Raw genomic sequence first — 56592 nt, forward strand, 5'->3', positions numbered from 1 at the left:
GCCGTCCTGGAAGCCAGGGAAGTTCTCCACCTCAGTGGTGTTCATGAGCGCACCACCGGCGGTAACTGCACCTTCGAAGACCAGCGGCTGCAGTGACGCACGCGCGGTATACAGCGCGGCGGTGTAACCGGCGGGCCCGGAGCCGATAATGATCACGTTACGGACGTCGCTCACGGGTTTCTTCCTCGTCTCTGCGGACTGCTTGCTGCTACTGGGCCAGGTCCATCGGACTCTCACCCCACCCAACGGATCCTACGGCGCATGCATTCCCGTCAGGGTCAGCTGCGGGGGTAGACGTGGGTGAGAAGCACCTTGCCCGGAGCGGATGGTGTGGCGTCGACACAAGCAGCATCGACGACATAGGCCTGCACCCTGGTGCTGTCGGTGGGGTGCGGCAGCACGACGAGGAAGGCGTCGGAGCCCTTGTAGGTGCCCTTCTGTGCGGCGAGGGGGCTTACTTCGCGCCCTATGCCCTTCGCGATGCAGGACGGCACGATCACGTCGAGCCCGTTCTTGAGCGTCGGGCTGGAGTCCATATGGACCGAGGGCTTCTTCTTCTCCTGTGGGGTGGGCTTCGATGACGTCGTGGCGGTCGAGGCCAGCAGGGAATGTACTCGCCTCTGCAGAGCGCCATCGGCGAATGCCGGGGTCCCACCGCGCTGAGATGTCTTTTCTGCGGCACTGGTGTCGCCACTCGACGTACTGGGCGATGACTGCAGGAAGAACACGCCCATACCGATGACAGCGGCCCCGAAGGCGGCACTGACGGCAGCGATGTGGCGCCGCCGCACTGTGCGGCCTCGTCCAGGGCCCGAAGCGGCACGTGGACGGCCTGCCGGGCGTTTCCCGTGGCTGGGCTCCGGCTCTTGAGATGCAAGAGACGCAAGCGATGTTTCACGTGAAACATGGGCTCCGCCCTCCTGCGGGGTGGCAAGGGCTTCACGTACGGACTCTTCGGCCAGGGCCGCATCGATACGGTCGGCGATATCGGTCGGCATGTGCACTGGCGTCGGTGGAGTGGCGAGTAGTTCTTGGATCTCCTGGAGGGAGTACCTGACGTCGGCACAGAGTGAACAGGCTTCGAGGTGCTGCTGCACCTCTGATGCGCGGGATGCCGGAAGCAGGCCTTCAGAGAGATCGGCGATCTCCGAGACATCGGGGTGCTGAGTCATGTCTGCTGTCGATGTCATGCGCGTCCACCTCCGCCCTTCACCGCGGCAGGATTCTGTGGTCCTGCGTCCTTCGGCCTCGACGCAGGTGGGACGGAAGCTCCAGGTGTCCGGTTCCGTCTCGCCTCCGCCGGATCGTCGTACCCCTCCTCCGCCGGATTCGGGCGTAGGTGGGCGACGAGAGGCAGCAGCCTCGCCCGGCCGCGCGCACATCGGCTCTTCACGGTGCCTGTCGGCACATTCAAGATCTGGGCCGCTTCTGCCACGGGGTAGCCCTGCATGTCGACCAGGACGAGCGCCGCGCGCTGGTCGACCGGGAGGGTGCCCATGGCTTTGATGATTTCGCGGTGCAGGTCCTGACGCTCCGCGGGAGCCTCGGCTGATTCATGGGGCTCGATCAGCTGATCGAGGCGTTCCGTGTCATCGACTGGCGAGGTTTTCCGTGACGCCGCCTTGCGGACTCGGTCGAGACAGGCATTAACAGTGATGCGGTGCAGCCAGGTGGTGACAGCCGATTGGCCTCGAAAGGTATGGGCAGCGCGGTAGGCAGAGACCAAAGCGTCCTGAACGGCGTCGGCAGCCTCCTCCCGCTCGCCGAGAGTGCGCAGAGCCACGGCCCAGAGCCGGTCTCGATGACGGCGCACGAGCTCACCGAAGGCGTCGGGGTCCCCGTCGACGTGGGCGGCCAGCAGCTCCTTGTCGCCGGCGGAACCGAGCGCGGTGTCGTCCAACGGTGAGCCCCCTCCCCTGTCTCTGATCAGCCGGAGAACTTCACATCCGTTATGGCCTGCTTGTAGCCGGCGCCGCTGTACTGGTCCCCGGGTGAATCGGGCATGGCCGTGATCCAGACCAGTACATAGCGCGTGTTCACCGGTTTGTCGGCCTTGAAACGCGCGGTGGTGCCGCTGGTAGTCGTGGAAGTGATCTTCTTCATCGAGCTCAACGACGCGGAGGAGGACAGTGAGGCGGTTGCGTACAGGGAGATCGCGGTTTCGTTGCCCGGGTAACGAAGCCCTATGGAGGCAGCCGAGACGTCCTTGGCGGAACCGAGGTCGTAGACGATACCCACGCCCTGCTTGAAGGGGGCCAGCTGAGGGCCGCCCTTGAATGAGTACGTCCGCCAGTACGTCGAGCTGTCATCGTCGTAGGTGTTGCCGACGTCGCCAGGGTGCTGGGCCTTACCGTCCGGGTAGTACTCGGCAGCGTCCTTGATCGAGAGCGGCTGAAGCGGGTGCTGCTGATGGTTGCCGTTGTTATTGCCGTTGTTGGTCTGGTCGGTGCCGGTGTTGCCGGAGCCCTTGCCCTGGTGCTCCAGAAGCTTATCGGCGAGCTGCCAGCTGCCCAGCCCCAGCGCGGCGATGAGAAGCGCAGACACGGCCCACTTGAGGGCCTTGCCTGTGCGGCCCTGGAGCGGCGGCGGAGGGGCAGCCACCGGATGGGGCGGTGTCGCCCTTGGCCCGGTCGCCGGACGCCCGTAGGTGCCCTGCTGGTAGGTCGTGCGCTGGTACTCGGGCGGTGGGGTGTAGGCGGGTTCCGGCGGCCGGATGCGGGGCATGGCAGCGACAGCCTTGGCGAGCTCGTCCGGGGTGGTGCAGGGCGGCTCCTGGCGGGACGCGGTGGCACCGTCGTTGGCCAGGGCGCGCATCGCGATCTCCGCGAGGCCGCGGTTCACGCCGGCTCGTACCTGGTCCGGCGGGATCAGGCCGACACCCTTGGGCAGACCAGCAAGGCCGTAGGCGTCGGTTTCGTACGGCCAGCGCTGGGTGAGCGAGGCGTACAGCAGGGCGCCGATGGCTTCGGTGTCGGTCCGCTGGGGGGTGTCCGAGGTGATGCCGCGCAGGGCTGCGTTCACAGCGAGGCCGCGGATGCGGTACTGGCCGGAAGAGGTACGCAGTACAGCGCTGGGCGTGAGCCTGAGATGGGAGAGACCCTCGCGGTGTGCGGCAGCCATGGCCTGTGAGACCTGGTTGACGAGCTGGTAGGCGTCGTGGGACTCCAGAGGGCCTGAATTGAGCAGCGCCGTGATTTCTGTCGCGTCAGGCAGCCATTCGTGGACGACGTAGACGAGATCGCCCTCTTCGACGGCATCCAGGACCTGCACGAAACGCGGGTCGCCGAGCAGGGCTGAAGACCGGGCAGCGGCGAGCACGGAGCGTGCTCGGGAGTGATCAGCGGGAAGCAGATGCACACCGACCGCGCGCCGGAGCTTCTCGTCGACTGCGCGCCAGCTGCTGAAACCGTCCAGACGGGTGACGCACTCCTCGAGGCGATAGCGTCTGGCGAGTTTGTGTCCGCTGTGCAGCTCTGGGGCTGCTGCAGGCTCCGTCGCCTTCTTCTTGCTCTCTTCGTCCGGGGCGTCTTCACCGGGCGTGGTGTCAGCCGTTTCCTGAGGTTCTGCCGTGCCGTCGGCCGTGGCCTTGTCCGCCTTGGCGGCCAGCGGCTTCTCGCCGCTGTTGTCGGCCACGTCGACGGCAGCCGTGCTACGTTCCGCCACCGTCGTTCCTGCCTCCCCATCCGTTGCGCGCTGTCGGCCAGTCTGCAAAGCCATGCCAATTGTGCCCACAGTCCGGCGCTATGCACGACACGCGGCGTCGGACGATGGTTGTGCGATCGAGTCGATACCTAGCGGCCCAAGCGACCGCGCACCATGGCAACCATTGAGTTGAGCTCGGCGATCCGCATGCGCTTCGCCGCGACGAAGAACACACCGAGAAGTACGGAGCCACCGACGACCAGGGCGGCCAGCGAGCCCAGGACTCCCGTCCCGAGCACCCGGACAATGCCGAACCCGGCAGCGCCGCCGACGACGGCTCCCGGAAGGGAAGCCAGCGCGAGGCGGGCGTATGTCCGGAGGATGTGTGTCCCGTCCAGGTCGCCGCCCAGACGGTTGCGCAGCCTTCGCCACGCGATTCCGACACCGACTGCGTAGGCCAGGCCGTATGAGGCCGCCATACCGACCACGGCCCACTGGGAGGGGAGCACGACATAGCAGAGGGCGGAGGCTGCAGCGTTGACTGCGGCGACGATGACCGTGTTGTAGAACGGGGTGCGGGTGTCCTCGTACGCGTAGAAGCCACGCAGGACGACGTACTGCACCGAGTAGGGGATCAGGCCGAGGGCGAAGGCCATCAGCACGTAGCCCATGGACTCGGAGGCCTGTACGCCGCTTGAGGCGAACAGCAGGGTGCAGACCGGTACGCCCAGGGCGAGGAAGGCGAAGGACACCGGAACGATCGCCACGGCGGAGTTGCGCAGTCCCTGTGAGATGTCGTCGCGTACGGCACCGACGTCTCCGTCATTGGCGGCGCGCGAGATCCGCGGCAGCAGTGCGGCCATGACTGAAACGGTGATGATGGCCTGGGGCATCCCCCAGATCAGCTGTGCGTTCGAGTAGGCCATGATGCCGGCGCCGGCCCGCCCGGAGTCCTTGCCCGCGGCGGTGGCGAGCTGGGTGACGACCAGGACTCCGGCCTGGTTGGCGAGGACGAACAGGACTGTCCACTTGGCGAGCTTCACGGCCTTGCCGAGGCCGTGGCCTCGCCAGTCGAAGCGCGGACGGAAGCGGAAACCGGCCTCGCGCAGGTACGGGATCATCGACAGGGCCTGGACCGTCAGGCCCAGCAGCGTGCCGATCCCGAGCAACCTCACCCCGTCCGGGGGGATGGTCGTCACCTTCATGTGGGAATCGGCCGCAGTGCCGTACACCCAGATGAACAGTCCGAAGGTGAAGATCATCACGATGTTGTTGAGGACCGGGGTCCACATCATCGCGCCGAACTTTCCGCGCGCGTTGAGAATCTGCCCCATCACCACGTGCACACCCATGAAGAAGATCGTGGGCAGGCAGTAGCGCGCGAACGTGACCGCGACGTTGTTGGCCGCGGGATCGTCGGCGATCGGCAGTGACATCAGCCGGATCAGCAATGGGGCCGCGAAGACCGCGATGCCGACGATGACACCGAGGGCCACCATGACGACCGTGAGGAGACGGTTGGCGTAGGCCTCACCCCCGTCGTCGTCCTCCTTCATCGACCGCACCAGCTGTGGCACGAACACGGAGTTGAGTCCGCCGCCGACGGTCAGGATGTAGATCATCGTGGGCAGTGTGTAGGCAACCGTGAACGAGTCGCCGAGCGTCGCCGCACCCAGTGCTGCAGTGATCACCATGGTGCGTACGAAGCCGGTGAGACGGGAAACGAGAGTCCCCGCGGCCATCACCGCGCTCGACTTCAGCAGGCCGGACGCTCCGCCCGACTTCTCTGCTGGAGGAGCCGGAGCCGGCTCCGGCGGGCCCCCGGGCGGAGGTACGGGAGCGGACCCCTGCTGGTCCCGGAAGAGGTAGGCGAACGCATCCTGCTGTCCGGGCTGCTCGGAGGCCTGGGTGACCAGGTCGTCGACGCCGACGAACTGCGTCGTCGCGTCGTCCCCGTACGGGAGGTAGCGAGACGGCCCGTCAGGCTCGGGTGCCGGGGTCTGGGCCCATACCCGGGGGTCCGGTGCGTACTGCGCGGCAGGCGGCTGCTGGTACAGCGGCTGCGGTTCGGCGTAGGTACCAGGGGGAGGCGGGGGGTGGGCCGCCCGGTCATAGAGCGCCTCCGCCACCGGATCCTGGGCGCCGAGATCGTGCACCCCGTACGGGTCGTAGCTGTAGGTGTCCTGGACATAGGGGTCCGGGGCAGGAGGTTCCTGGCCCGGTACGGGGGGCTCGGGGGGTGTCCCACCGGAATACGCAGCCCCGCCCCCAGCACCCTGGTCACGGTCACCGTCGTACGGCGCGTTCATTGGTTACCCCACCTCATCGTCCCCGGCCGGCCGGCCACGACATCGCTCAACGCTCCACTTTCTCACCCGTGCCCGGTGGGTTGCCGCTTTCCGGTCCGGTGTCCGCCTCCGGGTCACTCGGCTGCTCCGGGTCATCGCCTCCGGCGGCGGCCGCGCGAGCGGCGGTTCGCTTGCGGTGTGTGTACATCCTGATTCCGGCGAGCACCAGAAGCAGCAGTCCCCCGGCCAGCACGAGCATGACCGTCAGTGTCATTTCGGAGACCGTCACGGTGAAGGGCATTGCCTTCGCCGTGCCGTACGGCGTGCCGTCCTCGGTGAAGAGCTGGGCATACACCCTGACGGGCCCGTTGGCGTTGATCGACGTCGTGAACTTCACCGTTTGGCTGTGACCGCCCGCGATCTCCAGCGGCTGCTCGGCGACGGCTGCCTTGTCGTCGCCCAGCTGCAGGCGGTTGGGACTGGTCGAGCGCAGCTTCAGTACCAGGTGTTTCACGGGCTGGAGCAGTTTGTTCTGCACGGTCACTGGGATCGTCGCGCTGCGTCCGGACAGTGTCATGTCCGATTTTTGGACGATCTGCACCTCTCCGGTAAGGCTCAGCAGATAGGACTGAACCCCGGTGCGGTAGGCCCTTGCTCCCTTGGCGTCACCGCGCCATGAGGTTGCCATGGACCGATCCATGGCGTTGCTGAACGGCGTCACCACGCGGTCCGGCTGGCTAAGGATGATCTTGAAGTTGTCGAGGGTGGACTGCGTGGTCCTGACGTCCTGGAACGCCTGTACCGGCAACTCCTGACGGCGCAGGGACGACGGGTAGGCCGATGCACCCGGCACCGTCGTCGTGGCGTTGGGATCCGCCTTGGTCTTCGCCGCGTCGATGAGGTTGAGAGGTTCGGTCCAGCGGTTGTCGTCGAGCGTGCGCAGGGCGCTCGCCATTGACTGTGCCTGGCTGACAGAGGGCATCCGCTGAGGGGCGACGACAATGCTGCGTTGGGTGGCCGGTTCCTGCAGAGACAGAGCCAATGACTGGGCGAGGTAGTTCTGCACTGCCAGAGTGGACGAGCCTGCCTCGGACATGTCGCCCTGGAAGGCGTTGGAGAGCCTGGCGTCGGAGACTACGGCAGTGGTGCCGCCACCGATGGGCCTGGCCGCTGTGGGGGTGTACGGCAGTCCGGCTGTCTCCTCGAGGCTGTCGCTGCCGGCGATCACATTGTGGGCTCCGGCTGAGGTGGCGACGTCGACGACCGAGGGGTCGATTGCGCCACTGGCCGGCCAGGCAAAATCAGTGGACGCCTTCACATGCAGGATCGTCTGCACGGTCTTACCGGCGATCTCCGTCGCCGACTGCAGATGGCTCAGAGCGCCCGGGACGTTCTTGCCGTGGTGTGCCAGAGACGCAAGGTCCGGATCGGCGAACGGCAGCGCGACGACCTTTTGGTCCTTTACCGCGTCCTCCAGGTCACTCAGCCACTTCTTGGCGACGGCCTGGTTCTTACCCGCGACCTGGGTGTTTCCGACCTGGATCTGGTAGTTCCGGGTCATCGCGTCGACGCTTGCCAGCAGATCCGGGTCGATGACCCAGGTGACGGGCAGGGATCGGCCCAGCGAGACCATTTGCTCCAGCCGGCCTCCGGGAGCGAGCTCTTCCGCGAGATCGTCGTTCTCGAAGACCGGCGTCTGCTGAGCGTCGGCGCTTGTCTCGGCTCGCAGATGGATCTTCGAAATGAGCGGCCACACGGTGGTGATCTGTGTCTTCTTGCTCTGCGGCGTGGGCTGCCACGGGAGGAACGTCCGCTTGATACCGAGCATCTGCTCATACGGAGCGCTGGGTGTCTGACCGGAGAGAGAGACTCCCAGCTGGTAGACGCCGTCCGCACCGAGACTCAGTTTGCTCACGGGGACCGAGATCGAGAAATCCTCGCTGATGCCCGCAGGCAGCTTCGCGAATTTCGCCGTGTACTTGCCTCCGACCTCCTGTGGGTCTGCACCCGTCAGGTCCGAGGAGTGCTTCGCCGCGTCATCGACGGCGGATCTGCCGTCGAGCCTCGGCCCCACGCGAACACCGACGTGGGCATCGGTGACGGTCTCCTTGCGCTTGTTCGTGACCGTGCCTGTGATGGTGACGCTGTCGCCCTTCACCGGCGCGCTGGGGGAGAGCGCATCGAGACTGACGGCCACGGAGCCCGAATTCCGCGCGGCGACAGCGGCTTGTGCAGGAGCCGCGGCCGGACCGTAGAAGAGGCCCGCCATGAGCGTTCCACCGGCGAGCAGCGACGCTGTGCGTCGCAGCCACCGGCGGGCAGGAGAGGGAGTCATCTCCTGGAAGTCTGCCGCCTTGGCCACGCCTGCCCGTCCCTCGTCTTCGTCAGCTGATTCGGTGGTTCTCGGATGCTGCGTCCACGCATGGTAACGATGTGCCCTGGGCCTAAGTGCCGCGGACTGCACCACAAGATCAGGAGACGTTCACAGCTGCCGGGAAATCGGGACGCTCCGGTCGTCGCGGGCACGTACCCTTTTCTGTTGTGCCGAACGCCAATGATGACAATCCCAGTGCACTGAGTCAGGTGCAGCACCGCGCGGTCGCCGAACTGCTGCGGGTGTCCCCAGTCGCAGACGACCTTGCCCGCCGTTTTCAGGATGCCGGGTACAGCCTCGCGCTGGTCGGAGGATCGGTCAGGGACGCGCTGCTCGGCCGGCTCGGCAATGATCTGGACTTCACCACCGACGCCCGCCCCGACGCCGTACTGAAAATTGTCCGGCCTTGGGCCGATGCGGTGTGGGAGGTCGGAATTGCCTTCGGGACCGTCGGCTGCCAGAAGGACGGCTATCTGATCGAGGTCACGACGTACCGCTCCGAGGCGTACGACAGGACCTCGCGCAAGCCGGAGGTGTCTTATGGCGACGCCATTGAGGAAGACCTTCTGCGTCGTGACTTCACGGTCAATGCGATGGCTGTCGCTCTTCCCGAGAAGGCGTTCATCGATCCGCACGGCGGCCTGGACGATCTTGCCGGACGGACACTGCGTACCCCCGGCACGCCGGAGGCCTCATTTTCCGATGACCCGCTTCGTATGATGCGGGCCGCGAGGTTCGCGGCGCAGCTGGACTTCGAGGTTGCGCCCGAGGTTGTCGCTGCGATGACTGCGATGTCGGAGCGTATCGGGATCGTCTCGGCTGAGCGCGTGCGTGATGAGCTCAACAAGTTGCTGCTCTCCAGGAGCCCGCGTAAGGGCCTTGCCCTGCTCGTCGACACCGGCCTCGCCGAGTGGGTCCTTCCGGAGCTTCCGGCGCTCCGTCTGGAGAGCGACGAGCATCACCGGCACAAGGATGTCTACGAGCACTCCCTGACCGTGCTGGAGCAGGCCATTGACCTGGAACAGGACGGCCCCGATCTGGTGCTCCGGCTGGCTGCTCTGCTTCACGACATCGGGAAGCCGAAAACGAGGCGCTTCGAGAAGGACGGTGGCGTCTCCTTCCACCACCACGAGGTAGTGGGCGCGAAACTGGCGAGGAAGCGCCTCACCGCACTCAAGTACTCCAACGACATGGTCAAGGACGTCACGAAGCTGGTGGAGCTCCACCTGCGTTTTCATGGCTATGGGACCGGCGAGTGGACCGACTCGGCCGTGCGGCGCTATGTACGTGACGCCGGGCCCCTGCTGGAGCGGCTGCACAAACTCACGCGATCGGACTGCACCACGCGCAACAAGCGCAAGGCCAATGCGCTCTCTCGTGCATACGACGGCCTGGAGGAGCGCATCGCACAGCTGCAGGAGCAGGAGGAGCTCGACTCGATCCGGCCCGATCTGGACGGTAACCAGATCATGGAGATTCTGGGCGTTGGGCCTGGTCCGGCGATCGGCAGCGCCTACAAGGTCCTCCTTGAGCTGAGGCTGGAGAACGGGCCAATGGAGTACGACGTGGCAGTGGCGGCGCTCAAGGAGTGGTGGGCCACGCAGGGCTGAGGTCATGTTTCACGTGAAACATGGCAGTACGGCATGGTGATGGGGCGGTGTTTCACGTGAAACACCGCCCCATCACCATGCCGTACCAAGCCCCCGAACGGCGGCGGGTACGGAAAGAGAGCCCCTGGGCGGCCTGCCCAGGGGCTCTCAACAGTCAGCGCTCGACCGTCCTCAGGGGGAGCTTCAGCGCTCGACCTCGCCCTTGATGAACTTCTCGACGTTCTCGTAGGCCTCGTCGTCGAAGTACTGCACCGGCGGCGACTTCATGAAGTACGAGGAGGCGGAGAGGATCGGGCCGCCGATACCGCGGTCCTTTGCGATCTTCGCGGCACGAACGGCGTCGATGATGACACCGGCGGAGTTGGGGGAGTCCCACACCTCGAGCTTGTACTCGAGGTTCAGCGGAACGTCGCCGAAGGCGCGGCCCTCAAGGCGCACATACGCCCACTTGCGGTCATCCAGCCAGGCCACGTAGTCCGAGGGGCCGATGTGGACGTTGTCGGCGCCCAGGTCGCGGTCACGGATCTGCGAGGTGACGGACTGCGTCTTGGAGATCTTCTTGGACTCCAGGCGGTCGCGCTCCAGCATGTTCTTGAAGTCCATGTTGCCGCCGACGTTCAGCTGCATGGTGCGCTCGAGGCGTACACCGCGGTCTTCGAAGAGCTTGGCCATGACGCGGTGCGTGATGGTGGCGCCCACCTGGGACTTGATGTCGTCGCCGACGATCGGTACGCCTGCCTCGGTGAACTTGTCAGCCCACTCCTTGGTACCGGCGATGAAGACCGGGAGAGCGTTGACGAACGCGACCTTGGCATCGATGGCGCACTGCGCGTAGAACTTCGCGGCGACCTCGGAACCGACGGGCAGGTAGCAGACGAGAACGTCCACCTGCTTGTCCTTGAGGATCTGGACGATATCGACCGGGGCCTCGTCCGACTCCTCGATCGTCTCGCGGTAGTACTTGCCGAGCCCGTCGTGGGTGTGGCCGCGCTGGACCGTCACGCCGGTGTTCGGCACGTCGGCGATCTTGATGGTGTTGTTCTCACTGGCGCCGATGGCATCCGCGAGGTCGAGGCCGACCTTCTTCGCATCGACATCGAAGGCGGCGACGAACTCGACGTCACCTACGTGGTAGTCGCCGAACTGGACGTGCATCAGACCGGGCACCTTGCCGGCCGGATCTGCGTCCTTGTAGTACTCGACGCCCTGCACCAGCGAGGCGGCGCAGTTGCCCACGCCGACGATGGCTACGCGAACCGAACCCATTCCGGTTGCTCCCTGTGTGTTCTCGACGAAGCCCTGCGGACGCAGAGCTTCACTTAGCGATGTCCTCGGACGGATCCGGCGGGGTAGTACCCCGATGCCGGGGCAGGCCGCCCGTATCTCCTGATATGTCTTGCTGAGCGGCATCGGCGTCGGGGGATCGTCGCTGATCCCGGCCCGCACGCTCGCTCTCGATGAGCTCGTTCAGCCAGCGCACTTCGCGCTCCACGGACTCCATGCCGTGCCGCTGCAGCTCAAGCGTGTAGTCGTCCAGCCGCTCGCGAGTTCGGACCAGCGAGGCGCGCATCTTCTCGAGGCGCTCCTCCAGTCGGCTGCGGCGACCCTCCAGCACCCGCATCCGCACTTCGCGTTCCGTCTGCCCGAAGAAGGCAAAACGTGCAGCGAAGTGCTCGTCCTCCCAGGTGTCGGGCCCGGTGTGTGAGAGGAGCTCTTCGAAGTGCTCCTTACCGTCCGCAGTCAACCTGTAGACGATCTTGGCGCGGCGTCCTGCGAGTGATGCTGCCACCGCGTCCTCCGGGGCGCTGCCCGGTTCCTCGATCAACCAGCCGCTGGCGACCAGCGTCTTGAGGCAGGGGTACAGGGTCCCGTAACTGAAGGCCCTGAAGATCCCCAGTGAGGTGTTCAGACGTTTGCGCAGCTCGTAGCCGTGCATTGGCGACTCTCGGAGCAGACCGAGTACAGCGAATTCGAGGATGCCGGAGCGCCTGCTCAACCTTCGCCTCCTCTGCTGTCCGGGCACTTATGCCGCGCTGATGTATCGACTCGATACATCAGCACGATAGAACGACCTTGCGTTCGCGACAAGGGGAGTCATCGTGAGCGGTGTCACATCGTCGATTCACAGGCAGCAACTTGCCTGATTTGAGGCGAACCTCGGCACTGGGAAGGTTTTGCGCGTGCGTAGTCTGTGCGGCATGCAGACTGCCGGGGACCGAGTGACACCAGGGGACGTCAGCCGTCTCGGTCCAGGGAGTGCAGTGCGGACGTGCCCGGCCGAGGGCCCGTCCGCGCATCGGGGGGACCGGAACTCAACTGCCGTTTCCAGGCGCTAGCGCCTGCCCGAGGAGTAGTCGTTCGATGAGCGAGCACCGTCGCAAACCGCCACAGTCGCAGAGTGGTGGACGTGCCGCGGCCAGGCGAGTCGCCCAGCAGCCTCCCGGCCGCCGCGCAGCTCCCCCGCGAACCGCCACCGGGTCAGCTTCCGGTTCCTACGACGAGGAGGAGCGCCCCTACAGCGGTCGCGCCGAAGCCAGACGGGCTGCCCAGCGCAGCAGCGGCGGGCGCCGCCGAGCCGCCGAGGCAGCGGGCGGCCGCGGTGGGCGCCGGGGTGCCGGCGGTGGAGGCCGAGGCGGCCGCGGCGGCGGTGGAGGCAACCCGGAAGGCGGGCGTGACCGGGGGCCGCAGAAGAAGCGGTTCATCGACTACCCGCGCGCGAATCTGCACGGCTGGCGTCACTGGATGCCCTCGTGGAGGCTCGTGACCGGGCTCTTCGTCGGCTTCGTCGGCAGCATTCTGGCCGCGGGGACCATCGCGTACGCCATGGTCGGAATCCCGGACGCGAGCAAGACCTCGCAGGCGCAGAACAATGTCTACTACTGGTCCGACGGCAGTCAGATGGTCGCCACGGGTGGCGAGATCAACCGGCAGATCGTGCCGCTCTCGCAGATCCCCAGCGCGATGCAGAACGCCGTTGTCTCCGCCGAGAACAAGTCCTTCTACAAGGACAAGGGCATCGACCCCATGGGTATCGGGCGTGCCGTGTTCAACATGGCGAAGGGCGGCCAGACCCAGGGTGGCTCGACGATCACCCAGCAATATGTGAAGAACTCGCGGCTCGGCCAGGAGCAGACGTTCAGTCGTAAGTTCAAGGAATTGTTCATCTCCATCAAAGTCGGCGCCACGATGGATAAGAGCGACATCATGGGTGACTATCTCAATACGTCGTACTACGGGCGGGGTGCGTATGGGATCCAGGCCGCGGCCCGTACGTATTTCGGGGTGGACTCCGAAAAGCTCAATCCGAGCCAGTGCGCGTTCCTCGCCACGCTGCTGAAGGGTGCCAGCTACTTCGACCCGGCAGGTGCGGTCGAGATCGACCCCGCGGCGACTCCGAAGGCCAACCTCCAGCGGGCCACCGACCGCTGGGGGTGGATTCTCGACGAAATGGTCAAGGACGGCCGTCTTTCTGCTGCCGAGCGGGCGAAGTACAAGATTTTCCCGAAGGTCGACCCGCCGAAGAAGAATGCTCAGCTGGGCGGTCAGACCGGATATCTGGTGGACCTCGCGAAATCGTATTTCGTCAACAACAACAAACTGGGCATTACGGCCGATGACCTCGCAAAGGGCGGCTACCAGATCCACACGACCTTCGACAAGAAGAAGGTCAAGGAGCTTGAAGCCTCTGTCGAGAAGGTCCGCAAGGCGAAGATCAAGCCCGGCCAGCGGCCGAAGACGGACACGCACGTGCAGTTCGGCGGTGCGTCGGTGAACGCACAGACCGGCGCCATCGCGGCCATCTACGGTGGCGAGGACGCGACGAAGCACTACATGAACAACGCCGACTACACCGGAGCCCAGGTGGGCTCGACCTTCAAGCCCTTCGTGCTGGCGGCCGCCCTGGAGTACGGGAAGCGCAACCCGGGCCTCGGTAAGGACCAGCCCGACTCGGACCGCACGCTCGTCTCGCCCAAGAGCCTCTACAGCGGTCAGAACGATCTGAAGATCCGAAACTACGACGGCAGCGTATGGACGAACAAGGAGGGCGAGGAGTGGCTTCAGGAGAACGACGGCAAGGACTCCGTCGGCCTGGCTCCTGACTACCGCATTGACCTGCGTGAGGCGATGAGGGAGTCCGTCAACTCCGCGTACGTCCAGCTCGGCATGGATGTCGGCACCGACAAGGTGCGCCAGGCGGCCATCGCTGCCGGTCTGCGCGACGACAAGCAGAGCATGGCCAGCTCCGACTACCCCTCCTTCTCCATCGGTACCTCCAGTCCCAGCGCGATCCGGATGGCCGGTGCCTACGGCACCTTCGCCAACAACGGGCGGCAGAACGAGCCGTTCTCCGTAACCAAGGTCACGAACAAGGGCGGCACGGTCTACCAGCACAGGCAGGTGGAGAAGTCGGCGTTCTCGACGGCCATCGCCAGCAATGTCACCGATGTGCTGAAGACCGTGGTCGACAAGGGCACCGGAACCGCAGCCCGGATTTCCGGACGCCAGGTCGCGGGCAAGACCGGAACCACCGACGGCAACAAGTCGGCCTGGTTCATCGGGTACACCCCGCAGCTCTCCACCGCCATCGACATGTACCGCTTCGACGACAACGCGAAGGGCAAGAACCGCCAGTTCGAGGAGATGTACGGCACCGGCGGCGAGAAGCAGATCCACGGTGCTTCCTTCCCGGCGCAGATCTGGCACAGCTACATGGCGCAGGCGCTCAGCAATACACCGGCCACGGCGTTCCCGGCACCCGAGCCGATCGGAAAGGTCGTCTACGGCAGTGGTGTCGCGAGCCCGAAGCCGACGCCGGTCAAGACGCCTTCGCCGACCCCGTCACCGTCGTCTCCGTCGCCCAGCCCGTCCGACACGCCCTCCACGTCGCCCTCCCCCACCGAGTCCTGCAACAAGTGGAAGGACTGGACCTGCGGGCAGGACGGGGGTGCCGACGCGGGTACGGACAACGGAGGGACCGACGGGGGCCCCAGCCCGACTCCCAGCGACAGTTCCGGCACCGGCGGGCAGCCGGGAGGGACCGGCGACGACGGCGGCGGTGGTCTGTTCGGCGGACCTGATGGCTGACCGTCCCTGAGCCCGGTCAGCTGATCCGGACTCCCCGCACAACACGAGGGCCGTCACAGCTCACTGGCTGTGGCGGCCCTCCGCGCGGGCACAGCCGCGTACGGCAGGATGTGGGCCATGACGAGTGCGCACGAGGACCGGCCCGCACTGAAGACCGCAGAGCCCGTGGTGCGGCCGACTCAGCAGGACGAGACCGCTGCGGCGGGCAGCGAACTGATCGGGGGCCCAGCCGGGCGCTGGGCTCGGGCCGGCGGGGGGAGGATCACACCCGTACGCGTCATCGCCCTGGTGGCGATCGGCATGTTCGCTCTCGGCATGGTGCAGAAGATGCCCTGCTACGACTGGGGGTGGTTCCAGGGGGCAACATCCCAGTACAACCACGCCTGCTACTCGGACATCCCGCATCTCTACGTCGGACGCGGTTTCGCCGACGATCTCGTCCCGTACTTCGACCGCATCAACGGCGACATGTCGTACCTCGAATACCCGGTGCTCACCGGGCTGTTCATGGAAGTCGCCTCCTGGCTCACTCCGCACGGCGGCGCCATCCAGCATCGCGAGCAGATCTACTGGATGGTCAACGCGGGCATGCTGATGGTCTGCACAGCAGTCATCGCTGTCTGCGTGACCCGCACGCACCGGCGCCGGCCCTGGGACGGTCTGCTGGTGGCCCTGGCACCCGCATTCGCACTCACCGCCACCATCAACTGGGACCTCTTCGCGGTCGCCCTCACTGCTGCGGCGATGCTGATGTGGTCGCGGGGGCGTGCGCTCGCCTTCGGTGTCCTCATCGGTCTCGCGACTGCCGCCAAGCTCTACCCCGTGCTGATCCTCGGCCCGCTTCTCGTCCTGTGCTGGCGCGCCGGAGTGTGGCGGGAGTACGGGCGGGCCGTGTTCGGTGCCGCGGCGTCCTGGCTGGTAGTGAACCTGCCTGTCATGCTGCTGGCCCCCGAGGGGTGGAAGAAGTTCTACACGTTCAGCCAGGAACGGAACGTCGATTTCGGTTCCTTCTGGCTGATCATCACCCAGCGCACCGGCAAGCCCCTCGATGTGGGAAACGTCAACACCTGGGCGATGCTGCTCATGATCGTGGCGTGCGGCGGGATCGCGGCCCTCACCCTGACCGCCCCGCGTCGTCCGCGCTTTGCGCAGCTCGCCTTCCTGGTCATCGCCGCATTCATCCTCACCAACAAGGTCTACTCACCGCAGTACGTTCTGTGGCTGATCCCGCTCGCGGCCCTCGCCCGGCCGCGCTGGCGGGACTTCCTCATCTGGCAGGCCTGTGAAGTCATGTACTTCCTGGGCATCTGGATGTACCTCGCATACACGATGAGCGGCGACAAACCCAAGGGACTGCCGCCCGAGGGTTACCAGTTCGCCATCGCCCTGCACTTGCTCGGGACGCTCTACATCTGCGCGGTGATCGTGCGGGACATCCTCATGCCGGAGCGCGACGGCGTACGCAGGGACGGCTCGGACGATCCGTCGGGAGGCGTGCTGGACGGCGCGGAGGACGTGTTCGTGCTCGGCGCGGCCGCGCGTCCGGCGCGGCACGCCGCCCACTCCTACGAGGACGCCCAGGTCGTGTGGGGCAGCGGCACGGCGCGCGAACAGCCCGAGTAGGGCGAACGGACGGAGAGCCACCCGTGGCCGACACGCGATGGAGGCGGGAACCGGGGGTACCGGTTCCCGCCTCCATCGCGATGCCGCCTCAACCGCCCCTGCGGGCTGTTCCGGCGTCGCTGCTGCCGAACCCGGTGACCGACCGGGCGCCCGGGACGGGACGGTTCAGTGATCGACGAGTCGGTCGAACTGGGTGGTGGTGTGCCGCAGATGGGCCACCAGCTCGTCCCCCACCTTCGGTTCCTGAGCATCCGAAGGGACGAACAGGATCGACACCTGCATGTGCGGCGGTTCCGCGAACCAGCGCTGCTTGCCGGCCCACACGAACGGGGAAAGGTTCCGGTTCACTGTGGCCAGGCCGGCGCGCGCTACACCCTTCGCGCGCGGCATCATCCCGTGCAGGGCCTTCGGTGCCTCCAGCCCCACCCCGTGCGACGTCCCTCCGGCGACCACGACCAGCCATCCGTCCGAAGCGGTCTTCTGCTGCCGGTAGCCGAAACGGTCGCCCTTCACGACCTGGGTGACGTCCAGGACGGAGCCGCGGTACTGCGTCGCTTCGTGGTCGCCCAGCCACAGCCGCGTACCGATCCTGGCGCGGAAGCGCGTCTGGGGGAACTGCTGCTGCAGCCGCGCCAGTTCCGCCGACTTCAGGTGGCTCACAAACATGGTGTGCAGGGGCAGCCGTGCGTTGCGCAGCCTGTCCATCCAGGCGATGACTTCCTCGACCGCGTCGGAACCGTCCATCCGGTCCAGGGGGAGGTGGAGCGCGAACCCCTCCAGGCGTACGTCGTCGATCGCGGCGTGGAGCCGGCCGAGGTCGGCCTCGGAGACGCCGTGGCGCTTCATCGAGCTCATGCACTCGATGACCACGCGTGCGCCGACCAGCGCGTGCACGCCGTCGACGGACGAGACGGAACGGATCACGCGGTCCGGCAGCGGCACCGGCTCCTCACCGCGGCGGAACGGTGTGAGGACCAGCAGATCACCACCGAAGGAGTCCTTCATCCGGGCGGCTTCGTAGGTGGTGCCGACGGCGATGATCTCGGAACCGAAGCGTGTCACCTCGTCGGCGAGCCGGCCGTGGCCGAAGCCGTAGCCGTTGCCCTTGCAGACCGGAACGATCCCGGGGAACTGGTCGAGCACGGACTTCTGGTGCGCCCGCCAGCGCGCGGTGTCGACATACAGGGTCAGCGCCATGGCCGGACCGGAACCTTTCTCGGAGCTGCGGTGTATCAGAGGTATGAACGGAACGAGCGGTACAAACGGAACGAACGGACTGAGCGGAACGAACGGACTGACGAACCTGCCGGAGAGCGGGGCCGCCCTCAGGCCCGTGCGGCGGCCCGTGAACCCGCCGGACGACGGAGCGCCGAGCGGGATGCGGGAACCATCATCACCCTTAACGGCGCGACATGTAGATATCGAGAGCCTTGTGGAGCAGCTTGTTGAGCGGGAAGTCCCACTCGCCGATGTACTCCACGGCCTCGCCGCCGGTGCCCACCTTGAACTGGATCAGGCCGAAGAGGTGGTCGGTCTCGTCCAGCGAGTCGGAGATGCCCCGCAGGTCGTAAACGGTGGCGCCCATGGCGTAGGCGTCCCGCAGCATCCGCCATTGCATGGCGTTCGAGGGCCGCACCTCCCGCTTGTGGTTGGCGGACGCCCCGTAGGAGTACCAGACGTGGCCGCCGACGATCAGCATGGTGGCCGCGGCGACGTTCTCACCGTCGTGTCGGGCGAAGTACAGCCGCATCCGGTTGGGGTCCTCGGTGTTGAGGACCGACCACATGCGCTGGAAGTACGAGAGTGGGCGAGGCCGGAAGTGATCACGCTCAGCGGTGATCTCGTAGAGTCGCTGCCACTCGGCCAAGTCCCCGTAGCTGCCCTGGACGACCTCGACACCGGCCTTCTCGGCCTTCTTGATGTTGCGTCGCCACAGCTGGTTGAAGCCCTTGAGGACGTCGTCGAGCGAGCGGTTGGCCAGCGGGACCTGGAAGACGTAACGCGGCTGCACGTCGCCGAAGCCGGCGCCACCGTCCTCGCCCTGCTGCCAGCCCATCTTCCGCAGACGGTCGGACACTTCGAACGCGCGTGGCTCGATGTGTGTCGCCTCGACGTCACGCAGCCGCTTCACGTCCGGGTCCTGGATACCCGACTTGATCGCTGCCGCATTCCACCGGCGGATGACCACCGGCGGCCCCATCTTCACCGAGAACGCGCCCTGCTCCTTGAGGTGAGCCAGCATCGGCTGGAGCCACTCGTTGAGGTTCGGGGCGTACCAGTTGAGAACCGGGCCCTCGGGGAGATAGGCGAGGTAGCGCTTGATCTTGGGGAGCTGCCGGTAGAGCACAAGGCCGGCGCCGACCATCTGGCCGTCCCCGTCGAACCAGCCGAGGCTCTCCGAGCGCCACTCCGTCTTCACTTCCGCCCATGCGGGGACCTGGCAGTGACTCGCCGCGGGCAGGCTCTGGATGTACGCCAGATGCTGCTCGCGGCTGATGGTCCTCAGGGTCAGGCTCATGCGGGGCGCTCCTCGGCAGGCGTGTCCCCATGGGTTCAGGGGCGTCGGCTCTCCCGCCGAAGCCTACTGCGGCCGTGGAGCGCCCCGACTGGCCGTATCGGACAAGTGGCGCAGCGGCCGTCAGCCGCCCACCACGCCGCCGAACAGCCCGCCGTGCGCCATGCCGATGTAGAAGCCCACCGCAGCGGCACCGATCCCGAGAATCACGATGAACCGTTCACGCGTCGTGATCGAGATGAACATCCCGTAGGCGCCCGTCAGGATCCCGGCCAGCCCCGCCCAGGAGCTCAGCAGATGCAGATTGTTGAAACCGGACGTGATGAGGGCCAGCAAGCCGAGCACCAGGGTCACCACGACCAGGGCGTCTTCCAGCGGGTGAGGCTTGCCGTCCGAGGCGAAGAGAGCGGCGACGGGATTGTGTCGCGCCGCAGGGTTGTGTCGCGCTGCCTGAGCCATCAGGCACCTCCTGGCATAAGGCGGCGCACTGTAACGCCGCTCACATCCCACACCTAGAGAGTCTGCCCTGTGACCGCCGGATTTCAACCGGAAGCGGGTGTGCGGGTAGTCTGTAGGGTCTGCACCGGTGTCTGTCCAGGCCAGTGAACGGTCCCTTCCCCTGTGAAAGTGGATTGTCAGTGGCTCCCGATACCGTTGCGTACGCATCACGACCCTCCTGCCACGGAACGACCGTGGCCGCTGAGTCCAAAGGAGGTGGGTTCCACATGCGTCACTACGAAGTGATGGTCATCCTCGACCCCGAACTCGAGGAGCGCGCTGTCTCGCCGCTGATCGAGAATTTCCTCTCCGTCGTCCGTGAGGGCGAAGGAAAGGTTGAGAAGGTCGACACCTGGGGCCGTCGTCGTCTCGCTTACGAGATCAAGAAGAAGCCCGAGGGCATCTACTCGGTCATCGACCTGCAGGCCGAGCCTGCGGTCGTCAAGGAGCTCGACCGCCAGATGAACCTGAACGAGTCGGTCCTCCGGACCAAGGTCCTCCGCCCCGAGACCCACTGAGCATCTAGCTCAGCAGTCATCGGGTCCGAGTAGCACCAAGCAGCCAAGCAATCCCCGCCGAGAGGTTCACCCATGGCAGGCGAGACCGTCATCACGGTCGTCGGCAATCTCGTCGACGACCCCGAGCTGCGCTTCACCCCGTCCGGTGCGGCGGTCGCGAAGTTCCGTGTCGCGTCCACTCCCCGCATCTTCGACAAGCAGACCAATGAGTGGAAGGACGGCGAAGGCCTGTTCCTCACCTGCTCGGTCTGGCGTCAGGCGGCGGAGAACGTCGCGGAGTCGCTTCAGCGAGGCATGCGCGTCGTCGTGCAGGGCCGGCTGAAGCAGCGGTCCTACGAGGACCGTGAGGGCGTCAAGCGCACGGTCTACGAGCTGGACGTCGAGGAAGTCGGCCCCAGTCTCAAGACGGCCACGGCCAAGGTCACCAAGACCACCGGTCGAGGCGGTCAGGGCGGCCAGGGTGGCTACGGCGGTGGCGGCGGCCAGCAGCAGGGCGGTGGCAACTGGGGCGGAGCCCCCAGTGGAGGCCAGCAGGGCGGTGGCGGTGCACCCGCCGACGACCCGTGGGCCTCCAACGCGCCGGCCGGTGGTGGCCAGCAGCAGGGCGGGGGCGGCTGGGGCGGAAGCTCCGGTGGTTCCGGCTCTGGCGGTGGCTACTCGGACGAGCCGCCCTTCTAGGGCAGCTCGTACCCCACTTCTTGATCACACAGGAGAAACACCATGGCGAAGCCGCCTGTGCGCAAGCCTAAGAAGAAGGTCTGCGCTTTCTGCAAGGACAAGACCCAGTACGTGGACTACAAGGACACGAACATGCTGCGGAAGTTCATTTCCGACCGTGGCAAGATCCGTGCCCGCCGCGTTACCGGCAACTGCACGCAGCACCAGCGTGACGTCGCCACGGCTGTCAAGAACAGCCGTGAGATGGCGCTGCTGCCCTACACGTCCACCGCGCGATAAGGGAAGGGTGACCGAAAAATGAAGATCATCCTCACCCACGAGGTCGCTGGCCTCGGTTCCGCCGGCGACGTCGTTGACGTCAAGGACGGCTACGCCCGCAACTACCTGGTCCCGCGTGGTTTCGCGATCCGCTGGACCAAGGGTGGCGAGCAGGACGTGGCGCAGATCCGCCGCGCCCGTAAGATCCACGAGATCGCGACCATCGAGCAGGCCAATGAGGTCAAGGCCAAGCTCGAGGGCGTGAAGGTCCGTCTGGCCGTTCGCTCCGGCGACGCCGGCCGCCTCTTCGGTTCCGTCACCCCGGCTGACATCGCCTCGGCGATCAAGGCTGCTGGTGGTCCCGTGGTCGACAAGCGTCGCGTCGAGCTCGGTTCGCCGATCAAGACCCTGGGCGCCCACCAGGTGTCCGTGCGTCTGCACGCCGACGTTGCCGCGAAGCTCGGCATCGAGGTCGTTGCCGCGTAACGGCTGCACACGGCAGAGCAAGGAAAGGGTCGTCTCCTTCGGGGGGCGGCCCTTTCGCCGTTTCACGTGAAACAGCGTCTTCACGTGTACCCCGTCGTCACGTATCCCCGTCTTCGCCTGCATCCCGACTTCAGGTGAGGCACCAAGCGGCAGTCCGACTGAGCTTGCCCGGCGAGTCCGCTGGTTCTTGCTCGCGGTATCCACCCGGGGGAGTCCGGCTCGCGGCCCGGGTGCGTCCTGCTCGTGGTGATCACCTGCGATTCCGGGGCGCGGGAAACCGGCCTGTGAAGGTCAGGCCGGCGAAGTTCAGGTCAGCGGGTCCAGGTCTGTGAAGTTCACGTCTGTGAAGTTCACGTCTGTGGAATTCCGGCAGGGCGGTGCAGCATGGAGTTCAGCGGGTGGCACCAGTGACGATCCAGCGACCCGAGCGGGCCCGGAACCAGAGGGTCACCATGCGGATCGCCATCATCAGGGCCATCGTCCACCACAGCGCGGTCAGCCCGCCGCCCAGCGCCGGGACCAGAAGGGCCGCGGGAGTGAACACTGCCAGGGTGACGACCATGGCCCAGGCCAGGTATCGCCCGTCGCCCGCACCCATCAGTACACCGTCCAGTACATAGACGATTCCGCAGATCGGCTGGGCGACCGCCACAACGAGCAGAGCGGGCAGCAGAACGCCCCGTACCGCCTGGTCGCCGGTGAACAACGGGACGAACAGCGATCGGGATGCCACGACCAGCACGCCCAGCACCACCCCTGAAGCAATGCCCCACTGCACCATGCGCCGACAGGCTTCTCTTGCTCCTTGCGCGTCTCCGGCCCCCAGGTAGCGGCCGATGATTGCCTGCCCTGCGATGGCGATGGCATCCAGGGCGAACGCCAGCAGGCTCCAGAGGGAGAGCACGATCTGGTGTGCGGCCACATCGGTGTCGCCCAGGTGGGCAGCCACAGCGGTCGCGGTCATCAGCACGGCTCGCAGCGAGAGCGTACGTACCAGCAGCGGCACCCCTGCCTGGGCGCACGCCCGTATGCCCGCGGTATCCGGGAGCAGTGAGGCGCCGTGCTGACGCGCCCCGCGTACTACCACCACCAGATAGAAGGCGACCATGCCGAACTGGGCAATCACCGTGCCCCAGGCAGAACCGGCGATGCCCAGACCGGCTCCGTACACGAGCGCCGCATTGAGCACTGCGTTGGCGGCGAAACCTCCGATCGCGACGTACAGCGGGGTCCTGGTGTCCTGAAGGCCACGCAGCACGCCGGTTGCCGCCAGTACGACCAGCATCGCGGGGATGCCGAGGCTGGAGATCCGTAGATAGGTAACCGCGTACGGTGAGGCATCGGCCGATGCCCCGAAGAGCCCGACCAGCCAGGGGGCAGTGGGCAGGACGACAGCGATGACGAGGGCGCCGAGCAGCAGGGCGAGCCAGATGCCGTCCATGCCCTGGCGGATCGCGGCCTGCAGATCCCCGGCGCCGACCCGCCGTGCGACAGCTGCTGTCGTGGCGTACGCGAGGAAGACGAAGATGCTGACGGCTGTACTCAGCAGGGCTGCCGCCACCCCCAGACCCGCCAGCTGACGGGTTCCGAGATGGCCGACGATGGCGCTGTCGACCATGACGAAGAGGGGCTCGGCGACCAGTGCGCCGAACGCGGGCACGGCCAGCGAGACGATCTCCCGGTCGTGCCGTCGGCGACTGGGTTTGGGTGCCGTGGGGGCCTCTGTCATGAGGGACAATCTAATCTTCCACAGGTAAGAGATGCAATAGACCTAAGACCCTTACAGGATGTGCGGTTCCGGTCTGGGCTGTGCGTCGTTTGTCGCGATCTTGGTCCAGTCGGAAAAGTTTTTCTCTCCCACAGCCAGTGGACGGTGAACGAGCAGGTCAGGTGGGTGCTCGAAGAGGTGGTATGAGTTTGTCCACAGCGCTGTCCCCCGACCCGTGCACAGGTTTTGGCGAGTTACCCACAGGCTGCGGTCCGTCACCCACAGGGCCTGTGGATAACAAGATTGGCTGACGGTGTCTGCGGGCCTACCGTGGACCGTCGCCCGACGCGCCGTTCTCGGAGTCGGGCCCCTTGTTTGTCGGTGCCGTGCCGTAAGAAAGAGTCGCACGGCTAGGTCCGCGGAGCGGACGGGAGGAGGTGGCCCGGTGAGCATTCCCGAGCCCTTGGACGACCCCTGGGCTGAGAGCAGTCCGGGTGACCGTCTGCCCGTCTCCCGGCAGCGCCGCGGTGACGGTGCCGGAGGCCGTGAACAGCACGACCGGGGCCGCGAGAACGGCTCCTGGGACGGTGGGTCCCCCGCGTTCGAGCGGGTACCCCCGCAGGACATCGACGCCGAACAGTCCGTCCTGGGCGGCATGCTGCTCTCCAAGGACGCCATCGCCGACGTCGTCGAGGTCATCAAGGGCCAGGACTTCTACCGCCCCGCACACGAGACCGTCTACCAGGCAATTCTCGATCTCTACGCGAAGGGCGAGCCTGCCGACCCGATCACGGTCGCTGCCGAGCTGGTCAAGCGCGGCGAGATCAAGAAGGTCGGCGGAGCTCCCTATCTGCACACTCTCGTCCAGTCGGTTCCGACAGCCGCCAACGCCGAGTACTACGCAGAGATCGTCCATGAGCGAGCGGTGCTGCGCAGGCTCGTAGAGGCCGGCACGAAGATCACGCAGATGGGATACGCGGCGGACGGCGACGTCGACGAGATCGTCAACTCCGCCCAGGCCGAGATCTATGCCGTCACCGAACAGCGCACGTCCGAGGACTATCTGCCGCTCGGCGACATCATGGAGGGCGCACTCGACGAGATCGAAGCGATCGGTTCGCGCAGTGGCCAGATGTCCGGAGTGCCGACCGGCTTCACGGACCTGGACGCCCTGACCAACGGTCTGCACCCCGGCCAGATGATTGTCATCGCGGCCCGCCCCGCCATGGGTAAGTCGACGCTGGCCCTGGACTTCGCACGAGCCTGTTCCATCAAGGCCGCGCTGCCGAGCGTGATCTTCTCGCTCGAAATGGGCCGCAACGAGATCGCGATGCGCCTGCTGTCGGCGGAGGCGCGGGTTGCGCTTCACCACATGCGGTCGGGTTCCATGACGGACGAGGACTGGACGCGGCTGGCACGGCGGATGCCGGACGTCACGGCCGCTCCGCTCTTCATCGACGATTCGCCGAACCTGTCGATGATGGAGATCCGGGCGAAGTGCAGGCGGCTCAAGCAGCGCCAGGATCTGAAGCTGGTCGTGATCGACTATCTGCAGCTGATGCAGTCCGGCGGTTCGCGGCGCCCGGAGAGCCGCCAGCAGGAGGTCTCCGACATGTCGCGAAACCTCAAGCTGCTGGCGAAGGAGCTCGAGGTTCCGGTCATCGCGCTCTCGCAGCTGAACCGTGGCCCCGAGCAGCGTACGGACAAGAAGCCGATGGTGTCCGACCTGCGTGAATCGGGCTCGATCGAGCAGGATGCCGACATGGTGATCCTGCTCCACCGGGAGGACGCCTACGAGAAGGAATCCCCGCGTGCGGGTGAGGCCGACCTGATTGTGGCCAAGCACCGTAACGGCCCGACGGCGACGATCACGGTCGCGTTCCAGGGCCACTACTCGCGGTTCGTGGACATGGCACAGACCTGATTCAGACCTTGTAGGTCTCAGATCCAGCGTCATAACCTCTGGGTCAACTGCATATGGATGGCATTTATGCAGCCATCATGAGACCCACAGCTCGGCGGAGCCTTCGCTCTTCCGAGTGAGGAAAGCGCCGACTCTCCACGCGGCGAGCGAGCGCTGCACCGGAGCGGTCCGTTGTCAGTGGCTGCTGGGACCCTCCCGGCATGCACTCCCACTCACTCCGCTTTGCCCAGGCGACCACCGCGCAGGACATCGACCAAGACCGGTGCCAGGCCCTCATCAACTGCTGGATCGATGTCTCTAACGCTGGCGGCGCTGCTGGCTTCCCGTTCCCTCCCATCGACGAAGGGGATGCGGCCCCGGCTCTTGAGGCCATCGTCGAAAGCCTCGCCCCCCGAACCAACCACCTTCTGATGGCTCTGGACGATGACGAACTGGTGGGCTGGCTCAACGTTCGTCGCGATGCCTACGCCCTCATCGCCCACTGGGGAACGCTGCATCACGTTCAAACCCACACCAGCAGACGTGGGCAGGGGATCGGCAGCGCCTTGGTGAAGGAGGCTCATCGCATGGCGCGTGCGGAAATGGGCCTTGAGCAACTGCACCTGGCTGCACGCGCTGGAGAGGGGCTGGAGACCTTCTACGAAAGCCTCGGCTGGAAGGAGATCGGGCGCTGGCCAGGAGCCCTCCGCTTCGGGTCCGGCGACGATCGCGACGAAGTGCTCATGCTCGTCGATCTCTGATCTGAGGAAATGACACGTCCTGAGACTGCAGCTGAACGACACGACCTGAGACAGCCAGGAACTCGCTGGTCAGAGATGTGCTCCATGACACGAGCTGCGAGATCCTACAGACCTGTGCAGGGTCCTAAATTTCTCGGCACAGTCAGCTCCGATGCCATATCGGCGGCACTTATGCCGTCTCCGTGAGACTTGCTGGTCGAGGCCGCCACCTTTTCGAGTGACGGAGGCTCTGGAGTAATCCGCCCGACGATGCGGCGCTGACACCCTTGGCTACATGGGCTATTGCCCGTGGGCTGGGGGTGTGGGGTGGTCAGTGCGGCTGTGACCCACACCCCACAAGATTTCTCTTCGCCCCCGCGGCGGTGGAAGCCACAAGACCGCCCGGCAGGTGACCTCGCAGGCGGCCAGCACTCCCACAATTCTGCGCAAGGCCCTCACCGGCGCCTTCGCCCGGCAGCGACTCGAACGCTTCGCGGCCGCGTCGTCCTACCCCACGCTCGGTGAGGCGGCCAAGGCCCTGAGCATCCACCGGTCGGCCCTGGTGATCAGATCAATCGCCTTGAACGTGACCTCGGGAAGACGCTGTTGGAACGTGGGAACGTGGCCGGGTCATGAAACTGACCTCCTTCGGCAGGAAGGTCGTGGCGGCCATCTGCACGAGGTTGAGTCAGCCTTGAGGCTGAGCGTCATCCGCTGCGAACTGCGAGCCGATGTTGTTCCACATGAAGCCGTCTTTCCAGCCCGTCTTGTTGGCCGCCCAGCTGAGCATGGCGGTCAGCACCTTCTCCTGGGAGATGGTTCGCGTCTGATAGTGCTCGGCCGCTATGCCGTCCCGGAATTCGAGTTGGTACGTGTTGTCGTCGCGCAGCAGTACCTGGACATACCAACTGCCGTCCGTGTCCTCCTCCACGCGCTCCAGGACCAGATGCGCGTTCCCGCGCTGGAGGTTGGCCACCATCCGGCCTATCGCCGGCTTCGTGGGCCTCTTCACCACCCACCCCGCCTCATCAGTTGCAATCAGCATGGCCCCGATCCTCCAACATGGCTCTGACACTGCCCCAGCGAGCAGGCACAGATCATCGCAGCGGGCAAGGTTGTCGCGGACCTGTCGTGGACAACAGCTGATGTGCATCCGGGGCGGGACAGCCCTCATCTGGGTTCCGCCGGTTTCCGGGGGGTGAGAAGGCCGCGGTTGAACGCCTCGGCCACGGCTGCCGCGCGGTCGCTGACGCCGAGCTTGCCGTAGACGTTCAGCAGATGGGTCTTCACCGTCGCCTCGCTGATCAGCAGGCGGGCCGCCACCTCACGGTTCGTGGCCCCGGCCGCCACCCACTTCAGGACCTCCTGCTCCCGCTGGCTGAGCAGTCCGGGGCCGGGCGCCCGGACCTGGTTCATCAGCCGGGCCGCGACCGAGGGCGAGAGCACCGCTTCGCGGTTGGCGGCAGCGCGCACTGCCCGCAGCAACTCGTCCCGGGGCGCGTCCTTGAGAAGGTAACCGGTCGCTCCCGCCCCGATGGCCGGGAGGACGTAACTGTCGGAGTCGTACGTGGTCAGGACCAGTACCCGGGCGGTACTGCCCGCCTTGGCCAGTTCGCTGATGGCGGTCGCGCCGTCCATGCAGGGCATACGCAGATCCATCAGGATGACGTCCGGGTCGAGGCTCCTGGCCAACCGGACCGCCTCACTGCCGTCCGCCGCTTCACCCACGACCTCGAACGCCGGGTCGGCGGCGAACATGCCGCTCAGGCCGTCCCGGACCACGGGGTGGTCGTCGGCGATCAGCAGCCTGATCGGGGCCGGGGCCGGGGCGGTCATGCGCGGACCTCCTCTGCTCCGTGCGGCACTCGGGCGGAGACCGTCGTCCCCGATCCCGGTGCCGATTCGACCCGTAAGGTGCCGGACAGCTCCTCGATCCGCTCCCGCATCGCCTTCAGCCCGAATCCGCCGCCGGCCGCGGCGGCGGGCCCTGTGCCGGCCGGCCCCGGACCGGCCGTGACCGGGCCAGGAGGGACTGCGGCGGCTGTGACCGGTGCGGCCGTGCTGGGGGCGGGTGTGCGGGCGGGGGATGTCTCGAACCCGCGGCCGTCGTCCTGCACGTCCAGGGTGACCTCGTGATCCAGGTAACCGAGAGCCAGGGAGACGGTGGCGGCCCGCGCGTGCCTGGCTACGTTGGCCAGTGCTTCCTGCGCCGCCCGCAGGAGGGCCAGTTCGGCTTCAGGCTGCATCGGGCGGGCCGGGCCTGTGGTGGTGACCTGGACGGTCACGCCGTGCAGGGCGGACCAGCGTTCGGCGACCCCTGCCAGGGCTTCCGCCAGCCCGGCGGTCTCCAGCGACTGCGGCCGCAGCGCGTCCACGGACCGCCTGGCCTCGGTCAGGCCTTCCCTGGCCATCTGTGTCGCCGCCGCGAAATGCTGCCGCCACCGGTCGGGGGCGCCGCTGAACTGCTCGGCGGCCTGCAACTGGGTGACGACCCCGATGAAGCCCTGAGCCAGCGTGTCGTGGATCTCCCGCGCCATCCGCTGCCGTTCGTCGAGGACCCCGGCCTGCCGGGCCTGGACCAGCAGTCGCTGGTGCAGCCCGGCGTTCTCGGCCAGCGTCGCCTGCAGTCGTCGGTTCGCTTCCCGTGCCTGCTCCAACGCCGTCTCCCGTTGCTCGCTCTTCCGGTCGGAGTCCCACTCCCACCAGGCCAGTCCGCACATGCCGATCGCGTTGGCGGCGAGCACTACGGCGAAGGCGGCCCAGCCGGCGGCGCTGTCCTTGGGAATCGCGTCGGCCTGGGCCGTCCCCGACTCCAGGGCGACCGTAGCGACCGCCGGAAGCCGCCACGGCCAGGGCAGTAAGCCGAAGGAGCAGAAATATCCGGCTGGCGTGAGCAGCCCGAACCACGGATCCCGGACGACGAGGACGCCGATGAGCACGATCAGCGCGCCGACGAACAGCTTCATCCCGCCGTCCTGCCCCCACCAGTCGGGGTGCAGGGAGAACATCCACAGCATCCACAGGGCGGTAACGGCGCCCAGACCGAGGTCGATGAAAAGGGAGCGTCCCGTCCCGCGCGTGATGATCAAGGTAACGGCACCGAGGGCGGCCAGGATCGCGCAGGGCACGACCGCCACCAGCGGAGACAACCGTTCTCCCGGGCCGCCGTTCCGGGCGGGCCATTGCGGCATGCTCATGAGTCCCCCCGGGTCGTATTCACTCCCAGCGGAACAATCTCACCGCGCCCGCACCGAAGACAACGGCGTACGCGGTCAGAGTGATGAGCTGGAGTGGATGGGGCGAGTGCCCCTCGGTCGCGTCGGTCAGCGCCTGTACGGCGGCCCCCAGGGGTGTTGCCCGGCTGATGTGCCGAAGAAGCTGAGGCATGGCGGCGATCGGGAGGAACAGCCCGCCGAAGAACATCATGACGTAGAACAGGGTCGCGCCCACGGCGCCTGCGATCCGGCCGTTGGGCGAGGCTGCGGCGACGAACAGGCCGATCGCGATGAGAGCGAGCGCCGTCAGCACGATGCTGATCAGGTATCCGCCCGGCCGACGCGGCAGCACCACCCCGAAGGCGAGCCGGGCCACCAGGAGCACGGCGGCCACGGAGACGGCCGCGGTCGCCAGACTGACGATCAGCTGGGCGGCCAGGACCCTGCCCGGCCCGACGGGGGTTGTCCGCAGGCGGCGCAGTACACCTTTTTCCCGGTAACCGGCCAGCACCTGGGGCATGACGTTGAAGGACAGCGTGGTCAGGACGAGAGCAGCCAGGATCGGGACGTAGAGGTCGAGCAGGGTGAAGCCCCCGAAGTTGTGCCGGTGTTCGTTGTAGAAGGGAATGTTGCCGAAGGCGGTCAGCAGCGCCAGCGGCAGTCCGATCGCGAAGAACGGGCCCGCCTTCTCCCGTACGAACAGCTTCAGTTCAGTGAGCGTGAGCTCTCCCAGCACGGAGCCCCGGCCCGCCGTGTGACTCACAGGTCCGTCCGGGGCCCTGGCTGAGGTACTGACCGACATGATGTGTTCCTCCTGCTTGGGCTGCATGGGCTGCTCGACTTGCTCGGCCTGCTGGGTCTTGATCGCCCGGTAGGGGACTGATGGCGGGACAGCCCTCAGCCTTCGGCGCCATGTGCTCCGGTGGCGGCGTGGCTGCCGGTCAGCGCGACGAAGGCGTCCTCCAGGCTGGGCTGTTCGACCCGCAGGTGCTCCGCCACGATGTCGTTGCGGGCCAGTACGGAGGTGATCGCGTGGAGGGCGTTGCCGGTACCGGTGACCACCACCAGATCGCCCCGGCGGGTCATGCTGGTGACATCGGGCAGGCTGGTCAGCAGGCCGTCGTCGAACGGAACGGATGGCCGGAACTGGATACGCCGGCCGTCCCTGACCTGTTCGGTCAGGGCCTGCGGGCTGTCCACCGCGACGACACGGCCACGGTCGATCACCGCCACCCGGTCACACAGCCGTTCGGCTTCCTCCATGAAGTGGGTGACCAGCATGATCGTCACTCCCCGGGAACGGACGTCCTGGATCAGGCCCCAGGTGTCACGGCGGGCCTGCGGGTCCAGCCCGGTGGTGAGTTCGTCCAGGACCGCCACCTGCGGACTCCCGATCAGGGCGAGCGCGATGGAGAGCCGCTGTTTCTGGCCGCCGGACAGCTTGGCGCACGGGGTCCGGCGCTTGTCGGCCAGACCGAGCACGTCCATCAGAACCTGCCGGTCGGCCGGCTTCCGGTAGAACGAGCTGTACAGCCGGAGCGCCTCACCGACCCTCAGCCGGTCGGGAAGCTGTCCGTCCTGGAGCTGAACCCCGAGGCGCTGCGTCAGCTCGGCGTGATCGCGCCGTGGGTCGAGCCCGAGCACCCTGATCTCGCCCCGGTCGGCCGTCCGCAGTCCTTCGACGCACTCCACCGTGGTCGTCTTGCCGGCGCCGTTCGGGCCGAGGATCCCGAAGATCTCGCCCTGCTCCACGGAGAACGAGACATCGTCGACAGCCACGTCGGCCCCGTAGCGTTTGTGCAGGTGCCGCACCTCGATGACCGCTGGCATAGCTGGCGTCCCTTCCGGCTTTCCGGTTCCGGAGGACCTCCGGAACGCTGACATCAGCGTGGCAGCGACCGGGCCCCGGCCGGCATCGGCCGTCCGGCCCTGTTCCGCGGACACCGGCCGGTCAGCCGGACGACTCAGCCTCATCAACCGATCGGCTGATGAGGGCCGCCCGGAGCCCCCGGGCTCCGGCCGGTACGCGGCCGGGCAGCCCCGCTCCTCCCCGCCTCTCACCGGCCCCTCGCCCCGGAAAGCAGCGGCCGGACATGCCAGTGCCCCGGCGCCGATGGGGCGCCGGGGCACTGCCGGAGAGGTGGCCGGGGTCAGCGCACCGTCACGGTGAACACGGGGGAGGCGGTGTTCCCGTTGACGACGCGCAGCTGGTTCTTGCCCTTGAGGCCGAGCTTGACCCCCAGCGAGTAGGAGCCACTGCGGGTGGTGGGAGCGGAGGCGGGCAGGGTGACCCACTTGCTGCCCTGCTTCTGCTGCAGGGTCACTTTGGTGCCCGACTTGAGGCCGGCCGTTGTGCCGGTTACCCGGAACAGCTGCCATGCCTTGACCGAGTTCACCGAGGGCTTCGCGGTGATGCCGGCCTTGGCGGCGGCGGCCGTCTGCGTACCGGACGGGATGGGTGTGCCGGGCGCGGCGGCCATGGCCGCGGTACCCGCAAGGGCGACGGTTGCGGCGGCGAGCGTGCTCACGGCCGCGATACGCAGGGAGTGCCGCTTGGTGACGATCATGATCGTTCCCCTCGGTAGAGATCTCTGATTTCATACCAAAGCCAGAAAAATGGCATTGGCATGTGGTCTCAGCTGAAAGGACGGTGTACTGCCCTCATGCGTTGTTGGCGTCGTGTCACCGTCCTGTAACAGGGCTTTTCTCCCACGGAACAGTGGATCGTCCCGCTGTGCGCGCATCCGGGTCACGCGGCGAGGGGCACCGCCCGGCCGTACGAGGCGTGGCGCCCCCGCCGTCGTCCCGCGCCGGCCCTGGTGCGGTCGACGGGTGGGGGGTTCGTCGGGTAGGTCTCGGACCATGACTTCTTCAGATCCCCGCCTGGATGCTGTGCCGGGCCCCGTGCCGGATTCGGTGCCGGACTGCTTCGCGGAACTGCTTCCCACCACCCGGCGGGCGCTCCTGCACCGCGTCGCCACCGCACAGGCCGAGGGCCGTGCGCCATCGCTGGTGGGGGCGGTGATGCGCGACGGACGGATGGTGTGGTCGGGGGCGCGCGGTGGCGTGGACGGCCATGCGCCGGATGCGAACACGCAGTACCGGATCGGCTCCATCACCAAGCCGTTCACCGCGGTCGCGGTGATGCGGCTGCGCGACGAGGGGCTCCTCGACCTGGCGGACCCGCTGGAGAAGCACCTCCCGGGCACCGGTGTCGGCGAGGTGACGATCGCTCAACTGCTCAGCCACACCGCGGGCCTGGCGGCGGAGACCCCCGGCGCGTGGTGGGAGCGGTCGTCGGCCGCGCTGCGTCCCGGTCTGCCGGATGTGCTCGGGGATCGGCCGCAGCCGCATCCCGCAGGACGGCGCCACCACTACTCCAACCCCGGGTACACGCTGCTGGGCGCGGTGGTGGAGGCGCTGCGCGGGGCGCCGTGGGCCGACGTGGTGCGGCGCGAGATCTGCGTACCGCTGGGCATGGACCGTACAGGCGCCCGGCCGCAGGCACCGCACGCCGGTGGATGGGCGGTGCATCCATGGGCGGATGTGCTGCTGCCGGAGCCGGCCGAGGACCTGGGGCTGATGGCGTCGGCCGGCCAGCTGTGGTCGACAGCAGCCGATCTGTGCCGCTTCGCCGCCTTCCTGGCGGAGGGTGATGACCGGGTGCTCGGTGCGGAGACCGTGCGGGAGATGCGTGCGCCGGCGGCCCCGCCGGAGACGGGCGACTGGGACGGCGGATACGGCCTCGGCATCCAGCTCGCACGGCGCGACGGCCGGACACTGGCCGGGCACAGCGGCTCGCTGCCGGGATTCCTGGCCGGGCTGTGGGTGAGTGTGGCGGACGGTGTGGCGGCTGTGGTCCTCGCGAACGTCACATCGGGTGTCCTGCCGGGGCAGGTCGCCGCCGACCTGCTGCGGATCGTGGCCGATGCGGAGCCAGCGGTTCCGCAGCCCTGGCGCCCGCTGCCGGAGGCTGATCCCGGCCTGCTCGAACTGGCGGGCCCCTGGTACTGGGGAACATCGGTGAGCGCTCTGCGGCTGATGGCGGACGGCGGGGTGCAGTTCGGCCCACTGGCCGGCGGAGGGCGCCGGTCAAGGTTCCGTGCGGAGCGGGACGGCAGCTGGACAGGACTCGACGGCTACTACGCGGGCGAGACACTGCGGGTCGTGCGGCGGGACGGTGAGGTGAGCCATCTGGACCTGGGCTCCTTCGTCTTCACCCGCCGGCCTTACGACCCGGGGGCGGCGGTGCCGGGCGGCGTCGACGAGGACGGCTGGCGCGGGTCGCGGTAGGGGCCGGTCGCGGCAGTTGCCGGGAGCCGGGCTCCCGGCAGCGCCGAACTGTCAGCTCGACAGTTCCCGCTCCAGCGGAGTCCGGAACCGTGGGGTGATCCGGGTGTCCCCCACCCACCCGGCGAGCCGCGCGGCCTCCGCCTCGACTGCCGTCGTGGCCGCCCGCCCCGGATCGGCCAGCAGGCGCCACACCACGTCGCCGTTCGCGCGCTGGGCCCAGCCGCCGACGATCCGCCCGTTCCACCACACGGTCGGGCCGATGTTGCCGGCGCGGTCGAAGAGCGCCGGGCGGTGTTCCGGGTCGAGGTGGAAGGAGCGGTCCGCCCAGCCCATGGCGCTGGGGTCGAGGCCGGGCAGCAGGGCTGCCCACGGTTCTGTTGCCGGTTCGGGGGCGGTGTCGCCGGGTGCGACGAAAGCGCGCGCCCCGTCGTCGAGCCGGACCTCCTCGGCGCCGGTCGCCGTGAGGGCCCTGCGGGTGTCCGTCAGAGTCCATCCCGTCCACCACTTGAGGTCGGCCTCCGTCGCGGGTCCGTACGAGAGCAGCCATCGGTGGGCCAGCGCGGCCTTGGCCTCGGGAACCGGGAGCGCGGGCCAGGGCGCCCCGGCGGTCCAGCGGAACTGGCTCGACGTCCAGGAGCCGCGCGGACGGTCGCGGCGGATCCGGCCGTCGGCGGCCAGCAGCCGGATGACCCGGCTGGTGACGCCCTGCACGGCCTCCCACTTCTTACCGGGGAAGACCGTGATCTTTTTGCGGAGGTCGGGCACCGCGGCGGAGAGTTCGCTGCCTGTGGAGGCGCCACGGGCGGCCAGCGCGGCCAGGGTCGCTTCCTCGGCGCCGGTGAGCCAGTGCTCGTCGAGGCCGCCGCCGTCCTCCGCGAGGTGTTTGAGGAACGTCCTGCGTTCCTTGGCCGCGATGGCGCGGGCCGTGGACGCGTCGACGCAGGGGGCCACATCCCGTGACATGGCGAAGAGCGTGTTGCGCAGCGAGAGCAGCCGGACGAGGGAGACGTCCTCGTACAGGGCGTGTTCGACGGCCGCGGCGCTCGCGTCGGTCAGTCGTGCGCAGACGGAGAGATAGAGGGTCGCCGCGTCGGTGGCGTGCAGGGCGACGACGGCGTCGGAGGCCTCGACGGGCGTCGCCGCCCGGACGCTGGGAGCGAGGCGGTGCCGCCGGCCCAGTCGGATGCGGCGCTCCTCGTTGCTGATCCGGTGCATGGCCGGTGTCTCCCTTATCGTTCCGTGGCTCTCCCGGTGCCAGGCTCTCCAGCGGTGCTGTGGCCCGCGGTCCGCACGGCCGGGGATGCCGGGGCGGGCCGGGTCAGAGCTGCAGTTTGAAGCCGAGGTGGCTGGCGGTGAAGCCGAGCCTCTCGTAGAACCGGTGGGCGTCGGTCCGGGTGGCGTCCGATGTGAGCTGGACCAACTGGCAGCCCAGGCCGCGGGATTCGTCGACGGCCCATTCGATGAGCCGGGTACCGAGGCCGCTGCCGCGTTCGTCGCCGTGGATGCGTACGCCTTCGATGATGGAGCGGGTGGCACCCCGCCGGGAGAGGCCCGGGACGACAGTGAGCTGGAGGGTGCCGACGACCCGGCCCTCGCGTACGGCGACGACCAGGTGCTGCTGCGGGTCGGCGGCGATCCGCCGGTGTGCGGAGGTGTACGGGCCGAGATCGTCCGGGGACTCACGCTGGGCGCCGAGGGGGTCGTCGGCGAGCATGGCCACGATGGCCGGGATGTCGTTCTCGTGCGCGGGGCGGATCTCCAGGTCGCTCATGGTGCGCAGATTACGCGGGCGCGGGCGGGGCCGGTCGCCGGGCCGGACGGGGCCGGCTGGTTGAGGCCTTCGACCGCGCGCACGAGCGGGGCGAGCTCCGGGTCGGCCGACGCTTCGTCGAGAGCTTCGCGCAGCGCGGCGGAGTTGGTGGGGCGGGCCGCCTCCAGGAGCGCGAGGCCGGTATCGGTGACGTCGGTGTAGACGCCCCGGCGGTCGGTGTCGCAGAGGTAGCGGGTGAGGAGCCCGCGGCCCTCCTGGCGGGTGACGAGGCGGGTGGTGGCGCTCTGGCTGAGGACCACGGCGTCGGCGACCTGCTTCATCTGGAGGTGGCCGCCGGGTCCGTCGTGCTGGCGGCTGAGGATGTCGAGCAGCGAGTACTCGCGCACGCTGAGCCCGTGGCCGTGCTGGAGGGCCTTTTCGGTGTGGGCCTCGATGCGGCTGTGCAGCAGGGAGAGAGCGCACCAGCTCTGGGAGAGCGCGGTGAGTGCGGGATCGGTCGCTGCCATGGGTGATCTCCTCGGTCGTCCTGCCCGTCGCCGCCGTGGCTCCGGCCCCTTTGCCCGCCGTCACTCGGTCGGCCCCGCCCGGCGCCGGGCCGCCGGCCGCTCTGCCGTCGTCCGGCACTCCGGGCGGGTTAACACCAGGATAGGGGTCGGCCAGCGATAGTCGGCGCTTGCAATTAATAAGCGCCTGCAAGTATTGTCCCTGCGTGTAAGGCGCTCATGCAAGCAGCAGTCCTGCTTCGTCCCGGAAGGTGAAACCCATGCCACTCGCGCTCATCGCCCTGGCCATTGGGGCGTTCGGAATCGGAACCACCGAGTTCGTGATCATGGGGCTGCTGCCGCAGGTGGCGGACACGTTCCAGGTCTCGATCCCCACGGCCGGGTTCCTGGTCACCGGCTATGCGCTGGGGGTGGTCGTGGGAGCACCGCTGATGACCGTCCTCGGCACTCGCATCCCCCGCAAGAAGATGCTGATGCTGCTGATGGGGCTGTTCGTCATCGGCAACGTGATCTCCGCGACCGCCCCGGTATTCGGTGTGATGCTCGCCGGGCGGATCGTCGCCTCGTTCGCGCACGGCGCGTTCTTCGGTATCGGCTCGGTCGTGGCAGCAGGTCTGGTGGCGCCGCAGAAGAAAGCCGGGGCCATCGCGATGATGTTCACCGGGCTGACCCTGGCCAATGTCATCGGTGTGCCACTGGGCACCCTCGTCGGCCAGGACATCGGCTGGCGGCTGACGTTCCTGCTCGTCGCCGCACTCGGCGTGGTCGGGCTGCTGGGCGTTGCCAGGCTCGTACCGGAGCAGCCCAGGCCCGAGGGCGTCCGGCTGCGGCATGAGATCGCCGCCTTCCGCAATGTGCAGGTGCTGCTCGCGATGGCGATGACGGTTCTCGGCTTCGGTGGGGTTTTCGCCGCGATCACCTACATCTCGCCGATGATGACCTCGGTTGCCGGGTTCTCCGGGTCCGGAGTCACCTGGCTGCTGGTGCTCTTCGGCCTCGGCATGGTCAGCGGCAATCTGATCGGCGGCCGCTTCGCCGACCGTGCACTGATGCCGATGCTGTACGTGTCGCTGGGCGGGCTGGCCCTGGTCCTGGCGCTGTTCACGCTGACTGCGCACGACCGGATCGCATCGGCGGTCACGATCTTCCTGATCGGTGGTCTCGGGTTCGCGACCGTCCCACCCCTGCAGAAGAGGGTCCTCGACCAGGCTTCGGGGGCGCCGACGCTCGCATCCGCGGTCAACATCGGAGCCTTCAACCTCGGTAACGCGCTGTCCGCGTGGCTCGGCGGCATCGTCATCGCCGCGGGCCTCGGCTACACCGCCCCCAACTGGGTGGGCGCCGTTCTCGCCGCGTCCGCGCTGGTCCTCGCCCTTGTCTCCAGCACGCTCGAGCGCCGCAGCGGCTCTTCTGCCAACCGGATCGTCGCCGGGGCGGCACCGGCTGAACCGCTGGCGCGGACAGAGCAGCCGTCGGAAGTACCCCTGAACCGGTGAACGGTGGCCGCTCCTCCGATGCTGCGGGAACCGACAGCACCGAAGGGCGGCCGTCAGCCAGCCGCGACGGTCAGGGGCGCGAAGCGGCGGGTCCAGTCACCCGGCAGATCGGCGATCGAACGCGTCATCACGGTGTTGGAGCTCGTCGTCTCCAGTCCCCTGGCCCTGACCCAGTCGAGGAGCTCCTCATGCCGCACATCGATGTCGACGCGCAACGGACGGTCGGTGCCCGCCGCGAGCGAGGCGATCAGGGCTTGCGCGGTCGCGGTGTCACGGGCGATCAGCGGGCCGACCACGTCACTGTCCGTGCTGGGCCAGGCCGCGGTGTACCCGGTGAGGCCGTCGGCGTCCTCGGCCACCCGCAACTGGTCGGAGAAGGCGGGCAGCCGCGTGATCATGTGGGTGCGGTCCTCGCCGAAGACCTCATGGTCCAGGCGAAGTATCCCCGGCAGATCAGCGGCGGTGGCCGGGCGAGTGGCCGCCGCTGGTGCCTGGCCCAGCGGGTGGAAGCGTCCGCGGACCATCTCGGCGTGGCCGACGGCCTGGAAGCCGAGCTTCTCGTAGAGCGGCCGTCCGGTTTCGGTGGCGTACAGAGTGAGTGGGACGCTTCCGAACTCGGCGATCACATGGCTGAGCATGCGCCGCCCGACCCCCTGCCGCGCATGCTCCTCCGCAACCAGGAGCATGCCGATGGCCGCCAGCCCGGAGCCGTACACGGTGACGACACAGGCGGTCGCCAGGCCCTTGCCGTCCGGATCGTCGATTCCGTACCCCCTTCCTGCCGCGAGCAGGAGGCCCCACTTATGGTCGTCCCGCGGCCAGCCACGGCTCTCCGAGAGACCGACGCAGGAAGCGAGGTCCCCGGTGGTCAGGCGGCGGACGGGCAGCTCGTTGAGGGCGGAGGGCATGAAGGTCAGACTCGCGGATGGGCCCGTAGTCCGTCCACCGAATTCCGCGATGTCCGGCGCGCTTGACGGTTGTTCCGTCCACGCGCGGTCGGGCCCCACGGTTTCAGCACCGAGACGGCTGTCATGAAGAAGTACGCGGTGGAGGCGACGGTGGGCGCGGCGACCAGACTCGGGTCGGGGAGCCCGGCCGCGGCAGCCCCGTTGATCTGTGGCCGGAGGGCGAAGGAGGAGGCGGCGAGGGTGACCACGGTCAGCCAGAACTTGATCCAGACCCAGTGGTAGCGGGCCAGGCCCCACGGTGTCCCCAGGGAGAGCACCACTCCGCTGATCAGAGCGACCAGACCGACCGGGATGACCAGCCAGTCGCCGAAGACCTTCATCGACCGGTACGCGGCCTCGGTGACCGGCAGGCTGTCGCAGGTGTACGCGGTGACCCCGAGTGCGAGCAGCCCGACGGTCAGGCCGAGCCAGCCCACCGAAACGGCCACATGGACAACGAGGGCACCCCGGCGTACGGAGCGAGTCAGAGGTTTCACGTGAAACACGGTGACGCGAATCCCGGCCCGGGGCGTCTGCCCAGGGGAGTAAGTGGCTGTACTAGCCTCGGCGTACATGGCTCGCTTGCATCTCTTCGACCTCGACGGAACGCTCATCCGCGGTTCGGCCGCGCCGGTGGAGATATCCCGCCAGCTGGGGCTGGGGAAGGAGATCGGCGTACTGGAGCGGGACCTGGTCGCAGGGCGGATCAGTTCACCGGAGTACGCGGTGGAGGTGCACGCACTCTGGTCCGGGCTCACCACGGAACATGTGGCGGCTGCATTCGACGCCGCACCATGGCTCGCCGGAATCCGGCAGGTCTGGCGGGACATCCGGGAGCGTGGCGACTACTGTGCCGTCATTTCGCTCTCGCCGTCGTTCTTCGTGGAGCGGCTGCTCGGCTGGGGTGCGCATGCCGCGCACGGTTCGCGCTTCCCGGAGGTTCCGTTCACCAGGCCGGTGGACCCGGCGGGCATTCTCAGCGCGGCTGCGAAGGTCCGGATCATGGACCGGCTCTGCACGGAGTTCGGCCTCGGGCGGGCCGACTGCGTCGCTTACGGGGACTCGATGTCGGACGTGGAGCTCTTCGGTGCGGTTTCCCGGTCGGTCGCGGTGAACGCGGACAGTCATGTGACGGCGCTGGCCACGCACCACTACGGGGGCGGTGACCTGCGAGAGGCGTACGCGCTCGTCGCCGGGACCGACGGAAACTGACGGCCCGGACCAGGACAGGCGGAACCACTGGTGCCCGCCGGGCCCTGTTCCCGCACTCAGGAGCTCACCCCAGGTCTGTGGCCTGGAGGGCCCGGACCCCTTCGATGTTCCCGTCCAGATAGTGCCGCAGTGAGAGCGGGACCAGATGGACGGCTGCGATCCCGACCCTGCTGAAGGGCACCCGGACGATTTCGTATTCGCCGCAGGGCTCTTCGATTTCCGGTCCGTGCCGAAGGGCCGGGTCCATGGACGCCAGCCGGCAGACGAAGAAGTGCTGTACCTTCACGCCCGCCACCCCACCGCCCTCGGGGATGTGCTCGACGGTGTCGACGAAGCAGGGCACCACGTCGGTGATCTTCGCGCCGAGTTCCTCGTCGATCTCGCGGTGCAGGGCTTCGACGACGGTGGAGTCCTCTGCCTCCACACCGCCGCCGGGTGTCACCCAGTACGGTTCCACGCCGGGTTTGGTCCGCTTGATGAGGATCAGGTGGTCGCCGTCGAGCAGCACGGCGCGGGCGGTGCGCTTGACCACTGGACGTTCGGTCATGCAAGGAGGTTGGCCCGTGAGAGCGGTCCCGAAACTCATCAGCCGCCCCGGAACTGCCCCTCAGGACCAGTCGGATGCAGCACGAAGCAGCCACTCCTGGGCTCGTGCGATGTGTGGGAGCGCGAGCGTTCCGGTGCGAACGGCGAGGAAATAGGTGCGCAGCGGTGGCACAGGCGGATCCAGAAGCGCCACCAGCTCGCCCCGGTCCAGGGCGTTCTCGCACAGATAACGCGGCAGTACGGCGAGTCCTGCCCCCGCCACCACAGCCTGCTGAACGGCCCGCAGGTCGGGGGCCACGACCGCACCTGTGCCGGAAGGGCGCGCGTCGAAGACGGCGCTCCAGTAACGGGATACGAAGGGCAGCGACTCATGGACCTCCACCACCGGCATGTCCTTCAGCACTGAGGGGCCGCTGCGCCGCAGCGTCCCGGGGCCGATCCGGGCGGCCCAGCGGGGGGAGGCGACCAGGACGTGTTCCTCGTCGCAGAGCGCGGTGGCGGTGAGGAGTTCACCGCGTGGTCTCGCCGTGGTGATCGCGAGGTCGTGGTGCCCCGCTCCGAGGCCGTCCAGGGTCTCCTCGGTATTGCCGAACGAGGCCCGTAGCGCGACGCCCTGCGGGATCAGGGAGGTGAGCGCGGGCAGGGCGCGTACGGCGGTGAACTCGGGAGGCCCCGCGAGGTGCAGTGTGCGGGCCCCCGCCTCCTCGTCGATCCCCGCCTCGGCGATCTCGACGAGTGCGTCCAGATGCGGTGCGGCGCGGTGGGCGAGTTCGTCCCCGATGGTTGTCGGGGTGACGCCACGGGCCCGGCGCAGGAACAGCGGTCGCCCCAGCTGGCGCTCCAGAGTACGTATCTGGCTCGTCACCGCCGGCTGCGAGAGTCCGAGGAGTGCGGCGGCGCGGGTGAAGGACCCGGCCCGGTGCACGGTGACGAAGGTGCGGAGCAGGGCTATATCCATGTCCGACCCGTCCCGTTCTGGCTGCGGTGGAGAAGTTCTCGTCCGTGGTCCAACTATAAATATGTCGATAGGTCTCTGCCGCTACTGTGATTGGACACTGACGCAGAGTCAACTAGCCTTGTGCAGGCGGTTCTTCGCGCGTTGACCGGGGAACCGGGACGGTCCGAGCCATGAGGGGGGAGGCTCGGACCGTCCGCAGTGCCTACGCATGCCTACGCAGTGCCGTCCGTGCGGCCAGGAGCCCTGCTACTGCTGCTGCGCGGCTTCATCCAGGGCCCTCAGCACGTCCGCCACCAGATCCTGGGTGTCCTCGACGCCCGCGGAGAAGCGGATGAACCCATCCGGAACGGCGTCGCCGCCCCAGCGTCCGCGGCGCTCGGCAGTGGAGCGGACACTTCCGAAGCTGGTCGCGTCGTCGGCCAGCTGCAGTGCGTCGAGGAAGCGCTCCGCATGGGTTCGGCCGGGCAGTACGAAAGAGACCACACAGCCGAAGCGGCGCATCTGGCCGGCCGCCGTGGAGTGCGCAGGGTCCGACGGCAGCCCCGGGTGTCGAAGCCCGCTGATCTCCGTGCGTCCGCCGAGCGCCTCGGCGAGTGCCAGGGCGTTCGCGGACTGCTGGTCGGCGCGCAACTGGATCGTGGCAAGTGAGCGGTGCGCGAGCCACGCCTCCATCGGTCCGGGGATCGCTCCGACGACCTTGCGCCACTTCCGAACCCGCGCCGCGAGTTCCGTGTTGCGGCAGGTGACATAGCCGAGCAGGATGTCGCCGTGCCCGGTGAGGCCCTTGGTGCCGCTGGCCACGGAGAAGTCCGCGCCGAGGTCGAGGGGCCGCTGTCCGAGCGGGGTGGCGAGGGTGTTGTCGACCGCGACCAGCGTCCCGCCCGTGTGCGCGGCCGCCGCGAGCCTGCGTACGTCGCAGACGTCAAGACCCGGGTTGGAGGGGGTCTCGATCCACAGCAGCCTGGCCCCGTCCAGGACATTCAGCTGGGCATCGCCGCCGGTCGGTGCGGTGCGCACCCCGACGCCGTACGCCTCGAGCTGTTCCCGTACGAGAGGCAGTGCCTGATATCCGTCGTCCGGGAGCACCACCGTGTCGCCCGCCCGGACCTGGGAGAGCAGAACGGCTGACACGGCTGCCATTCCGGAGGAGAAGACCACCGTCTCGGCCGGTTCGTCCGGTGATTCCAGCTCGCTGATGGCCGCTTCGAGGTGCGTCCAGGTCGGGTTGGTGTCGCGTCCGTAGGTGTAGGGACCGGTCGGCTCGCCCGGCAGGTGGTAATGGGCGGCGAAGACCGGTCCGGGCAGGGTCGGTTCGTACTTCACCGGTGCGGGCAGCCCCGCCCGCACCGCTCGCGTTCCGTCTCCGGTGCTCATGACGGGCCTCAGTCCTCGTCGGGCATGACGACGTTCAGTGCCCACGACACGATCGAGATGATCAGACCACCGAGTACAGCGGTCCAGAACCCGTGGACATGGAAGGTGAGGTCGAGCTTTCCGGACAACCAGGAAGTCAGCAGCAGCATCAGAGCGTTGATCACCAGAGTGATCAGCCCCAGTGTGAGGATGAACAGCGGGAAGGCGATGAGCTTCACGACCGGCTTGACCAAGAAGTTCACCAGGCCGAAGACCAGGGCCACGATGATCAGGGTGGCCGTCTTGCGTCCCACGGAGTCGCCGCCGAGCGTGATGTCCTGGAGGAGCCAGATGGCTACGAAGAGGGCTGCCGCATTGGCGACCGTCTTGACTACAAAATTCTTCATGTGTCTGATCGTGGCAGACATGATCGGTACGAGTGCAGGGGCTGACGGGCGATGAAAGCATTCCGGCTGGACGAACTGGAGGCGGAGCGTGCCGTCAACGACGGCGCGTATCTGCAGTTCCTGCGCGAACGGAACATGTCGGTGGGGCTCTACGCGCTGGACGCGGGCGGGACGGACCGCCAGCAGCCGCACGGCCAGGACGAGGTGTACTTCGTGGTCAGCGGCCGGGCGTCGATCACGGTGGGTACGGAGACGACCGAGGTCGCCCGCGGCGGGGTGGTGTACGTGCCGGCCGGGGTGGCGCACAAGTTCCACCACATCTCCGAGGACCTGCGGGTTCTTGTGGTGTTCTCTCCGCCTGAGAGCTGAGAGCTGAGAGCTGAGAGCTGAGGGCTGAGAGCGGGAGGCCGGAGAGCCGCTGTCCCGTAGGGGACGGATCAGGGGAGTCCAAGGGCTGCGCGGCCTCCGCCGGGGCACCTGGCGCCTTTAGCATCGACAGCAGACACCCGGAGCGGCCGGTGTGGTCCAGGAAGATCCAGAAGGATCCGGAAAGAGGTAAGGGCGATGGCGGTCCGAGAGATTTTCGCGGGAATGCCGTGGTGGGTGAAGTGGGTAGCGGTGCCCGTCCTCGTGCTGCTCGTGTTCGGGGGCCTCATCGCGACCGTCATCGGGTTCGTGATCGGGCTGCTCTTCAAGGCTCTGCTCCTCGTGGCGCTCGTCGCCGGACTGATCTACGTCGTACGCAAGTTCACCTCGTCGTCCTCCTCGCGGAACGACTGGTAGAGCGAGTGACCGGTAGAACCGGCGACCGGTAGAACGAACGCCCGGTGCAAAAGGCTGCCGAGCGGCAGCGGCCGGCTGCCGGGCGGGACCACCACGTCCTCTCTGCGCGGACAGAGCGTGGGTCAGCGGTGAGATACCTCTGCCGCTTCTGCGGCGAAATGGCCTGAAAGGCACCGACCGGCGAAGTTTGCCCGGCGGGCCCACGGGGGAGCCCCGCCGGGCAGCTCACCCGGGATGAGGGGCTGCCCCTCCCCGCCCCTGCCTCCTGCGGAACGGAACCGGCGCGCCGCGCTGGTCGATTCACCGATCTGCCGACGGGACGCGCTCGGGGTTCCGATTTATTTTGAGGTTTACCGCGAGGGTGAGATCGACCTCGCAGAGGTCGCCTGCGCTCCCGCCGCGCCCACTGCCGAGCAGGGGGAGGACCGCCGCGAAACCGGTCATGCACACGCCCTTGGGTGGCATCTGACGGGTGGGTTCGCCGAAGCACCCAGAGATCATTCCGGCCGTCGTCCGGCGCGTCCGCCGACCCGCCATTCGGTACCTGACCGGTGCGTCATGCTGCGAAGACTCGCCGTTGCCGAACGTCTGGGACCGGTCGCCGAACAGCAGGTGCGTGCACTCCGAAACGTGTGCGCGGCCACCCCGGTCACGACGGTTTCAGGCCCCGAAGCGATGGCCTTTTCCGGCCCGTCCACGAGCGAGCGTGGTCGCTCGGCGCAGTCGAAACGTCACTGTTCGAGGGCATCGCTTTGCGTAGTCCGCTCGCCGTCTCTCTCAGTATTCGCCATATCACTCCTTGTGATCTGTTTGCGCTTACAGCACGATTACGTCAAGAGGGCCTGGAGAGTATTCCCGGCCATCTTGCGATCCAACACGGCGTCTACTGCGGGGTAGGGACATGCGCGAATCGGTCCAGGCAGAGGTCATGATGAGCTTCCTCGTCTCCGAGGAGCTCTCCTTCCGTATCCCGGTGGAGCTCGGCTACGAGGTGAGCGATCCGTACGCGGTCCGGATGACCTTCCATCTCCCCGGAGACGCGCCGGTGACCTGGACGTTCGGCCGGGAGCTGCTGCTAGACGGGATCAACGCGCCCACGGGCGACGGCGACGTGCACATCTCGCCGAGCGATCCGTCGGGGCTGTCCGACGTCCATCTGCGCCTGCAGGTCGGGGCCGACAGTGCACTGTTCCGGGCGGGCAGCGCTCCGTTGATCGCTTTCCTCGACCGGACCGACAAGATCGTCCCGCTCGGCCAGGAGCGCAGCCAGGGCGACTTCGACGGGCACCTGGATGACGCGCTCGGCCGCATTCTCGCCGAGGAGAACGCGGGCTGACCGCGCGCCACCCCGCTGTTCAGTGCTTACGACGGTGGCCTCCGCCGCCCCGCGTGATGCCTCCGGCGGCCGCCCGGCCCGCCCCGCGGCCGGAACGGTCGGCGGAGACCACGAGTGCGGCGAGCGCTGTCGTCACCGGTACTGACGCGACCAGGCCGATCGATCCCACCAGGGTCCGTACGATCTCCTCCGCCACCAGTTCGGAGTTGGCCACCGTCCCCACGCTGCTCCGAGCGATGGAGAAGAGCAGCAGCAGCGGCAGCGCCGCACCCGCGTAGGCCAGCACGAGTGTGTTGACGACGGACGCGATGTGATCACGGCCGATGCGGATACCCGCCCGGTAGAGACCTCGGGCCCCCATCGTGGGGTCGGCCTGGTGCAGTTCCCAGACGGCGGAGGTCTGGGTGACCGTCACGTCGTCCAGTACCCCGAGCGACCCGATGATGACGCTCGCCAGCAGCAGCCCGCTCATGTCGATGTGCGGGTACAGGCCGTGGATCAGTCCGGTGCTGTCGTCGGTGTTGCCCGTCAGGCTCGCCCAGCCGATGAAGAGCGAACCGAGCAGGCCGATCAGTATGAGTGAGACCAGCGTGCCGATGACGGCGACCGAGGTCCGCGCTGTCAGTCCGTGGCAGGTGTACAGGGCGATCAGCATGATGGCGCTCGCCCCGATCACCGCCACGACCAGCGGATTCGACCCGCGCAGGATCGCGGGCAGAATGAACAGCGTCAGCACGGCGAAGCTGACGGCCAGTGCGACCAGCGCCATCAGCCCGCGCAGTCTCCCCACCGCGACCACCACCAGCGCGAAGGCCCCGCCGAGCAGTGCCATCGGGAACTTCCGGTCCACGTCGGACACGGAGTACTGAAGTTCGCGGGGCGCGTCGGGGGCGTACGCCACGATGACGCCCTGGCCCCCGTGCAACTGCCGCGGAGAGTCCGGCTGGACGATTTCGGTGAATGTGCGGCCCTTGTCCTTGCCGCTCGACACCTCGATCTCCGCCTTCTTGCACTGGGCGTCCTTCCGGGCCGTTCCGGAACCGGCCTGCTGTTCCGCCGCGCCCGGATCCGTCCCCGCACCGGCCGTCGACGACTGACCGGCGTGCACGTCCGCGCAGTCGACCGGCACGGTCCGTACCACCTTGCCCTGCTGCGTCTGCCGGTCGAAGCCGACACCGCTGCGGGCATGGGGCGGCGCCCCACCCGGCCAGAGGACCGCGAGTCCGACAACAACCGCCGCCGCGAAGGGGATCAGCACCCCTGCGATGACCTTGCGCAGATGCTTGGAAACGGGTGCCGCCGGACCGTGGCCGTGCGTATGGCTGTGCCCGCCAGGAGCCCGTTCAGGGAGTGGTGTCACCGCCAGATCATCGCAAGAAGGCAGAGGCCCTCTGTTCAGTGAGCGGTGCGGGGCGTTAGCGTGGGGGCACCTTTGCACACGCGGGAGCTCGGAGCACCGGGCTGAGAGGGCGCTGACCAGCAGACTGCTGAGAGCTGCGCCGACCGCCGAACCTGTTACCGGGTAATGCCGGCGTAGGGAGTAGGTCTCATGACCACAGCGGATGCACGCACGCCTGCCATCGGCCAGGACGAGCGCAAGCCGGGCTGGCACAAGGGGTATGTCGCGGGCCCGGAGGGCTCGCGCGCGGACCTCAGGGTGCCCGTCAGGCAGGTGCACCTCACCAATGGCCGGGACGTGACGCTGTACGACACGTCAGGCCCGTACACCGATCCCACCGTGGACACCGATATCAGGCGCGGGCTCGCCCCGCTCCGGGAGAACTGGATCGTCGGCCGCGGCGACACCGAGGAGTACGCGGGCCGCCCGGCCCGTCCCGAGGACGACGGGATCAAGCACACATCGCCGCGCGGGGGTCTCCGGAACCTCGACGCGGTCTTCCCCGGGCGCCCCCGCCAGCCCAGAAGGGGGCGCGAAGGGCGCGCGGTCAGCCAGCTCGCGTACGCCGTGCGCGGGGAGGTCACACCTGAGATGGAGTACGTCGCGATCCGGGAGAACGTCTCCCCCGAGGTCGTACGGGAGGAGATCGCCGCGGGGCGGGCCGTGCTGCCGGCCAACGTCAACCACCCCGAGATCGAACCGATGATCATCGGGAAGCGGTTCCTGGTGAAGGTCAACGCCAACATCGGCAACAGCGCGGTCACTTCCTCCATCGAGGAGGAGGTGGACAAGATGACCTGGGCCACCAAATGGGGCGCGGACACGGTCATGGACCTGTCCACCGGGCGCAATATCCACACCACCCGCGAGTGGGTGCTGCGCAACTCACCCGTCCCGATCGGTACGGTGCCGCTCTACCAGGCGCTGGAGAAGGTGGACGGCCAGGCCGAGGAGCTGACCTGGGAGATCTACAAGGACACCGTCATCGAGCAGGCCGAACAGGGCGTCGACTACATGACGGTGCACGCCGGAGTGCTGCTCCGGTACGTGCCGCTCACCGCACGCCGCAAGACCGGGATCGTCTCGCGCGGCGGATCGATCATGGCCGCCTGGTGCCTGGCGCACCACAGGGAGTCGTTCCTGTACGAGCACTTCGAGGAGCTGTCCGACATCCTGGCCTCGTACGACGTCACCTACTCGCTGGGCGACGGGCTGCGCCCCGGGTCGATCGCGGACGCCAACGACGAGGCGCAGTTCGCCGAGCTGCGCACGCTCGGGGAACTCAACACGATCGCGAAGCGGCATGGTGTGCAGACGATGATCGAGGGCCCCGGGCACGTCCCGATGCACAAGATCAAGGAGAACATCGACCTCCAGCAGGAGATCTGCGACGAGGCGCCGTTCTATACGCTCGGCCCGCTCACCACTGACGTGGCACCGGCGTACGACCACATCACCTCCGGCATCGGCGCTGCGATGATCGCCTGGTGGGGCACGGCCATGCTCTGCTACGTCACGCCCAAGGAGCACCTGGGGCTGCCCAACCGGGACGACGTGAAGACCGGCGTGATCACGTACAAGATCGCGGCTCATGCGGCGGATCTCGCCAAGGGGCACCCGGACGCACAGCAGTGGGACGACGCGCTGTCGGACGCGCGCTTCGAGTTCCGCTGGGAGGACCAGTTCAATCTCGCTCTCGACCCCGACACGGCACGGGAGTTCCACGACGAGACGCTGCCGGCCGAACCGGCGAAGACCGCGCACTTCTGTTCCATGTGCGGGCCGAAGTTCTGCTCGATGAAGATCTCTCAGGACATCCGCCGTGAACACGGAGGAAGCCAGGAGGAGATCGAGTCGGGGATGGCCGCGAAGTCGAAGGAGTTCGCGGCGAGCGGGAACCGGGTGTACCTGCCGATCGCCGACTGACGTCGTCTCCGGCCCCGGCCGCCCCGGCCGCCCCGGCCCCCGGCTCCCGATGCGGGGGCCGGGGGCAGGCACCGGACGGGCTCATCGAGTGGGCTCCGGCCGGGCTCACTCCGGCCGGTGGTCGGGGCCGCCGAAGTCCGGACTGGTGAAGTCCGGGCTGGTGAAGCTGGGGCGTTCGTGGCCCGCCTGGCCCTCGTCCGGGCTTGCGAAGTCCGGGCGGCTGTAGCCGAGGTCGGGCATGCGGCCCGCCGCGCGGTAGGGGGCGGGTGCCGTGGGGCCGGCGCTCGGGTCGGCGAGAGCGGCGCTCAGAAACGGGACGATGCCCCGTTCCAGCAAAGCGTGGCGCCAGGCGTCCCGGGCGCGGGCGACCTCATCGGACAGCTCGTCACCCCCCTCCTCCGACTCGGGATGCACCTCGTTGGAGCCGTTGCGGAGCGCTGTCAGGAGCAGCCCGACCGCAGCGGCCAGGATGGCCGCCGCGGTGAGGGCCGCGAAGAACCAGCCGGCGGTGACCAGGGTGCTGCCGAAGGCCGGCGCGGGGTCGAGCGCCTTGAGGACGTATCCCGCCAGAAGGAAGATCACGGCAGCGGTGCCTGCCAGCACCGGGGCCAGGACGGCGAGCACGGCGGCCAGCCCGGCCCCTGCGGTGGCCCCGTCGGCGGCGGGCGAGAGGACGGAGGCGCGCACCGAGGCAGCGGCGGGCGCGCGCAGCTCGGCACGGACCTTCACGAAGTGCTCGTACTCGGCTGCCGCCGCGGCGGTGACGAGGCTGTTGGCGTCGAGGACCATGGTGCGCAGTTGCTCGCTGTTGAGCCGCTGGCCCAGGTCGGCGAGGCCGGGTCGGTCGGGCGCGGTGCGCAGTGCGTCGTCGAGGAGCCGCTCGAACTCCGGTCGGTCCTCTGTCAGCAGGTGCGAAGCGCTGTTCATGTGCATCCCCCGATGCTCCGCAGGGCCGGATCGCCCGCCTTCTGACGGCCGATGGGGCGTAAACGGAGGAGAGCCTGCTACGGATAACCCGATGGTAGAGCGGTGACGGCACGGGGTAACAGAGGGTTTCCGGAAATCGCCTCCGCCTGCGGTGTTCAGTTCGGGAGCGGGAGCTGCACCACGAGTAGCTTTCCGGCCATGGTCACTCCGCCGTCCATGGCGATGGCGAGCCCGTCCGCGTACACGTGCGGGCCTTCGATGACGGTGCGCGGACTGTCCTCACCGTCCTCGGTCCCGACTTCGCCCAGGAGGTACGGGATGGGGCTGTGGCCGTGCACGATGCGGTGGCCGCCGAAGACGCCGAGGAGTTCCTGCACGGCCTGCGGTCCGGACTCGTCGCGGAACGCGAAGCGCTTGGTGAACTTGCGGAAGAGGTCCCAGCACTCGTCGGCGTCGTTGCGGGTGAGCGTCTCGCGGACGGTGTCGTTGACTGCTTCGAGGGAATCGCCGTAGTCGAGATAGGCGGTGGTGTCGGAGTGCATGAGGAGGTGGTCGTCCTCGAGCTCCATGGCGTCGAGCCGTGACATCCACTGGAGGTGGACGTCCTGCAGCCGGTCCATGTCGGCCTTCTGGCCGCCGTTGAGCAGCCAGGCGGCCTGGAAGGTGGCGGTGCCCGCACCGGAGTTGACCGGGGTGTCGCCGAAGCGCTTGGCGCCGAGGAGCAGCAGTTCGTGGTTGCCCATGAGGGCCTTGCAGTAGCCCCCCGCGGCCGCGGCCTCCGCGGAGAGCCGCATCACGAGGTCGATGACGCCGATGCCGTCGGGACCGCGGTCGGTGAAGTCGCCGAGGAACCAGAGGCGGGCGTTGCCGGCCGCCCAGTTGCCGTCGGCGTCGATGAGCCCCTGGGCGCACAGGGCGGCCAGGAGTTCGTCGAGGTAACCGTGGACGTCACCGACGACGTAGAGCGGGCCGAGAGCCCCCTCGTTGTCCGCGGTGAGGGGCTCGGGAACGGTCCGCACGACGACCGTGTCACCGGGGCCACCGCGGCTGATGACAGGGAGGTCCCGCTGAGTCGGCGTATAGCCGTCCGGCTCCTCACCGGCGGTGTACGGCGACGCCTTCCCGGCATCGCGGACGTGCTCGGACGCGGGCAGAGGCGGTACGCGGAATTCCCGCACTGTCGCCGTCCGCATCGCGGGTTCCAGACCGGCCCCCTGAGTCATCGACCCCTCCACCACCGTCGCGCGCCGTGCACCGGTCGGACCTGCCTGGTCGGGGGGTCCGCGGTGTCGTGCGCCCATCATAGGAATGCGACTGGCACTCTGTGACGCACCAGGGGTGCCGAATCCGGATGGCCCACCGACTGACCGCCCCTTTCGCACCTATTGCGGTGGTCAGTCCGGTGCAGGGGAGCGGGGCGGGCTGACCGTGGTGCGTGGTGGGCGGCGCTGCGAGGAGGTCCGGACGATGAGTTCGGTCGGTATCACCTGCTCGACCGGGTGGTCGTCGTTGATCCCCTCGATGGCGTCGATGAGTAACTGGATGACGGCCGTACCGATCCGGCGGGGCTTGAGCGAGAGGGTCGTGATGGGTGGCTCGGTGCTCGCGTACACGGTGGATTCGCTGCAGCAGACAAGCAGCAGATCCTCCGGGACGCGCAGTCCGTAACGCCGTGCCGCCGCCAGCAGGTCGGTGCCGTTGGGGTCGAAGAGTCCGTAGACGGCGTCCGGACGGTCGGGGCGGGCGAGGAGGCGGTCTGCGGCGACGGCTCCGGCGCAGGGGTCGTGGGCGGGGTAGGACTCGTACACCGGATCCTGTCCGACCCGCTCGCACCAGCGCAGATAGGCGGTGGTGGAGAGGTGGGTGTAGGTGTCGGTGGTGGTGCCGGTGAGCAGCCCGATCCGGCGGGCTCCGGCGGCGGCGAGATGGTCGAGCAGATCGAGGACCGCGGCCTCGTGGTCGTTGTCGACCCAGGCCGTGACGGGCAGTGTGCTCGCCGGGCGCCCGTCGGAGACCACGGGGAGCCCCTGGCGTACGAGCTCGGTGACGACCGGATCGTGGTCGGAAGGGTCGATGACGACGGTGCCGTCGAGGGCGACGTTCGACCAGACGTCGACCGCGCTGTGGCGTGAGGTCGCGGGAAGGATGACAAGGGCATAGCCGCGTGCGAGCGCGGCGGAGGTGGCGGCTCTGGCCATCTCGGCGAAGTACGCGAATTCGGTGAAGGTGAAAGGTTCATCCCCGTACGTGGTGACGGTCAGGCCGATGAGGCCCGACTTCCCGGTACGGAGGGTTCGGGCCGCGGCGGAAGGGCGGTAGCCCAGCCGGTCGGCGACCTCGCGGACATGGCTGCGGGTGGCATCCGGGAGCCTGCCCTTGCCGTTGAGCGCGTCGGAGACGGTCGTGATGGAGACACCGGCTGCGGCGGCCACGTCCCGGATGCCCGCTCGTCCTTGCCGGTTGGCCCTGCGGGGAGTCTCCGCCCGGCTCACCTGGTGCTTCCCTGCTGCTGTCATGGCGAGCCGATAGTAGGGCGATGAGGGGTGGTTGGGCTGAGCGCATATGCATGCGTTGACAGGCACGTTTCTGCATGATCATTTAACATCAACCACCTTGGAATACAGGGGCCTTGGGGGATCTGTCAAAGGAGTCTCGGGTGTCGATGGGTATGTGCCTGGCCCATGAGTGATGTTGCGATGAGGTCTCAACTCACCTCTTCGGGGGACGCGCGCCACGGCGCGAGCCACCGGCGCGCGCCAGGTTCTGCTGCGCTCCCCCCATCGCTGCCCGCCATTCGCCCGGAGCGTCACTCCTCATAGGGTGGGGTCATCCGAGCCGAGGAGGACCCGCTGTGAGCCAGAAGAGCCCCAAGCTGCGCGCCGTGCTGGACGGCATTCCCGCGTACGTTCCGGGCAGGCCGGCCGCTGCGGGCGGCCCTGTCGCGTACAAGCTGTCCTCCAACGAGAACCCCTATCCGCCGCTGCCGGGTGTGATGGAGAGCGCGATCGCCGCGGCAGGAACGTTCAACCGGTACCCGGACCTGGCCTGCACCGCCCTGATGAACGAGCTGGCCGAACGCTTCGGAGTGCCGGTCTCGCATCTGGCGACCGGCACCGGATCCGTCGGCGTCGCCCAGTCGCTGCTGCAGATCACCTCGGGTCCGGGGGACGAGGTGATCTACGCGTGGAGGTCGTTCGAGGCGTACCCGATCATCACACGCATCAGCGGGGCGACGCCGGTCCAGGTGCCGCTGGACTCCGGGGACGTGCACGACCTGGACGCGATGGCGGCCGCGATCACCGAGCGGACCCGGATGATCTTCGTCTGCAACCCCAACAACCCGACCGGGACCGTGGTGCGCCGGGCGGAACTGGAGCGCTTCCTGGACCGTGTGCCCTCGGACGTGCTGGTGGTCCTGGACGAGGCGTACCGGGAGTTCAACCGCGACACCGATGTGCCGGACGGTATCGAGCTGTACCGGGACCGGCCCAACGTGGCGGTACTGCGCACCTTCTCCAAGGCGTACGGTCTGGCCGGGCTCCGGGTCGGTTTCGCCGTCGCCCATGAGCCGGTGGCGGCAGCGCTGCGGAAGACCGCGGTGCCCTTCGGTGTGAGCCAGCTCGGACAGGACGCCGCAGTCGCTTCCCTGCGGGCCGAGGACGAGCTGTGGGGCCGGGTCGGCTCGCTGGTCACCGAGCGGAACCGGGTGTACGAGGGGCTCGTCGGCCAGGGCTGGACGGTGCCGGAGACGCAGGCGAACTTCGTATGGCTGCGGCTGGGCGGTCGCACCGTCGACTTCGCGGCGGCCTGTGAGAAGGCGGGCGTGGTGGTGCGCCCCTTCGCGGGCGAGGGTGTGCGGGTCACCATCGGCGAGACCGAGGGCAACGACCTCTTCCTCCAGGCGGCGGCGGCCTTCCGCAAGGAGCTGTAGCCCCTTCCGTACGGGGTTCGGACAGAAGGCGGGGTGCCAGGGGGCACCCCGCCTTCGTCGTGCCGGAACCGCTTTTGTAGTATCGCTTGTGAATGTGAACGCTTTCACAAGCGCGTCCCTTTTCTTCCGGCCTGTGTGGGACCAAAGGGACAGAAAGCCGCTGTGTCCCCGGCCACGTAAGGAGAGTGACGACGTGGAACTAGCTCTGTCGCCGGATACCCTGGCGCGCTGGCAGTTCGGGCTGACCACCGTCTACCACTACCTGTTCGTCCCCCTCACCATCTCCCTCGCCGCGATCACGGCGGGCTTCGAGACCGCCTGGGTGCGGAAGGGCACGGAGAAGTACTTCCACGCCACGAAGTTCTGGGGGAAGCTCCTGCTGATCAACCTGGCCATCGGGGTCGCCACCGGCCTCGTCCAGGAGTTCCAGTTCGGGATGAACTGGTCGGACTACTCGAAGTTCGTCGGTGACGTCTTCGGGGCGCCGCTCGCGATGGAGGCGCTGATCGCCTTCTTCTTCGAGTCGACCTTCATCGGGCTGTGGATCTTCGGCTGGGACAAGCTCCCCAAAAAGATCCACTGTGCGTGCATCTGGATGGTGGCGATCGGCACGACCTTCTCCGCGTACTTCATCCTGGCGGCCAACTCCTGGATGCAGCACCCGGTCGGCTACACGATCGACAAGAGAACCGGTGTCGCGCATCTCAACGACATCTGGGGCGTGCTCACCCAGAAGACCGCGCTCGTCGTCTTCACCCACACGATGACCTCGGCGTTCCTCACCGGCGGTGCCTTCGTCGTCGGCATCGCCAGCTACCACCTGTGGAAGATCAGGCGGGCCAGGGCCGAAGGCACCGCGACCGACACCAAGCGCACCCGCGTGATGCGTACGTCACTGCGCATGGGGCTGGTGATGACGGTGACCGCCGGCATTCTCACCGCGCTCTCCGGCGACCAGCTGGGCAAGGTGATGTTCGAGCAGCAGCCCATGAAGATGGCGGCCGCCGAGGCGCTCTGGGAGACGGAGGCTCCCGCGCCGTTCTCCATCTTCGCGGTGGGCAACGTCGCGGCGGGCCACAACTCCGTCGAGTTGTCGATCCCGGGGATACTGTCCTTCCTCGCCCACGATGACTTCCACACCGCGGTGCCCGGCATTCACGAGACCGCGAAGGCCGAAGCGGCCAAGTACGGCGGCAGTCCCGACGATTACGTGCCGAACATCTTCGTCACCTTCTGGGGATTCCGTCTCATGATCGGCATCGGGCTCACCGCCTCGGTGGCAGCTGCGGCCGGACTCTGGCTGACCAGGAAGAAGAAGTGGCTGCTGCCGGAACACCGGACCGGCGACGACGAGGCACCCAAGCTGATGCTCACATCGAGCCGGGAGCTGGGTCCCTTCTTCACGAAGTGGGGCTGGCGGGTGGGGATGGCCTCCCTGGTCTTCCCGCTGATCGCCAATTCCATCGGGTGGGTCTTCACCGAGATGGGCCGGCAGCCATGGGCCGTCTTCGGACTGTTCAAGACCGCTGACTCCGTCTCCCCCGGTGTCTCTCAGACGGAGATGCTGATCTCGCTGATTGTCCTGATGACGCTCTACGCGATTCTCGGCTGGATCAACGTCCGGCTGATGAAGAAGTACGCCGTCATGGGGCCCGACACCGACGAGCAGCCGCCTGCCGAGGACCCGCGCCTCCGCGGGCCTTCCTCCGGCCCAGGGGCACCGGGCGACGCCGATGCCGACAAACCCCTGACCTTCGCGTACTGAGAGGAGAGACGTCATGGGCCTCAACGACTTCTGGTTTCTGCTGATCGCCGTGCTGTGGACCGGCTACTTCTTCCTCGAAGGCTTCGACTTCGGGGTCGGTATCCTCACCCGGCTGCTGGCCAGGGACCGGCGCGAGCGCCGGGTGCTGATCAACATCATCGGTCCTGTCTGGGACGGCAACGAGGTGTGGCTGATCACCGCGGCAGGCGCCATGTTCGCTGCGTTCCCGGTCTGGTACGCCACCTTCTTCAGCGGCTTCTATCTGCTGCTCGTACTGATCCTCGTGCTGCTGATCGTGCGGGTCCTGTCCTTCGAGTACCGCCACAAGCGGTCCGAGGAGAGCTGGCAGCGCAACTGGGAGTGGGTGCTCTTCACCAGCTCGCTGCTGCTGCCCTTCCTCTGGGGGCTGATCTTCGCCAACATGGTCCACGGGGTGCCGGTCAACAGTCACCAGGACTATGCCGGTTCTTTCGGGGACCTGCTGAACGGGTACGGGGTGCTCGGCGGTTTCGCCTTCACCGCGCTGTGCACGCTGCACGGGGCTGTCTTCACGGCGCTCAAGACAGTGGGCGACATCCGGGCACGGGCCAGGGCCTTCGCGGCCAAGGCCGCTGTCGTCACGGCGGCTCTCGCCGCCGGCTTCCTGATCTGGCTGCAGGCGGATCGCGGCGACGGGTCCACTCTGACGGCGCTCTGTGTGGTACTGGCCGCACTCGTTGCGGCGTTCGTGATGAACGCCCGGACCCGCGAGGGCTGGGCCTTCGCATTCACCGGTGTGGCCATCGCTGCCACGATTGCTGCGCTCTTCCTTTCGCTGGCGCCGGATGTGATGCCGTCCTCGCTCAACTCCGCCTGGAATCTGACGATCGACAGTGCGGCGTCCGGCCATTACACGCTCAAGGTCATGACCTGGGTGGCGGGCATCATGACGCCGCTGGTCCTGCTGTACCAGGGATGGACGTACTGGGTGTTCCGTAAGCGGCTGGGCACTCACCACATCGCCGATGCCCACTAGCGGGGGGTGTTTCACGTGAAACCGATCGACCCGCGGCTGCTCCGGTACGCAGGTGCCACCCGCCTCTTCCTGGGAGCCGTGGTGGTCCTCGGGCTGGCCGGCGCGGGTCTGGTCGTGGCCCAGGCCATGCTGATCGCCGATGTGGTGGTGGGGGCGTTCCAGCACGGCCTGGACGGACCGGGCCTGCGGACTCCGCTGCTGCTGCTCGTGGCGGTAGCACTCGGCCGGGGACTGGTGGCCTGGCTGACCGAGCTGGCCGCCCACCGGGCCGGCGCATCGGTCAAGTCCGAGTTGCGGCGCCGGCTGCTCGAGAGGTCGGCGGAGCTGGGGCCGCAGTGGCTGACCGGGCAGCGGACGGGGTCCCTGGTCGCTCTCGCCACACGGGGCGTCGACGCCCTGGACGACTATTTCTCGCGCTACCTCCCGCAGCTGGGGCTCGCGGTTGTGGTGCCGGTGGCCGTGCTGGCACGGATCGTCACCGAGGACTGGGTGTCGGCTGCCGTCATCGTCGGGACGCTGCCGCTGATCCCGGTGTTCATGATGCTCATCGGCTGGGCCACCCAGACACGTATGGACCGGCAGTGGCGCCTGCTCTCCAGGCTGTCGGGGCACTTCCTCGACGTGGTGGCCGGACTGCCGACCCTGAAGGTGTTCGGGCGGGCCAAGGCGCAGGCCGAGTCGATCAGGACCATCACGGACGAGTACCGGAAGGCAACGCTTCGGACGCTGCGGATCGCCTTCTTGTCGTCGTTCGCGCTGGAGTTGCTGGCGACCCTGTCGGTGGCCCTGGTCGCTGTCGGCATCGGTCTGAGGCTCGTCAACGGTGAGCTGGACCTGTACACGGGGCTGGTGATCCTGGTCCTGGCACCTGAGGCCTATGTAC

General features: G+C 67.7%; 51 protein-coding genes and 1 riboswitch (2 of these 52 only partly in view). Of the genes, 20 read left to right on the forward strand and 31 right to left on the reverse strand.

What is annotated here, in order from left to right; genetic code table 11:
• The 6 genes from trxB to OG584_RS17190 form a co-directional block, all read right to left on the reverse strand.
• Positions 1 to 174, reverse strand: partial view of a thioredoxin-disulfide reductase gene (trxB, locus tag OG584_RS17165; protein ID WP_405778859.1) — the 5' end (the start) only. 801 nt of this gene lie to the left of the window's left edge; 174 of the gene's 975 nt are visible here — the first part of the coding sequence; its start codon is at positions 172 to 174; the stop codon falls past the left edge of the window.
• Between the two features lie 104 nt (positions 175 to 278).
• Positions 279 to 1190 (reverse strand): anti-sigma factor family protein, encoded by a 912-nt coding sequence (locus OG584_RS17170; protein WP_405778863.1) that lies wholly within the window; start codon positions 1188 to 1190, stop codon positions 279 to 281.
• Positions 1187 to 1900, reverse strand: a complete 714-nt coding sequence (gene sigM, locus OG584_RS17175; RefSeq protein WP_405778864.1) for an RNA polymerase sigma factor SigM — start codon at positions 1898 to 1900, stop codon at positions 1187 to 1189. The genes OG584_RS17170 and sigM overlap by 4 nt, the downstream gene beginning before the upstream one ends.
• A gap of 26 nt (positions 1901 to 1926) precedes the next feature.
• Positions 1927 to 3663 (reverse strand): protein kinase family protein, encoded by a 1737-nt coding sequence (locus OG584_RS17180; protein ID WP_405778866.1) that lies wholly within the window; start codon positions 3661 to 3663, stop codon positions 1927 to 1929.
• Between the two features lie 128 nt (positions 3664 to 3791).
• Positions 3792 to 5951: a murein biosynthesis integral membrane protein MurJ gene (gene murJ, locus OG584_RS17185; RefSeq protein ID WP_405778868.1), complete on the reverse strand. Its 2160-nt coding sequence runs from the start codon at positions 5949 to 5951 to the stop codon at positions 3792 to 3794.
• Between the two features lie 46 nt (positions 5952 to 5997).
• On the reverse strand, positions 5998 to 8292 hold the full coding sequence (locus OG584_RS17190; RefSeq protein WP_405784118.1) for a DUF6049 family protein: 2295 nt from the start codon (positions 8290 to 8292) through the stop codon (positions 5998 to 6000).
• 179 nt (positions 8293 to 8471) lie between these two features.
• Here OG584_RS17190 and OG584_RS17195 point away from each other — a divergent pair, with 179 nt between their 5' ends.
• Positions 8472 to 9914 carry a CCA tRNA nucleotidyltransferase gene (locus OG584_RS17195; RefSeq protein ID WP_405778870.1) on the forward strand — a complete coding sequence of 481 codons (1443 nt, stop codon included), beginning with the start codon at positions 8472 to 8474 and terminating at the stop codon, positions 9912 to 9914.
• 183 nt (positions 9915 to 10097) lie between these two features.
• On the opposite strand, the gene OG584_RS17200 is transcribed toward OG584_RS17195, so the two are convergent.
• Both OG584_RS17200 and OG584_RS17205 read right to left on the reverse strand, forming a co-directional pair.
• Positions 10098 to 11180 carry an inositol-3-phosphate synthase gene (locus OG584_RS17200; RefSeq protein WP_405778872.1) on the reverse strand — a complete coding sequence of 361 codons (1083 nt, stop codon included), beginning with the start codon at positions 11178 to 11180 and terminating at the stop codon, positions 10098 to 10100.
• Between the two features lie 49 nt (positions 11181 to 11229).
• Positions 11230 to 11910 carry a PadR family transcriptional regulator gene (locus OG584_RS17205; RefSeq protein ID WP_266855239.1) on the reverse strand — a complete coding sequence of 227 codons (681 nt, stop codon included), beginning with the start codon at positions 11908 to 11910 and terminating at the stop codon, positions 11230 to 11232.
• Between the two features lie 365 nt (positions 11911 to 12275).
• On the opposite strand from OG584_RS17205, the gene OG584_RS17210 reads away from it, so the two are divergent.
• Positions 12276 to 14999 (forward strand): transglycosylase domain-containing protein, encoded by a 2724-nt coding sequence (locus OG584_RS17210; protein ID WP_405778873.1) that lies wholly within the window; start codon positions 12276 to 12278, stop codon positions 14997 to 14999.
• Positions 15000 to 15107: 108 nt separating this feature from the next.
• On the forward strand, positions 15108 to 16622 hold the full coding sequence (locus tag OG584_RS17215; RefSeq protein ID WP_405784120.1) for a glycosyltransferase family 87 protein: 1515 nt from the start codon (positions 15108 to 15110) through the stop codon (positions 16620 to 16622).
• A gap of 165 nt (positions 16623 to 16787) precedes the next feature.
• On the opposite strand, the gene OG584_RS17220 is transcribed toward OG584_RS17215, so the two are convergent.
• The 3 genes from OG584_RS17220 to OG584_RS17230 all read right to left on the reverse strand — a co-directional run bounded on the left by OG584_RS17220 (position 16788) and on the right by OG584_RS17230 (position 19596).
• A complete protein-coding gene (locus tag OG584_RS17220) occupies positions 16788 to 17819 on the reverse strand; it encodes an alanine racemase (RefSeq protein ID WP_405778875.1) in 1032 nt (343 codons plus the stop codon).
• Positions 17820 to 18021: 202 nt separating this feature from the next.
• Positions 18022 to 19140 (reverse strand): lipid II:glycine glycyltransferase FemX, encoded by a 1119-nt coding sequence (locus tag OG584_RS17225; protein ID WP_405778877.1) that lies wholly within the window; start codon positions 19138 to 19140, stop codon positions 18022 to 18024.
• A 120-nt stretch (positions 19141 to 19260) separates the two neighbouring features.
• On the reverse strand, positions 19261 to 19596 hold the full coding sequence (locus OG584_RS17230; protein ID WP_405778878.1) for a hypothetical protein: 336 nt from the start codon (positions 19594 to 19596) through the stop codon (positions 19261 to 19263).
• Between the two features lie 266 nt (positions 19597 to 19862).
• Between OG584_RS17230 and rpsF the strand changes: the two genes are divergently transcribed.
• The 4 genes from rpsF (at position 19863) to rplI (ending at position 21575) form a co-directional block, all read left to right on the forward strand.
• On the forward strand, positions 19863 to 20153 hold the full coding sequence (gene rpsF / locus OG584_RS17235) for a 30S ribosomal protein S6 (RefSeq protein ID WP_405778880.1): 291 nt from the start codon (positions 19863 to 19865) through the stop codon (positions 20151 to 20153).
• 72 nt (positions 20154 to 20225) lie between these two features.
• Positions 20226 to 20831, forward strand: coding sequence for a single-stranded DNA-binding protein (locus OG584_RS17240; RefSeq protein WP_328328921.1), 606 nt, complete (start codon positions 20226 to 20228; stop codon positions 20829 to 20831).
• A 42-nt stretch (positions 20832 to 20873) separates the two neighbouring features.
• Positions 20874 to 21110 (forward strand): 30S ribosomal protein S18, encoded by a 237-nt coding sequence (gene rpsR, locus OG584_RS17245; protein WP_003967857.1) that lies wholly within the window; start codon positions 20874 to 20876, stop codon positions 21108 to 21110.
• Between the two features lie 18 nt (positions 21111 to 21128).
• Positions 21129 to 21575, forward strand: a complete 447-nt coding sequence (gene rplI / locus OG584_RS17250; RefSeq protein WP_250302330.1) for a 50S ribosomal protein L9 — start codon at positions 21129 to 21131, stop codon at positions 21573 to 21575.
• A 391-nt stretch (positions 21576 to 21966) separates the two neighbouring features.
• Here the strand turns inward: rplI and OG584_RS17255 are convergent, their stop codons facing one another.
• Positions 21967 to 23304, reverse strand: coding sequence for an MATE family efflux transporter (locus tag OG584_RS17255; protein WP_405778882.1), 1338 nt, complete (start codon positions 23302 to 23304; stop codon positions 21967 to 21969).
• Between the two features lie 442 nt (positions 23305 to 23746).
• On the opposite strand from OG584_RS17255, the gene dnaB reads away from it, so the two are divergent.
• Together dnaB and OG584_RS17265 are read left to right on the forward strand one after the other, a co-directional pair.
• Positions 23747 to 25207, forward strand: a complete 1461-nt coding sequence (gene dnaB / locus OG584_RS17260; protein ID WP_405784122.1) for a replicative DNA helicase — start codon at positions 23747 to 23749, stop codon at positions 25205 to 25207.
• Positions 25208 to 25407: 200 nt separating this feature from the next.
• Positions 25408 to 25947, forward strand: coding sequence for a GNAT family N-acetyltransferase (locus tag OG584_RS17265; protein ID WP_405778884.1), 540 nt, complete (start codon positions 25408 to 25410; stop codon positions 25945 to 25947).
• Between the two features lie 667 nt (positions 25948 to 26614).
• On the opposite strand, the gene OG584_RS17270 is transcribed toward OG584_RS17265, so the two are convergent.
• The 6 genes from OG584_RS17270 to OG584_RS17295 all read right to left on the reverse strand — a co-directional run bounded on the left by OG584_RS17270 (position 26615) and on the right by OG584_RS17295 (position 31708).
• Positions 26615 to 26971 (reverse strand): hypothetical protein, encoded by a 357-nt coding sequence (locus OG584_RS17270; protein WP_405778886.1) that lies wholly within the window; start codon positions 26969 to 26971, stop codon positions 26615 to 26617.
• Between the two features lie 125 nt (positions 26972 to 27096).
• Positions 27097 to 27762, reverse strand: a complete 666-nt coding sequence (locus OG584_RS17275) for a response regulator (protein WP_405778887.1) — start codon at positions 27760 to 27762, stop codon at positions 27097 to 27099.
• Positions 27759 to 29123, reverse strand: coding sequence for a sensor histidine kinase (locus tag OG584_RS17280; RefSeq protein ID WP_405778889.1), 1365 nt, complete (start codon positions 29121 to 29123; stop codon positions 27759 to 27761). Before OG584_RS17280 ends, OG584_RS17275 begins: the two co-directional genes overlap by 4 nt.
• A 19-nt stretch (positions 29124 to 29142) precedes the next feature.
• On the reverse strand, positions 29143 to 29943 hold the full coding sequence (locus tag OG584_RS17285; protein ID WP_405778890.1) for an ABC transporter permease: 801 nt from the start codon (positions 29941 to 29943) through the stop codon (positions 29143 to 29145).
• 95 nt (positions 29944 to 30038) lie between these two features.
• On the reverse strand, positions 30039 to 30971 hold the full coding sequence (locus OG584_RS17290; protein ID WP_405778892.1) for an ABC transporter ATP-binding protein: 933 nt from the start codon (positions 30969 to 30971) through the stop codon (positions 30039 to 30041).
• Between the two features lie 320 nt (positions 30972 to 31291).
• Positions 31292 to 31708 carry a hypothetical protein gene (locus OG584_RS17295; RefSeq protein WP_405778894.1) on the reverse strand — a complete coding sequence of 139 codons (417 nt, stop codon included), beginning with the start codon at positions 31706 to 31708 and terminating at the stop codon, positions 31292 to 31294.
• Positions 31709 to 32003: 295 nt separating this feature from the next.
• Here OG584_RS17295 and OG584_RS17300 point away from each other — a divergent pair, with 295 nt between their 5' ends.
• Positions 32004 to 33434, forward strand: coding sequence for a serine hydrolase domain-containing protein (locus tag OG584_RS17300; RefSeq protein WP_405778895.1), 1431 nt, complete (start codon positions 32004 to 32006; stop codon positions 33432 to 33434).
• Positions 33435 to 33485: 51 nt separating this feature from the next.
• Here OG584_RS17300 and OG584_RS17305 read toward each other — a convergent pair whose 3' ends face one another.
• From OG584_RS17305 to OG584_RS17315, 3 genes are all read right to left on the reverse strand, one after another.
• Entirely contained in the window at positions 33486 to 34649 is a 1164-nt protein-coding gene (locus OG584_RS17305) for a winged helix DNA-binding domain-containing protein (protein WP_405778897.1), read from the reverse strand.
• A gap of 103 nt (positions 34650 to 34752) precedes the next feature.
• Positions 34753 to 35205, reverse strand: coding sequence for a GNAT family N-acetyltransferase (locus OG584_RS17310; RefSeq protein ID WP_405778899.1), 453 nt, complete (start codon positions 35203 to 35205; stop codon positions 34753 to 34755).
• Positions 35202 to 35711, reverse strand: coding sequence for a MarR family winged helix-turn-helix transcriptional regulator (locus tag OG584_RS17315; RefSeq protein ID WP_405778901.1), 510 nt, complete (start codon positions 35709 to 35711; stop codon positions 35202 to 35204). Before OG584_RS17315 ends, OG584_RS17310 begins: the two co-directional genes overlap by 4 nt.
• Positions 35712 to 35968: 257 nt before the next feature.
• Here OG584_RS17315 and OG584_RS17320 point away from each other — a divergent pair, with 257 nt between their 5' ends.
• Complete coding sequence (locus OG584_RS17320) at positions 35969 to 37204, forward strand: MFS transporter (RefSeq protein WP_405778902.1); 1236 nt, start codon at positions 35969 to 35971, stop codon at positions 37202 to 37204.
• A 53-nt stretch (positions 37205 to 37257) separates the two neighbouring features.
• On the opposite strand, the gene OG584_RS17325 is transcribed toward OG584_RS17320, so the two are convergent.
• Together OG584_RS17325 and OG584_RS17330 are read right to left on the reverse strand one after the other, a co-directional pair.
• The gene (locus OG584_RS17325; RefSeq protein WP_405778904.1) at positions 37258 to 38112 is read right to left on the reverse strand and encodes a GNAT family N-acetyltransferase; all 855 of its coding nucleotides are present in this window, start codon (positions 38110 to 38112) and stop codon (positions 37258 to 37260) included.
• Between the two features lie 5 nt (positions 38113 to 38117).
• A complete protein-coding gene (locus OG584_RS17330; protein ID WP_405778905.1) occupies positions 38118 to 38648 on the reverse strand; it encodes a DUF2269 domain-containing protein in 531 nt (176 codons plus the stop codon).
• A 76-nt stretch (positions 38649 to 38724) separates the two neighbouring features.
• Between OG584_RS17330 and OG584_RS17335 the strand changes: the two genes are divergently transcribed.
• The gene (locus OG584_RS17335; RefSeq protein ID WP_405778907.1) at positions 38725 to 39363 is read left to right on the forward strand and encodes an HAD family hydrolase; all 639 of its coding nucleotides are present in this window, start codon (positions 38725 to 38727) and stop codon (positions 39361 to 39363) included.
• A 64-nt stretch (positions 39364 to 39427) separates the two neighbouring features.
• On the opposite strand, the gene OG584_RS17340 is transcribed toward OG584_RS17335, so the two are convergent.
• From OG584_RS17340 to OG584_RS17355, 4 genes are all read right to left on the reverse strand, one after another.
• The gene (locus OG584_RS17340; RefSeq protein WP_405778909.1) at positions 39428 to 39910 is read right to left on the reverse strand and encodes an NUDIX domain-containing protein; all 483 of its coding nucleotides are present in this window, start codon (positions 39908 to 39910) and stop codon (positions 39428 to 39430) included.
• 60 nt (positions 39911 to 39970) lie between these two features.
• Positions 39971 to 40867 (reverse strand): LysR family transcriptional regulator, encoded by an 897-nt coding sequence (locus OG584_RS17345; protein ID WP_405778911.1) that lies wholly within the window; start codon positions 40865 to 40867, stop codon positions 39971 to 39973.
• Between the two features lie 246 nt (positions 40868 to 41113).
• A complete protein-coding gene (locus tag OG584_RS17350; RefSeq protein WP_405778913.1) occupies positions 41114 to 42241 on the reverse strand; it encodes a cystathionine gamma-lyase in 1128 nt (375 codons plus the stop codon).
• A gap of 8 nt (positions 42242 to 42249) precedes the next feature.
• On the reverse strand, positions 42250 to 42627 hold the full coding sequence (locus tag OG584_RS17355) for a phage holin family protein (protein WP_405778915.1): 378 nt from the start codon (positions 42625 to 42627) through the stop codon (positions 42250 to 42252).
• Between the two features lie 51 nt (positions 42628 to 42678).
• On the opposite strand from OG584_RS17355, the gene OG584_RS17360 reads away from it, so the two are divergent.
• From OG584_RS17360 to OG584_RS17370, 3 genes are all read left to right on the forward strand, one after another.
• The gene (locus OG584_RS17360) at positions 42679 to 42996 is read left to right on the forward strand and encodes a cupin domain-containing protein (RefSeq protein WP_405778917.1); all 318 of its coding nucleotides are present in this window, start codon (positions 42679 to 42681) and stop codon (positions 42994 to 42996) included.
• A 195-nt stretch (positions 42997 to 43191) separates the two neighbouring features.
• On the forward strand, positions 43192 to 43410 hold the full coding sequence (locus tag OG584_RS17365) for a DUF5326 family protein (protein ID WP_405778918.1): 219 nt from the start codon (positions 43192 to 43194) through the stop codon (positions 43408 to 43410).
• Between the two features lie 901 nt (positions 43411 to 44311).
• A complete protein-coding gene (locus OG584_RS17370) occupies positions 44312 to 44746 on the forward strand; it encodes an SsgA family sporulation/cell division regulator (RefSeq protein ID WP_405778920.1) in 435 nt (144 codons plus the stop codon).
• Between the two features lie 19 nt (positions 44747 to 44765).
• Here the strand turns inward: OG584_RS17370 and OG584_RS17375 are convergent, their stop codons facing one another.
• Complete coding sequence (locus tag OG584_RS17375) at positions 44766 to 46106, reverse strand: YibE/F family protein (protein ID WP_405778922.1); 1341 nt, start codon at positions 46104 to 46106, stop codon at positions 44766 to 44768.
• Between the two features lie 70 nt (positions 46107 to 46176).
• Positions 46177 to 46303, forward strand: a riboswitch (TPP riboswitch).
• On the opposite strand from OG584_RS17375, the gene thiC reads away from it, so the two are divergent.
• The gene (gene thiC / locus OG584_RS17380; RefSeq protein WP_405778923.1) at positions 46296 to 48071 is read left to right on the forward strand and encodes a phosphomethylpyrimidine synthase ThiC; all 1776 of its coding nucleotides are present in this window, start codon (positions 46296 to 46298) and stop codon (positions 48069 to 48071) included. (Overlaps the previous riboswitch by 8 nt.)
• Before the next feature lie 105 nt (positions 48072 to 48176).
• On the opposite strand, the gene OG584_RS17385 is transcribed toward thiC, so the two are convergent.
• The 3 genes from OG584_RS17385 to OG584_RS17395 all read right to left on the reverse strand — a co-directional run bounded on the left by OG584_RS17385 (position 48177) and on the right by OG584_RS17395 (position 51514).
• On the reverse strand, positions 48177 to 49004 hold the full coding sequence (locus OG584_RS17385; RefSeq protein ID WP_405778925.1) for a hypothetical protein: 828 nt from the start codon (positions 49002 to 49004) through the stop codon (positions 48177 to 48179).
• Between the two features lie 149 nt (positions 49005 to 49153).
• Positions 49154 to 50221: a metallophosphoesterase gene (locus OG584_RS17390; RefSeq protein ID WP_405778926.1), complete on the reverse strand. Its 1068-nt coding sequence runs from the start codon at positions 50219 to 50221 to the stop codon at positions 49154 to 49156.
• A 171-nt stretch (positions 50222 to 50392) separates the two neighbouring features.
• Positions 50393 to 51514 carry a LacI family DNA-binding transcriptional regulator gene (locus OG584_RS17395; protein ID WP_405778928.1) on the reverse strand — a complete coding sequence of 374 codons (1122 nt, stop codon included), beginning with the start codon at positions 51512 to 51514 and terminating at the stop codon, positions 50393 to 50395.
• Positions 51515 to 51849: 335 nt separating this feature from the next.
• Between OG584_RS17395 and hisC the strand changes: the two genes are divergently transcribed.
• The 4 genes from hisC to cydD all read left to right on the forward strand — a co-directional run.
• A complete protein-coding gene (hisC, locus tag OG584_RS17400; RefSeq protein WP_405778929.1) occupies positions 51850 to 52929 on the forward strand; it encodes a histidinol-phosphate transaminase in 1080 nt (359 codons plus the stop codon).
• Between the two features lie 193 nt (positions 52930 to 53122).
• Positions 53123 to 54694, forward strand: coding sequence for a cytochrome ubiquinol oxidase subunit I (locus OG584_RS17405; RefSeq protein ID WP_405778930.1), 1572 nt, complete (start codon positions 53123 to 53125; stop codon positions 54692 to 54694).
• A gap of 13 nt (positions 54695 to 54707) precedes the next feature.
• On the forward strand, positions 54708 to 55709 hold the full coding sequence (gene cydB / locus OG584_RS17410) for a cytochrome d ubiquinol oxidase subunit II (protein ID WP_405778931.1): 1002 nt from the start codon (positions 54708 to 54710) through the stop codon (positions 55707 to 55709).
• Between the two features lie 15 nt (positions 55710 to 55724).
• Positions 55725 to 56592, forward strand: partial view of a thiol reductant ABC exporter subunit CydD gene (cydD, locus tag OG584_RS17415; protein WP_405778932.1) — the 5' end (the start) only. The gene runs 2720 nt beyond the window's last position; 868 of the gene's 3588 nt are visible here — the first part of the coding sequence; it begins with the start codon at positions 55725 to 55727; the stop codon falls past the right edge of the window.

This window comes from Streptomyces sp. NBC_00859 (assembly GCF_045161865.1).
Lineage (GTDB): Bacteria > Actinomycetota > Actinomycetes > Streptomycetales > Streptomycetaceae > Streptomyces.

What these genes read in the sequence shown, in the direction of transcription:
- OG584_RS17170 (WP_405778863.1), bottom strand. Translation starts at nt 1,190, where the DNA reads ATGACATCGACAGCAGACATGACTCAGCACCCCGATGTCTCGGAGATC.
- murJ (WP_405778868.1), bottom strand. Translation starts at nt 5,951, where the DNA reads ATGAACGCGCCGTACGACGGTGACCGTGACCAGGGTGCTGGGGGCGGG.
- OG584_RS17200 (WP_405778872.1), bottom strand. Translation starts at nt 11,180, where the DNA reads ATGGGTTCGGTTCGCGTAGCCATCGTCGGCGTGGGCAACTGCGCCGCC.
- OG584_RS17210 (WP_405778873.1), top strand. Translation starts at nt 12,276, where the DNA reads ATGAGCGAGCACCGTCGCAAACCGCCACAGTCGCAGAGTGGTGGACGT.
- OG584_RS17215 (WP_405784120.1), top strand. Translation starts at nt 15,108, where the DNA reads ATGTGGGCCATGACGAGTGCGCACGAGGACCGGCCCGCACTGAAGACC.
- OG584_RS17220 (WP_405778875.1), bottom strand. Translation starts at nt 17,819, where the DNA reads ATGGCGCTGACCCTGTATGTCGACACCGCGCGCTGGCGGGCGCACCAG.
- OG584_RS17225 (WP_405778877.1), bottom strand. Translation starts at nt 19,140, where the DNA reads ATGAGCCTGACCCTGAGGACCATCAGCCGCGAGCAGCATCTGGCGTAC.
- OG584_RS17230 (WP_405778878.1), bottom strand. Translation starts at nt 19,596, where the DNA reads ATGGCTCAGGCAGCGCGACACAACCCTGCGGCGCGACACAATCCCGTC.
- rpsF (WP_405778880.1), top strand. Translation starts at nt 19,863, where the DNA reads ATGCGTCACTACGAAGTGATGGTCATCCTCGACCCCGAACTCGAGGAG.
- OG584_RS17240 (WP_328328921.1), top strand. Translation starts at nt 20,226, where the DNA reads ATGGCAGGCGAGACCGTCATCACGGTCGTCGGCAATCTCGTCGACGAC.
- rpsR (WP_003967857.1), top strand. Translation starts at nt 20,874, where the DNA reads ATGGCGAAGCCGCCTGTGCGCAAGCCTAAGAAGAAGGTCTGCGCTTTC.
- rplI (WP_250302330.1), top strand. Translation starts at nt 21,129, where the DNA reads ATGAAGATCATCCTCACCCACGAGGTCGCTGGCCTCGGTTCCGCCGGC.
- OG584_RS17255 (WP_405778882.1), bottom strand. Translation starts at nt 23,304, where the DNA reads ATGACAGAGGCCCCCACGGCACCCAAACCCAGTCGCCGACGGCACGAC.
- OG584_RS17265 (WP_405778884.1), top strand. Translation starts at nt 25,408, where the DNA reads ATGCACTCCCACTCACTCCGCTTTGCCCAGGCGACCACCGCGCAGGAC.
- OG584_RS17270 (WP_405778886.1), bottom strand. Translation starts at nt 26,971, where the DNA reads ATGCTGATTGCAACTGATGAGGCGGGGTGGGTGGTGAAGAGGCCCACG.
- OG584_RS17275 (WP_405778887.1), bottom strand. Translation starts at nt 27,762, where the DNA reads ATGACCGCCCCGGCCCCGGCCCCGATCAGGCTGCTGATCGCCGACGAC.
- OG584_RS17280 (WP_405778889.1), bottom strand. Translation starts at nt 29,123, where the DNA reads ATGAGCATGCCGCAATGGCCCGCCCGGAACGGCGGCCCGGGAGAACGG.
- OG584_RS17285 (WP_405778890.1), bottom strand. Translation starts at nt 29,943, where the DNA reads ATGTCGGTCAGTACCTCAGCCAGGGCCCCGGACGGACCTGTGAGTCAC.
- OG584_RS17290 (WP_405778892.1), bottom strand. Translation starts at nt 30,971, where the DNA reads ATGCCAGCGGTCATCGAGGTGCGGCACCTGCACAAACGCTACGGGGCC.
- OG584_RS17295 (WP_405778894.1), bottom strand. Translation starts at nt 31,708, where the DNA reads ATGATCGTCACCAAGCGGCACTCCCTGCGTATCGCGGCCGTGAGCACG.
- OG584_RS17300 (WP_405778895.1), top strand. Translation starts at nt 32,004, where the DNA reads ATGACTTCTTCAGATCCCCGCCTGGATGCTGTGCCGGGCCCCGTGCCG.
- OG584_RS17305 (WP_405778897.1), bottom strand. Translation starts at nt 34,649, where the DNA reads ATGCACCGGATCAGCAACGAGGAGCGCCGCATCCGACTGGGCCGGCGG.
- OG584_RS17310 (WP_405778899.1), bottom strand. Translation starts at nt 35,205, where the DNA reads ATGAGCGACCTGGAGATCCGCCCCGCGCACGAGAACGACATCCCGGCC.
- OG584_RS17315 (WP_405778901.1), bottom strand. Translation starts at nt 35,711, where the DNA reads ATGGCAGCGACCGATCCCGCACTCACCGCGCTCTCCCAGAGCTGGTGC.
- OG584_RS17320 (WP_405778902.1), top strand. Translation starts at nt 35,969, where the DNA reads ATGCCACTCGCGCTCATCGCCCTGGCCATTGGGGCGTTCGGAATCGGA.
- OG584_RS17325 (WP_405778904.1), bottom strand. Translation starts at nt 38,112, where the DNA reads ATGCCCTCCGCCCTCAACGAGCTGCCCGTCCGCCGCCTGACCACCGGG.
- OG584_RS17335 (WP_405778907.1), top strand. Translation starts at nt 38,725, where the DNA reads ATGGCTCGCTTGCATCTCTTCGACCTCGACGGAACGCTCATCCGCGGT.
- OG584_RS17340 (WP_405778909.1), bottom strand. Translation starts at nt 39,910, where the DNA reads ATGACCGAACGTCCAGTGGTCAAGCGCACCGCCCGCGCCGTGCTGCTC.
- OG584_RS17345 (WP_405778911.1), bottom strand. Translation starts at nt 40,867, where the DNA reads ATGGATATAGCCCTGCTCCGCACCTTCGTCACCGTGCACCGGGCCGGG.
- OG584_RS17350 (WP_405778913.1), bottom strand. Translation starts at nt 42,241, where the DNA reads ATGAGCACCGGAGACGGAACGCGAGCGGTGCGGGCGGGGCTGCCCGCA.
- OG584_RS17355 (WP_405778915.1), bottom strand. Translation starts at nt 42,627, where the DNA reads ATGAAGAATTTTGTAGTCAAGACGGTCGCCAATGCGGCAGCCCTCTTC.
- OG584_RS17360 (WP_405778917.1), top strand. Translation starts at nt 42,679, where the DNA reads ATGAAAGCATTCCGGCTGGACGAACTGGAGGCGGAGCGTGCCGTCAAC.
- OG584_RS17365 (WP_405778918.1), top strand. Translation starts at nt 43,192, where the DNA reads ATGGCGGTCCGAGAGATTTTCGCGGGAATGCCGTGGTGGGTGAAGTGG.
- OG584_RS17370 (WP_405778920.1), top strand. Translation starts at nt 44,312, where the DNA reads ATGCGCGAATCGGTCCAGGCAGAGGTCATGATGAGCTTCCTCGTCTCC.
- thiC (WP_405778923.1), top strand. Translation starts at nt 46,296, where the DNA reads ATGACCACAGCGGATGCACGCACGCCTGCCATCGGCCAGGACGAGCGC.
- OG584_RS17385 (WP_405778925.1), bottom strand. Translation starts at nt 49,004, where the DNA reads ATGCACATGAACAGCGCTTCGCACCTGCTGACAGAGGACCGACCGGAG.
- OG584_RS17390 (WP_405778926.1), bottom strand. Translation starts at nt 50,221, where the DNA reads ATGACTCAGGGGGCCGGTCTGGAACCCGCGATGCGGACGGCGACAGTG.
- OG584_RS17395 (WP_405778928.1), bottom strand. Translation starts at nt 51,514, where the DNA reads ATGACAGCAGCAGGGAAGCACCAGGTGAGCCGGGCGGAGACTCCCCGC.
- cydB (WP_405778931.1), top strand. Translation starts at nt 54,708, where the DNA reads ATGGGCCTCAACGACTTCTGGTTTCTGCTGATCGCCGTGCTGTGGACC.